The organism is Niallia sp. (genome assembly GCF_031978665.1).
Lineage (GTDB): Bacteria > Bacillota > Bacilli > Bacillales > Cytobacillaceae > Niallia.
On record NZ_DALZDK010000020.1, the window covers coordinates 32,306 to 89,976 of the forward strand.

53 protein-coding genes, 1 riboswitch and 3 other annotated features (1 of these 57 cut by a window edge) are annotated in these 57,671 nt (G+C 34.9%); of the genes, 9 read left to right on the forward strand and 44 right to left on the reverse strand.

All coding sequences use genetic code 11. From position 1 onward, the window contains the following. Positions 1 to 82: 82 nt before the first annotated feature. Both RTL21_RS12390 and RTL21_RS12395 read right to left on the reverse strand, forming a co-directional pair. Positions 83 to 1,279, reverse strand: coding sequence for a tyrosine-type recombinase/integrase (locus RTL21_RS12390; RefSeq protein ID WP_312096198.1), 1,197 nt, complete (start codon positions 1,277 to 1,279; stop codon positions 83 to 85). Next, positions 1,276 to 1,440 carry a hypothetical protein gene (locus RTL21_RS12395; protein ID WP_312096199.1) on the reverse strand — a complete coding sequence of 55 codons (165 nt, stop codon included), beginning with the start codon at positions 1,438 to 1,440 and terminating at the stop codon, positions 1,276 to 1,278. Before RTL21_RS12395 ends, RTL21_RS12390 begins: the two co-directional genes overlap by 4 nt. Positions 1,441 to 3,145: 1,705 nt before the next feature. Here RTL21_RS12395 and RTL21_RS12400 point away from each other — a divergent pair. Together RTL21_RS12400 and RTL21_RS12405 are read left to right on the forward strand one after the other, a co-directional pair. Beyond that, entirely contained in the window at positions 3,146 to 4,162 is a 1,017-nt protein-coding gene (locus RTL21_RS12400) for a hypothetical protein (protein WP_312096200.1), read from the forward strand. A 387-nt stretch (positions 4,163 to 4,549) separates the two neighbouring features. Beyond that, positions 4,550 to 5,557: a DUF3231 family protein gene (locus tag RTL21_RS12405; RefSeq protein WP_047945067.1), complete on the forward strand. Its 1,008-nt coding sequence runs from the start codon at positions 4,550 to 4,552 to the stop codon at positions 5,555 to 5,557. Positions 5,558 to 5,740: 183 nt separating this feature from the next. On the opposite strand, the gene RTL21_RS12410 is transcribed toward RTL21_RS12405, so the two are convergent. The 5 genes from RTL21_RS12410 to RTL21_RS12430 all read right to left on the reverse strand — a co-directional run bounded on the left by RTL21_RS12410 (position 5,741) and on the right by RTL21_RS12430 (position 10,842). After that, positions 5,741 to 6,757, reverse strand: a complete 1,017-nt coding sequence (locus RTL21_RS12410; protein ID WP_312096201.1) for a phospholipase D family protein — start codon at positions 6,755 to 6,757, stop codon at positions 5,741 to 5,743. 100 nt (positions 6,758 to 6,857) lie between these two features. Further along, positions 6,858 to 7,481, reverse strand: coding sequence for a recombinase family protein (locus tag RTL21_RS12415; protein WP_312096202.1), 624 nt, complete (start codon positions 7,479 to 7,481; stop codon positions 6,858 to 6,860). Positions 7,482 to 7,825: 344 nt separating this feature from the next. Further along, a complete protein-coding gene (locus tag RTL21_RS12420) occupies positions 7,826 to 8,320 on the reverse strand; it encodes a hypothetical protein (RefSeq protein ID WP_312096203.1) in 495 nt (164 codons plus the stop codon). Positions 8,321 to 8,406: 86 nt separating this feature from the next. Next, positions 8,407 to 10,353 carry an ATP-dependent nuclease gene (locus RTL21_RS12425; protein ID WP_312096204.1) on the reverse strand — a complete coding sequence of 649 codons (1,947 nt, stop codon included), beginning with the start codon at positions 10,351 to 10,353 and terminating at the stop codon, positions 8,407 to 8,409. A gap of 198 nt (positions 10,354 to 10,551) precedes the next feature. Continuing rightward, a complete protein-coding gene (locus RTL21_RS12430; protein WP_312096205.1) occupies positions 10,552 to 10,842 on the reverse strand; it encodes a hypothetical protein in 291 nt (96 codons plus the stop codon). A 299-nt stretch (positions 10,843 to 11,141) separates the two neighbouring features. Here RTL21_RS12430 and RTL21_RS12435 point away from each other — a divergent pair, with 299 nt between their 5' ends. Continuing rightward, complete coding sequence (locus tag RTL21_RS12435; RefSeq protein WP_312096206.1) at positions 11,142 to 12,152, forward strand: IS1595 family transposase; 1,011 nt, start codon at positions 11,142 to 11,144, stop codon at positions 12,150 to 12,152. A 21-nt stretch (positions 12,153 to 12,173) separates the two neighbouring features. On the opposite strand, the gene RTL21_RS12440 is transcribed toward RTL21_RS12435, so the two are convergent. The 5 genes from RTL21_RS12440 to RTL21_RS12460 all read right to left on the reverse strand — a co-directional run bounded on the left by RTL21_RS12440 (position 12,174) and on the right by RTL21_RS12460 (position 15,050). Beyond that, positions 12,174 to 12,632 carry a YhfM domain-containing protein gene (locus RTL21_RS12440; protein ID WP_312096207.1) on the reverse strand — a complete coding sequence of 153 codons (459 nt, stop codon included), beginning with the start codon at positions 12,630 to 12,632 and terminating at the stop codon, positions 12,174 to 12,176. Positions 12,633 to 12,946: 314 nt separating this feature from the next. Further along, complete coding sequence (locus RTL21_RS12445; protein ID WP_312096208.1) at positions 12,947 to 13,300, reverse strand: hypothetical protein; 354 nt, start codon at positions 13,298 to 13,300, stop codon at positions 12,947 to 12,949. Continuing rightward, positions 13,300 to 14,151, reverse strand: coding sequence for a ParA family protein (locus RTL21_RS12450; protein ID WP_312096209.1), 852 nt, complete (start codon positions 14,149 to 14,151; stop codon positions 13,300 to 13,302). The genes RTL21_RS12445 and RTL21_RS12450 overlap by 1 nt, the downstream gene beginning before the upstream one ends. A gap of 311 nt (positions 14,152 to 14,462) precedes the next feature. Then, positions 14,463 to 14,669, reverse strand: a complete 207-nt coding sequence (locus RTL21_RS12455) for a hypothetical protein (protein ID WP_312096210.1) — start codon at positions 14,667 to 14,669, stop codon at positions 14,463 to 14,465. A 198-nt stretch (positions 14,670 to 14,867) separates the two neighbouring features. Beyond that, positions 14,868 to 15,050, reverse strand: a complete 183-nt coding sequence (locus tag RTL21_RS12460; RefSeq protein ID WP_312096211.1) for a helix-turn-helix domain-containing protein — start codon at positions 15,048 to 15,050, stop codon at positions 14,868 to 14,870. 309 nt (positions 15,051 to 15,359) lie between these two features. On the opposite strand from RTL21_RS12460, the gene RTL21_RS12465 reads away from it, so the two are divergent. Continuing rightward, complete coding sequence (locus RTL21_RS12465) at positions 15,360 to 16,508, forward strand: hypothetical protein (RefSeq protein WP_312096212.1); 1,149 nt, start codon at positions 15,360 to 15,362, stop codon at positions 16,506 to 16,508. 37 nt (positions 16,509 to 16,545) lie between these two features. On the opposite strand, the gene sdhB is transcribed toward RTL21_RS12465, so the two are convergent. The 3 genes from sdhB to RTL21_RS12480 are packed head-to-tail and all read right to left on the reverse strand — an operon-like array spanning position 16,546 to position 19,724. Then, positions 16,546 to 17,304, reverse strand: a complete 759-nt coding sequence (gene sdhB / locus RTL21_RS12470; protein WP_312096213.1) for a succinate dehydrogenase iron-sulfur subunit — start codon at positions 17,302 to 17,304, stop codon at positions 16,546 to 16,548. 1 nt (position 17,305) lies between these two features. After that, positions 17,306 to 19,069 (reverse strand): succinate dehydrogenase flavoprotein subunit, encoded by a 1,764-nt coding sequence (sdhA, locus tag RTL21_RS12475; protein WP_312096214.1) that lies wholly within the window; start codon positions 19,067 to 19,069, stop codon positions 17,306 to 17,308. A gap of 46 nt (positions 19,070 to 19,115) precedes the next feature. After that, positions 19,116 to 19,724 carry a succinate dehydrogenase cytochrome b558 subunit gene (locus tag RTL21_RS12480; protein WP_312096215.1) on the reverse strand — a complete coding sequence of 203 codons (609 nt, stop codon included), beginning with the start codon at positions 19,722 to 19,724 and terminating at the stop codon, positions 19,116 to 19,118. Between the two features lie 646 nt (positions 19,725 to 20,370). Here RTL21_RS12480 and RTL21_RS12485 point away from each other — a divergent pair. Continuing rightward, the gene (locus RTL21_RS12485) at positions 20,371 to 20,832 is read left to right on the forward strand and encodes a YslB family protein (RefSeq protein WP_312096216.1); all 462 of its coding nucleotides are present in this window, start codon (positions 20,371 to 20,373) and stop codon (positions 20,830 to 20,832) included. A 171-nt stretch (positions 20,833 to 21,003) separates the two neighbouring features. On the opposite strand, the gene RTL21_RS12490 is transcribed toward RTL21_RS12485, so the two are convergent. The 14 genes from RTL21_RS12490 to RTL21_RS12555 form a co-directional block, all read right to left on the reverse strand. After that, positions 21,004 to 22,233 carry an aspartate kinase gene (locus RTL21_RS12490; RefSeq protein ID WP_312096250.1) on the reverse strand — a complete coding sequence of 410 codons (1,230 nt, stop codon included), beginning with the start codon at positions 22,231 to 22,233 and terminating at the stop codon, positions 21,004 to 21,006. Between the two features lie 193 nt (positions 22,234 to 22,426). Continuing rightward, positions 22,427 to 22,609: riboswitch (Lysine riboswitch) on the reverse strand. 62 nt (positions 22,610 to 22,671) lie between these two features. Then, entirely contained in the window at positions 22,672 to 24,444 is a 1,773-nt protein-coding gene (gene uvrC, locus RTL21_RS12495) for an excinuclease ABC subunit UvrC (RefSeq protein ID WP_312096217.1), read from the reverse strand. A 592-nt stretch (positions 24,445 to 25,036) separates the two neighbouring features. Beyond that, on the reverse strand, positions 25,037 to 25,351 hold the full coding sequence (gene trxA, locus RTL21_RS12500; protein WP_312096218.1) for a thioredoxin: 315 nt from the start codon (positions 25,349 to 25,351) through the stop codon (positions 25,037 to 25,039). Between the two features lie 125 nt (positions 25,352 to 25,476). Further along, complete coding sequence (locus RTL21_RS12505; protein ID WP_312096219.1) at positions 25,477 to 26,448, reverse strand: electron transfer flavoprotein subunit alpha/FixB family protein; 972 nt, start codon at positions 26,446 to 26,448, stop codon at positions 25,477 to 25,479. A 20-nt stretch (positions 26,449 to 26,468) separates the two neighbouring features. Next, complete coding sequence (locus RTL21_RS12510) at positions 26,469 to 27,221, reverse strand: electron transfer flavoprotein subunit beta/FixA family protein (RefSeq protein ID WP_312096220.1); 753 nt, start codon at positions 27,219 to 27,221, stop codon at positions 26,469 to 26,471. Next, positions 27,214 to 28,896 carry a long-chain-fatty-acid--CoA ligase gene (locus RTL21_RS12515; protein ID WP_312096221.1) on the reverse strand — a complete coding sequence of 561 codons (1,683 nt, stop codon included), beginning with the start codon at positions 28,894 to 28,896 and terminating at the stop codon, positions 27,214 to 27,216. The genes RTL21_RS12510 and RTL21_RS12515 overlap by 8 nt, the downstream gene beginning before the upstream one ends. Before the next feature lie 276 nt (positions 28,897 to 29,172). Beyond that, positions 29,173 to 29,580, reverse strand: a complete 408-nt coding sequence (locus RTL21_RS12520; RefSeq protein WP_312096222.1) for a DUF350 domain-containing protein — start codon at positions 29,578 to 29,580, stop codon at positions 29,173 to 29,175. Positions 29,581 to 29,712: 132 nt separating this feature from the next. Further along, positions 29,713 to 32,067: an endonuclease MutS2 gene (locus tag RTL21_RS12525; protein WP_312096223.1), complete on the reverse strand. Its 2,355-nt coding sequence runs from the start codon at positions 32,065 to 32,067 to the stop codon at positions 29,713 to 29,715. 96 nt (positions 32,068 to 32,163) lie between these two features. After that, positions 32,164 to 33,879 carry a DNA polymerase/3'-5' exonuclease PolX gene (gene polX, locus RTL21_RS12530; RefSeq protein WP_312096224.1) on the reverse strand — a complete coding sequence of 572 codons (1,716 nt, stop codon included), beginning with the start codon at positions 33,877 to 33,879 and terminating at the stop codon, positions 32,164 to 32,166. A gap of 152 nt (positions 33,880 to 34,031) precedes the next feature. Further along, positions 34,032 to 34,580 (reverse strand): CvpA family protein, encoded by a 549-nt coding sequence (locus RTL21_RS12535; protein WP_312096225.1) that lies wholly within the window; start codon positions 34,578 to 34,580, stop codon positions 34,032 to 34,034. Positions 34,581 to 34,582: 2 nt separating this feature from the next. Then, positions 34,583 to 34,843, reverse strand: a complete 261-nt coding sequence (zapA, locus tag RTL21_RS12540) for a cell division protein ZapA (protein ID WP_312096226.1) — start codon at positions 34,841 to 34,843, stop codon at positions 34,583 to 34,585. Positions 34,844 to 35,026: 183 nt separating this feature from the next. Beyond that, positions 35,027 to 37,441 (reverse strand): phenylalanine--tRNA ligase subunit beta, encoded by a 2,415-nt coding sequence (gene pheT / locus RTL21_RS12545; RefSeq protein WP_312096227.1) that lies wholly within the window; start codon positions 37,439 to 37,441, stop codon positions 35,027 to 35,029. A gap of 16 nt (positions 37,442 to 37,457) precedes the next feature. Continuing rightward, on the reverse strand, positions 37,458 to 38,462 hold the full coding sequence (gene pheS, locus RTL21_RS12550; RefSeq protein ID WP_312096228.1) for a phenylalanine--tRNA ligase subunit alpha: 1,005 nt from the start codon (positions 38,460 to 38,462) through the stop codon (positions 37,458 to 37,460). 64 nt (positions 38,463 to 38,526) lie between these two features. Next, positions 38,527 to 38,771, reverse strand: a binding site (T-box leader). Between the two features lie 80 nt (positions 38,772 to 38,851). Further along, positions 38,852 to 39,598, reverse strand: a complete 747-nt coding sequence (locus RTL21_RS12555; RefSeq protein ID WP_312096229.1) for a TrmH family RNA methyltransferase — start codon at positions 39,596 to 39,598, stop codon at positions 38,852 to 38,854. Positions 39,599 to 39,787: 189 nt separating this feature from the next. Between RTL21_RS12555 and sspI the strand changes: the two genes are divergently transcribed. After that, a complete protein-coding gene (gene sspI / locus RTL21_RS12560) occupies positions 39,788 to 39,994 on the forward strand; it encodes a small acid-soluble spore protein SspI (protein ID WP_312096230.1) in 207 nt (68 codons plus the stop codon). Between the two features lie 53 nt (positions 39,995 to 40,047). Here sspI and xylB read toward each other — a convergent pair whose 3' ends face one another. Both xylB and xylA read right to left on the reverse strand, forming a co-directional pair. Beyond that, entirely contained in the window at positions 40,048 to 41,547 is a 1,500-nt protein-coding gene (gene xylB, locus RTL21_RS12565) for a xylulokinase (RefSeq protein WP_312096231.1), read from the reverse strand. A 192-nt stretch (positions 41,548 to 41,739) separates the two neighbouring features. Further along, positions 41,740 to 43,047: a xylose isomerase gene (gene xylA / locus RTL21_RS12570; RefSeq protein ID WP_312096232.1), complete on the reverse strand. Its 1,308-nt coding sequence runs from the start codon at positions 43,045 to 43,047 to the stop codon at positions 41,740 to 41,742. 266 nt (positions 43,048 to 43,313) lie between these two features. On the opposite strand from xylA, the gene RTL21_RS12575 reads away from it, so the two are divergent. Together RTL21_RS12575 and RTL21_RS12580 are read left to right on the forward strand one after the other, a co-directional pair. Then, entirely contained in the window at positions 43,314 to 44,474 is a 1,161-nt protein-coding gene (locus RTL21_RS12575; protein WP_312096233.1) for an ROK family protein, read from the forward strand. A gap of 250 nt (positions 44,475 to 44,724) precedes the next feature. After that, positions 44,725 to 45,837, forward strand: coding sequence for an AI-2E family transporter (locus tag RTL21_RS12580; RefSeq protein ID WP_312096234.1), 1,113 nt, complete (start codon positions 44,725 to 44,727; stop codon positions 45,835 to 45,837). Positions 45,838 to 45,907: 70 nt separating this feature from the next. On the opposite strand, the gene RTL21_RS12585 is transcribed toward RTL21_RS12580, so the two are convergent. Beyond that, the gene (locus RTL21_RS12585; RefSeq protein ID WP_312096235.1) at positions 45,908 to 46,993 is read right to left on the reverse strand and encodes a M42 family metallopeptidase; all 1,086 of its coding nucleotides are present in this window, start codon (positions 46,991 to 46,993) and stop codon (positions 45,908 to 45,910) included. Positions 46,994 to 47,284: 291 nt separating this feature from the next. Here RTL21_RS12585 and RTL21_RS12590 point away from each other — a divergent pair, with 291 nt between their 5' ends. Beyond that, positions 47,285 to 47,650: a sigma-w pathway protein ysdB gene (locus tag RTL21_RS12590; RefSeq protein ID WP_312096236.1), complete on the forward strand. Its 366-nt coding sequence runs from the start codon at positions 47,285 to 47,287 to the stop codon at positions 47,648 to 47,650. Between the two features lie 59 nt (positions 47,651 to 47,709). Here the strand turns inward: RTL21_RS12590 and RTL21_RS12595 are convergent, their stop codons facing one another. The 12 genes from RTL21_RS12595 to coaE all read right to left on the reverse strand — a co-directional run. After that, positions 47,710 to 48,285, reverse strand: a complete 576-nt coding sequence (locus RTL21_RS12595; RefSeq protein ID WP_312096237.1) for a TVP38/TMEM64 family protein — start codon at positions 48,283 to 48,285, stop codon at positions 47,710 to 47,712. A 68-nt stretch (positions 48,286 to 48,353) separates the two neighbouring features. Beyond that, complete coding sequence (locus tag RTL21_RS12600; RefSeq protein WP_312096238.1) at positions 48,354 to 48,620, reverse strand: DUF1294 domain-containing protein; 267 nt, start codon at positions 48,618 to 48,620, stop codon at positions 48,354 to 48,356. A gap of 71 nt (positions 48,621 to 48,691) precedes the next feature. Continuing rightward, positions 48,692 to 49,048: a 50S ribosomal protein L20 gene (gene rplT / locus RTL21_RS12605; RefSeq protein WP_031534824.1), complete on the reverse strand. Its 357-nt coding sequence runs from the start codon at positions 49,046 to 49,048 to the stop codon at positions 48,692 to 48,694. 26 nt (positions 49,049 to 49,074) lie between these two features. After that, positions 49,075 to 49,275, reverse strand: a complete 201-nt coding sequence (gene rpmI / locus RTL21_RS12610; protein WP_016201803.1) for a 50S ribosomal protein L35 — start codon at positions 49,273 to 49,275, stop codon at positions 49,075 to 49,077. A 15-nt stretch (positions 49,276 to 49,290) separates the two neighbouring features. Beyond that, positions 49,291 to 49,794: a translation initiation factor IF-3 gene (gene infC, locus RTL21_RS12615; protein WP_016201804.1), complete on the reverse strand. Its 504-nt coding sequence runs from the start codon at positions 49,792 to 49,794 to the stop codon at positions 49,291 to 49,293. A gap of 150 nt (positions 49,795 to 49,944) precedes the next feature. Then, positions 49,945 to 50,082, reverse strand: a sequence feature (ribosomal protein L20 leader region). A gap of 314 nt (positions 50,083 to 50,396) precedes the next feature. Continuing rightward, on the reverse strand, positions 50,397 to 52,334 hold the full coding sequence (gene thrS / locus RTL21_RS12620) for a threonine--tRNA ligase (protein ID WP_312096239.1): 1,938 nt from the start codon (positions 52,332 to 52,334) through the stop codon (positions 50,397 to 50,399). A gap of 82 nt (positions 52,335 to 52,416) precedes the next feature. Continuing rightward, positions 52,417 to 52,656 (reverse strand) — a binding site (T-box leader). Positions 52,657 to 52,727: 71 nt separating this feature from the next. Continuing rightward, on the reverse strand, positions 52,728 to 53,573 hold the full coding sequence (gene ytxC / locus RTL21_RS12625) for a sporulation protein YtxC (RefSeq protein WP_312096240.1): 846 nt from the start codon (positions 53,571 to 53,573) through the stop codon (positions 52,728 to 52,730). Between the two features lie 211 nt (positions 53,574 to 53,784). After that, positions 53,785 to 54,093, reverse strand: a complete 309-nt coding sequence (locus RTL21_RS12630) for a hypothetical protein (RefSeq protein WP_312096241.1) — start codon at positions 54,091 to 54,093, stop codon at positions 53,785 to 53,787. Between the two features lie 43 nt (positions 54,094 to 54,136). Next, positions 54,137 to 55,066: a primosomal protein DnaI gene (gene dnaI / locus RTL21_RS12635; protein ID WP_312096251.1), complete on the reverse strand. Its 930-nt coding sequence runs from the start codon at positions 55,064 to 55,066 to the stop codon at positions 54,137 to 54,139. A 21-nt stretch (positions 55,067 to 55,087) separates the two neighbouring features. Beyond that, the gene (locus tag RTL21_RS12640) at positions 55,088 to 56,497 is read right to left on the reverse strand and encodes a replication initiation and membrane attachment family protein (RefSeq protein ID WP_312096242.1); all 1,410 of its coding nucleotides are present in this window, start codon (positions 56,495 to 56,497) and stop codon (positions 55,088 to 55,090) included. A 108-nt stretch (positions 56,498 to 56,605) separates the two neighbouring features. Then, entirely contained in the window at positions 56,606 to 57,061 is a 456-nt protein-coding gene (gene nrdR / locus RTL21_RS12645; protein WP_312096243.1) for a transcriptional regulator NrdR, read from the reverse strand. Between the two features lie 109 nt (positions 57,062 to 57,170). Then, positions 57,171 to 57,671, reverse strand: partial view of a dephospho-CoA kinase gene (gene coaE, locus RTL21_RS12650; RefSeq protein WP_312096244.1) — the 3' portion only. It continues 105 nt past the right edge of the window; the window shows 501 of its 606 coding nt (coding positions 106-606); the start codon falls outside the window, past its right edge; it ends in the stop codon at positions 57,171 to 57,173.

The window sequence follows — 57,671 nt, forward strand, 5'->3', positions numbered from 1 at the left end:
TTGGTAAAATGATATCTGGTCTAAGAGGTGTATAAAATATGAAAATTTTGCTCCAACAAAAAAATACCCAAAATTAAGGGTATTATCTTGTATCTGGTTCGTGTTGTTTGATGTCTCTGTTTACATAATGGGAAACGATATCTAGGCGTGAATGGGAAAGCATAAGGCTCGTGTACATAGCTCTCAGCTCCTCTACTGTGAATTCTCTCGTGCTCCTTCCGCGCTCTATATTGTATTTGTTAATTCGTCTCTTTTCTCTGTTCATTCTATCCTGAATCACTTTGGCATTTGCTCCTTGTAATGCTAAAAACTCATTAATTTTGCGATTGATTTCATCACGATTCATCCCACGAGTAGAATCATAGATATTTTGTCCAAAGGATTTTCTAAACGAATGGACAGTAAATTTCTTATTATCAGGCAATTCGATTCCTGCTTTTTCCGCAGCTTTAGATACATATCTATCCAAAATTTTTTGCTTTTGTTTATTGGACAATTCCTTTCCATCAGGACCTTTTAACGAATGAAGTAAAGAACCTGGATTTTTTGCCTTTTCTTTCTTTTCATTCATGACAGCCATCCCGAACTCGGTCATCGGAAGGTTGGTTTTTTTGTTTCCTTTTTGATACTCCAAACGGGTATAATTGTTTTCGGTCACGATGTGTCGTTTTTCCATCATAAAGGCAGTGGTACTTCTTGCTCCTGTATGAATGACGGTATCGAGTACATTCCTTGCCCATTCTGAGTATGGACCTGATAGATGTTTCATGACTGTATGTGCTTCATTCATCCGCATTTTTGCCCATGAAGAGGTTTTATAGGAATAACTTCCGACTTCTTCTTTAATATAGCTCAGTCGTTCCCTATGAACTTCATATCCACCTATTTTGATTTTTTTATGTCCTGAGAATACATTGATTTCTTTATTATTGGAGAATTGCCGTAATGCATCTATCGCATGCATTTCTCCAGCAATGGTTTTTGGAGCAATTTCTCCTTTAATTGATTGCTCACAACGGATTTCCAAATACTTTTCCACCGTTTCTTTATCCCAAAACAACGGATTGTTGTATTTGGCAGCCGTTCTTCCAAGTCTTGGATTCACTACATTTATAATCGTTCTAATGACTCGTTTTGCATCGTCTCGGTAAGTGATATAAGAACCTCCTCGATGATTGTCTTTCAATGCTTTTCCTTTTTCATCGACACGAGCCAATCGTTTTTCATCCGCCAATTTAAACAGTTCATCTGTTTTGGCTAAAACCTCTGTTTTATTCATCGTTTATACCCCCTTTGCTTATGGGTAGCACTTACGACATCATGAAATACTCTGCGAAATGGCTTTTTGTTTTCTTTCGCAATTTGTTTGATAGCTTCTCGCCTTTCAGTTTCCACCATCAAATTCGCCGCTAACGCGACTTGTTCTTTATAAGTCAACATATCTCCCACCCCCAATATAGAATTTTTTGGTACTAAAATTGTAGCGGAAAATCAAAAATATCGTGCATAAAAGGGTCCATTTTTTCGTCCATATGAAATTTTTTTTAGCGGCACGAAGTGGCGCCTTTCTTTTTATTTGGGGCTTTGAGCCCCAAATAAAAAGCTCATTTTTGGTTTGAAACAACGCGCCTACAGGGCGCTCGTTCCAAACCAAAAATGAGGAGGTCAAGGTCAAAATCACCCGTTTTATAAGTCCGAGTAATCTTTTGCACGCAAAAGAAACTCGGTCTAATGAACGGGTTCTTCCAACCTTGCTCCACAAAGTTTGAAATACTTCCGCCTCAACCGGCGAAAGCATTTCAAACTTCGCTCCGCCAGTTGAAAGAACCCGTCATCCGCATCCACGCCATACCTTCATCCCCCTGCCGCTCATTTCCCCGCATTCTTGACTTATCTAATGCTTCCGCGTCGCCGCGAAATCATTAGATAAGTCAAGAACCACTCCATTTTTTCTAAAATCCTTTGCCGAAATAGTTCGGCAAACGATTTTAGAAAAAATTCCGTTTGCGAGAAAACATCGCTAGATACAGGTGGTACCGGATGTTGTTCTCCTCATTCCCAGAGTACCTACCCATATTATGAAAACTATGTGTATCTGAGTTTCGGATACTTGCACCACGCCACACAGCCTAATGTACATTTGTACACCATCTGAGAGCGTTCCTGCTTGGATTTCACAGGACTATTTTAAAGCAGCGTAAATATGATAATAACCTATACCAAAATCTCATATTCTTTGGTGAAACATTGACCGCGCAACCAGTCTAGCCTCTCGGCTTGCACCAGAGAGAATTTACAGCAGAATATGCGGTTTCGGGTTCTCGTCGAGTTTTCTTACCAAATCTATTCAATTGTAAGTCTTGCTAAAATTTAACCAATGAATCTTACGATTCGTTCTCCACCTTTTTCAATTTTTCTTGATTAGGGAAACCAATTTGAACAATGTTTCATCTTTTATTCCTCCACATAATTTATTTTCGTTTTGACTGGTCAGGAAACAAATCATCCTGTTTTCCTAAATTCAAAAGTGACAAACAACAAGTAAAACTTATTATGATATTCCTTTCTAACTTGAACCTTGCATGATGCGACATTGTACAAGCTTTTATTCAGTTTTTCGTCATGCTGCTTTATTGATATGCTCAGGACAAGAACAGATATGCGCATGAATTTTATCTCTGCATAAAATTCTATTTGCTTTATTGTCCCTATTATGTTGATTAGTTTTTAGCATCTTAAAAAGATGTTTTTTTGTTTCTGGTAAAACCCAAAACAGTTACACATATCAATTGATTTGTTCTAAAAGAACAAAGGGATATTATGTAAAACATGATAAAGAATTAAATAGAAGTTAGGTTTACTCTAAAAGAGCAAGGTTTGCCAAATAGCAATTTGACAGCAAAAAATGATGTGCCATTCTAACAGAACGGTTATTTTTCAGAAAGCATCTGAAAATAGTAAAATACTAACCATCCTAAAAAGACAGAGTTATCAAGACAGCGGTCTTGAAAGGATAATCCCCATTAATATCATACTTCAAAAATTGTAAATTTTTGTAAAAAGATAACGGAAAATAACACTCATTTTCGATTTTCTATGTAAAATCTAAGTGTATTTTTTAGTCAAAACGAAAGGGAGTGTTTTTATGAATCAATCGTTTATTGAATTAATGGAAATGTTGGAACAAAAGTATTTTTGTCCTGATTTGCAGTTTCAATATTATGATTTGGATGAAGAACAAATAGATAAACGGCTATTTGATGAAGAAGATTTAAAAATTCAATATAATCAAGAGCAAAATTTAGAAAAAGGGATTTTTTATTTACCTGCATTTTATGAAGAACCTGTAAACTTGCCTATTTCAGGAACGAAATTTATGCGGTCGAGAGTGGAATATTATTGCGGAGACCTTGCTCAAGTCGTTGTAGAAATTGGTTATTGGAGACTAAAGCCCCATGACTTGCAACACAGGGATTATGTCGTAACTGGAAGAAATAAAATCGGAATTGCATATTGGAAAGATGAAAGAAAATGGGCATTATTAAACCCAAAAGACTGGAATAAACGAAAAGAGGAACTGGATGAAGATATCTCCAATCCATTGATTCGACAAATCGAACTGGAGTTTTTTGATAAACTAATAGATGCTCGAAAAGCAAGAGAAACCTATGTAACTTACGAACAAAGAAAGCATGCAAAATATCTATTCGACTGTTTAAATGACATTAAGTGGTACTTAAAAAATATACCGATGCTTTGGTCAGTGTTTAAATTATATCCAAAAGATATGTTCAAACACATTATGGACCGAGTAGATGCCGTTTATAGCCAAATACTTAATAATGCCATTTCTTATGTAGAGGAACTGGACGAAGAGAAAGTCCTTGTCAAAAGAGAATCCGAAATGAATGATTTAGACATTGCTCTAAGACCTCTTCTTCGCGATGGCTTCGAAGTAGTGGATAATCAAGTCTATCCAAATTTCTTGCGTATGTACTTTGAAAAGCAGCAAACCGACTATTTTGCCAACCTTGAAACCTTGCAGGAATATAAAAAAATCGCTTGTAATCTTGCAGGAAAGCACCTGAAAAACGATAACAAGGAAGAAGATGAATTTGTTACCCTAGAAAATGTGGAAAAACAATATTTTCAGAAATTGTAGATTCATAATGGATGAAAAAACATCTATTTTAAGTAACGGGTTCTTTTTTGAAGTACAAAATGTTAATTATTTTTAGCAAAAACCTCAATTAAATTAGCACCTTAATTACAAGCAAATTTGGTATAAAAAATGCTCGGAGCAAAAAGGCTCCGAGCATTTTTGCTATATCATTTATTGAACTAAAGCACCCGATAGTTTAAGTACAATATTTCACAAACTTTTTTAAAGTCCCCCATTGCTGAATATTTGAAAAGCCCTCTTAGTTATGATATCTCCCTTGACAAACCAAAAAATTATTAATTTTCCATGCAATAATACATAATTGATAAAAAAATACCAGATACTTGTTATAGAATATAAAATTAATCTTAAAAAGGAATTGATTATATGGATAATAAAAAGGCTGCAAAGTTAACTGCGGGTGAGTTAGCACACTGTTGGGAACAGTTCATGAATAATAGTATGTCAAATGTTGTTTTGGAGTATCTTACCCTAACATCAGAACTAGAAGAAGTTAAATCTCTTTGTAGTGAGGCGGTTTCTATTTCTAAATCTGCTGTACAATTTTTTGAATCTGTTCTACGAAGTGAAAACTATCCAATCCCTAAAGGCTTTAACATTAAAGATGATTTAAACCCAAATGCCCCTAAGATGTATACGGATGTTTTTATACTATTTTATTTAAATAATATGTCTAAAATTGGAATGTCCTTAACAAGTATGGCACTATCCGATTCAGTAAGGGAGGATATCCGCAATTTTTTCCATGAACAATTAAAAAACGTTTCAAATTTATTTGAACGTACAACAACTATTCTATTAGAAAAGGGAGTATTTGTAAGACCTCCTTCAATTACCTCCACTCATGAAACAAACCCAATTGCAGATAAAGGATTTTTGGGTAACTTCTTTAATGATAATCGAGAATTAACGGCAAGAGAAGCAAATGAGCTACACAAAAATGTTTTTATGAATTATATTGGTAAAAACTTATTAATTGGATTTATACAATCTACATCTAATCAGCAATTAATGAGTTTATTGCAACATGGAAAAGAATTATCTTTAAATATTATAGACAAATTAGGTGATATTTTAGTTCAAAATGATTTGCCTATTTCAATGACTTGGGATACGAATGTTTTGGATGGTAAAACATCTCCTTTTTCAGATAAATTAATATCTTATCTATTAGACCAACTTAATCGTGATGGTATCGCCAGTTATGGATATAGTGCAGCAGTAAGTATCCGAAAAGATTTAAAAACTACATATGCAAAGATAATTGCAGATGTGTATCAATATGAAGAAAATATAAAAACCTTTATGATAAAAAATGAGTGGATGGAGAAACCTCCTGTTGCACTAAATAGAGATAAGCTTGCTCAAGACTAAAAAAAAAATAAAGCTACCAAAGTACGGTAGCTTTTTTGTTTTTCAAAGGAGTATTCCAAATCTCCTTTAAGAAATGGTGAGTGTACTAGATATATGAAAGCCATTATTCCACTAACCTGCCAATTAGTTTAAGTAGAAATTTTCACAATCTATTTTAGAATTAAATAACTTAATCAAAATAAATTACATTTTCTCCTTTTGTCTAATCGTTTGTACATGCCCATTACTTTCTTTTAAGTCTTTCAATGAATATACCCATCCCCCTGGGTTATTAACTAGTGGATGCGGTTCATTAGGAAGGTCACACAGCAAGCTTAAAAGATAAAATTTATATTTTGGTGCCTTATCAAATTCAAAATCTCTATAACGATTAACAATATAATTAATGAGATTTGCTTTAACGGTTTTGGATATTTCTATCTTTTCCATTTCATTTCTCCACTCTTTCATTTCAAGAGGGAATGTTTGAATAATCCTATAAACTGCATCCATTACACCACCATTAGATTTTCGAAATGTGATGTATTCTGTAGGTGTATAATTATAACCTTTTGCGATTGGGTGAGCATGAATAAAATACTTTTCAATTAAATGTATTGTGTCCCCTGCTGGTACTGATAAAATTGGGGAATTTTCATCGACTAATTCTTCTGATTTTAATACCGCTCCCCAAGAATCATTTATTTTTTCCTTCTCTTTTTGGCTTTCTTTATACTTTTCTATATCTTCTTGTTCCTTTTGTATGCGCTCCATTGTTACTAACCAATTCCCTGATTCTTCAATGCTAGTTACTAATTCACTAGCATAAGAATTAAATTTTTCCACTTCACTTATTTCGTCAAAGTATAATAATAGCTCATGATTTATGTTCAATCCTTTATTCGTAAAATTAGCTGAACCAACAAAACATCTTTTAGAATCAATAAGATATACCTTGGAATGTAAATCTTTCAATGCTAAAACTTGAACACCATTTTCAATAAGTATTTTTAATGCATCTAAACTATTGGCTTTTTCGATAAAAGACTTGCGTTCAAATCTCGTAATAACTCTACAATTCACATGATGTTCTTTTATTATATGGACTAACTTTTCTGCGCTATTTAGGCTCATAAACGGGCTAATAATTATAATTTCCTTTTCGCTCGTTTGTAACACTTTGAATAACTCTTGTTCTAAATTGTTCTTTAATAACTCCATCAATTTCACCCCTACAAATCATTTTACTCTATATTTTTTTTGGTCACATTATCTAGCAAATTCTGGACATCTTTTATTATCAACTTCTAGATATTATAAGCTAGCTAAAACAATTCCGTTTAATATCATGCTCTTTAATATATTCATAGAAAGAACTGCGAGAAATTTTTGTGATGTTTGTAATTTCTTTCACGGTTTTCTTCCCTTCCTTGTATAGTTCAATTGCATGCATCAAGCTACCATTATGTACTGTGTATTTTTTGGGTTTCCCATTATATTTCCCAGCAGCTTTCGCTAATGCGATGCCTTCTCTTTGGCGCTCTAGCAATTTTTTGCGTTCCTGGTCGGATACAAATGCCAAGGTCGTTAATAATTGGTCTTCCAGCAATTTTCCCATGTCACCCATAGCCTTGAATTTTCGACTGTCAAACAGCTCTTTATTTTCTAAAATCACAATATCTGCACCTATTCTTCTTGTGATGTCTTTCCATTCCTGGATGATAAGGTCATAATCTCTGCCAAGCCGGTCCAGAGCATCTAGAAAAACGCTATCCCCTTCTTGCAGTCGTTCTTTCAATGTTCGATAGCCTTCTCTATCGAAGTTTTTTCCTGTTGATTTATCGACAAAAGTATTTTCTTCAGGGATTCCCATTTCCTTAAACTTTATTAACTGTCTTTCCAAATTTTGGTCACGAGTCGAGACGCGAGCATAAGCAAATTCCATGTTTTTCTCTCCTTACTTTTCGGACATGTAAAACGGACATTAGAAACAAGATAATAGGTTTCGCCCTGGGTCCAAATTCGATTTTGAAATTTCGTCCGACGAGGTCTACCCTATTCGGACATATTTCATTTCTATAAAATAAATTCGAATCCTTTTTAGTAAAAAAGAAGAAGAAAATGTAATTCGAAATAAAAAATAGTGTTTATGGGGATATGATTTTAAATAAAAAAAAGCCGATGGATGCAGTAAAAAAAATCATGGCAACCAACCTTACCTGGGATGGTCTTTGCTATTTTTTATAAACAAAATGCACCGCAAATACGGTGCAAATTGATATGTATTCTTTATGAATAAACAATTTCCCTGATATAATCTAATAAACGAAAAGGAGGAATTTCACCGTTCACTGTATAACCGAAGTTCTCCAGAATTTTTCGTTGGTACTTATCCAATTGTTCTTCTTGGAATATATACGCATCTTTCTCAGAAGGAAGTCTAAGATAATCTTCAAAACTTCCATCAATTGTAGAAATTTCAGGTTCATCAGTGTATAAATTGTTTGTAGCTTGCCATGCATGGCGTAACTCATGATAAATATTACCAATTAATAGAATAATTTCACTAGGCTTTGTTTCTATCTTTTTATCATATAGAAATAAGAAAATCTTGATTTTCTTTAAATCAGAAATGGTTATTCCTGAAGTTGAATTCTCCCCTGATAAAATTTGTTTATACTGCTCTTCACTCATTTCAGGGTTATTTTTTTGCTCCTGCTTTAGTCTTTCTCTATTTTTATAAAAATCAATAGTAAAGTCTAAAGCTCTATATTCATCATCCAATAGAGCAATGCATTTACTTACTTTGAATTCCAAGCTCTTGTTTAAATTGCGTAATTTCAACCCCAAATCTACTCCCCATTTCTCTTCTATTGTACTACTCCCTGTGGAGCTATCTCAGTAATAATTTCTTCAACTACATTTATTATTTCGCTCATCCTTGTTTCTTTGAGAAGTACAATATCCAAACTTTCGACTAGCTTACCTATAGGGTCCTCCAAAGATGACCACTCTTGGATTAGTTTGTTTCTTGTTTCTTTAACCCGTTCACTAGCACGATATTGGGTATCTAAGATGTGATTTATGGCTTGTTGAGGTTTATCTATATCACTAAACATAATCTTGGGTTTAAAATTTGCTCTGAAGTGTTGCTTCTTGCCGAACTTATTTAACCTTAATAAACCTAAGGCAGTTTCATAAGCTGAAAAATAACAATCACATAATTCCTTTAACTCTTCTAATCCCAAATTTGGAAATAGTGATGATAAAATAGTTGGGTCCAAAAAGTAGGATTCAATTGCATATTCGTATAGAATTTTTATTCGCTCTTCATCTATTGTTACTCCGTTATCAGTACCTTTTTTAACTAACGAAGCTTTTCTAGTTGGTATTTCTTCTCCATCAGAATCGGTTAACACCCAATATGGTGTTCTAACTACATCTTTATGTAAGATTTTAGCATTAGCATAAAAATCCATTTTATCAAAACCGTCTGTTTGTATTATATCAATCTCTTTCATCGTAAAATCGCTGTTTAAGCCCATATTTAATGCAACTTTGTTAATTAATGCAGTGATTAAATTGTTATCGTCTTTTCCTTCTACGAACAATACCGCATTCTTATTTAGGATGTCCGATACTTGAATACCAAGCTCTTCAATAATGTTGGTTGCAGTAGCATGCATAATACTGGATACTCCACCGACCTTATTTATACAATGAATATTTTGCTGGTCAATCTTGCTAATAATAATAGGTGAGTGGGTAGTTAACAATACTTGATTCTTTTTACTTATTTTCACCAATGTATTAATCATTTTTCGTTGAAGTGAAGGATGCAAATATACCTCTGGTTCTTCAATAAGTAAAATTAAATCGCTGTCATTCATCATTTTAATATAAGTTTGAAGTATGGATAAAATCATCATACTTTGAAGTCCTGTTCCACAAGATAATATATCAATTTCCTTATGTGGCATATCCCTATCTATAAGCACTGTCTTGTATTTAAAATCGAATTTAAAACCTTCTTCAATTTTAACCTTTACAGATAGCGTATCGGTACTAATTGCTTCCTGAAAGAGTGTAGTTAAGTCATTTGATAAATTTCGGCATTGTTCCTCTTCGTTAGTGGATATAAGTGCTTTTATTTCTCCATAAGTTAATTTACCTAATGAATTAGGTATCTTTACGAAATTTTCCTCTTCCTGTTGTCCTTGCAGTAATGATATTAGTTCTTTCATATTTGATTTAGTTCCAGCAGTAGTTTCTTTATCGGGTGTTCTAATTGCAGAGATGACTTTGATAGGGGGTATTAATTTACAGAAATCATTTTTCGCAACGGTGGAGTCATTACATAGTTTATATACACCGTTTCCTCGTCTTGGCTTGATTAACTTAATAGTTATACTGTCATTTTGCTCTAAATCCAGACAAAACTTTTCAGTGGTTTCAGAAAACTTTTGTAATCGTTTTTCCTCTAATTTACGAAGTTCTCTTTCCTTTAGAACCTGGTTACCTTCGTTCTCCATAATTTTAAGCATAGTTTTGTTATACATTGATTTGTAATTAAAATACCGTTCAATGTCTTCGTTAACGATGCTAGAGAAATGCAAGCTTATTTCAATATTTTCTTCTTTTCCCATATGAAAATCGTCATCATTAATTGTTTTGTCTCCATAAAAGCACTGTATTGCGTCCAATAAGGCTGATTTACCATAATTATTTTTTCCGACAATTGCTGTTAGGTCATCAATATTCGCTACAATATGGCTAATGGACTTGTAATTTCTAACCTCAACTGTACTTAATTTCACTTTCATCCCCCTATATTTCGCCAATATTTTACATTCTTTAATTATAAGGGATATTTAGAAAAAAGTGGTGCAATAAAATAACGATATTGGATTTAATGGTGTCATTTATAATTAATAACAAAACTCAAGAAGACCCTGAATTCATCATTAAAGCCCAAAATAACTTGTAATTTATTTCAGTTTTCGAATAACCAAGAGTTATTTCCCTTTCAGTCTTATTTTATAGTTACCTTTGATTAATTTATGTAGTTCATCCTTTGGATTAGCTACGATAACACTTCTTACATAATCACAGTCTAAATCTGCCCCATTATGTTTAAGTCCTTTTTTATTTCCACGAAGAACCACTTCTCGGATGCTGCTCGTAAATGCATATTCTTTTATTATCCATCTCTCCAAAGTGTCTGCCTCAAAGGATTCTACAACTTGAATAAAGTGTTGTAAACGCCTTATTTCTTCTTTAGCACTTGGAACCGTTAATATCTTCAAACAACCACTCCTTCCTAATAAAAAACCAATTCGTCAGGATGAGGAAAAATACCTTTCGACAAATTTGTGAATATATTTGAATGTTGTTGCAACCTTTTTCTAGTTTAGTTAACAAAAGCTAATGTTAAAGCAGTAATCGCTGGGGTTGTCTCTCTTTTCTCTTGTTCTTCAACAAACAGATTAGTATAACAACAACCCATCTCTAATTATTTATTTTTTTGGCTGTTTTCGCATAGATTGTTGCTATCTTGACCATACTGTAAAAAGGTTGATATAATGCGGTCAGGAGGCGTTCAATTATGTGGTTAGATGTTTATGAGCAGTTTGGCGAATTAACTGATTCTGAGAAGATAGCGTTGTTCAATGCAATGAATCAAGACCTATTCCCAGATGACCCAAGCAGAATTACGAAGCTATTGAAAGATATTCGTGAAGCTCGTTTTGCGTCAGGAATGGGTTGTCTTCATTGTGGAAGCACTTCTGTTAAGCGGAACGGCAAATACAAAACACGCCAACGTTATCTATGTAAGGATTGCGGGAAGACCTTTAACGATATGACAAACACCCCGTTTTCAGGTTCTCGTTATCCCGAAAGATGGGTTAAGTACATTGAATTAATGGTAGAAGGCTATACTTTGCCTAAAATCGCTGAACGCCTTAAAATACACATCTCCACTGCATTTTATTGGAGACATAAAATCTTGAACGCATTAGGTAGTCTCGGATTTGACCAACTCAAAGGGATTGTTGAAAGCGATGAAACATTCCTTAAAGAGTCTATGAAAGGAAAACGAAAATTAACACATAGAGAACCGAAAGAGCGTGGTGGTAAAGACCAAAAGAGGGGCATTTCCAACCTTAAAATTGCAGTGGTTGTAGCCCAAGACCGTAATGGTAGTGTAGTTGCACGAAAGGCTGGTCGTGGGCGTGTACGAGCAGAAGAAAAAGATGCCGTAATTGGGGAACATATAGACCCCTCTGCTTTGTTATGTACAGATACAGCAACGAATTATAAAAAGTTCGCTTTGATTAAGGGGTTAAAACACGAAACGGTTAATGTCAGTAAAGAAGGGTATGTCAAAAAGGGTTTATACCACGTTCAACACGTCAATAACTTTCATAAACGCTTGGAAGATTGGATGGTTAGGTTTCAAGGTGTAGCTACCAAATATCTTGATAACTACCTCTACTGGTTCCGTTGGCTTGAATTAGGGAAAAACTTAGCATTTGATAAACGAGTAGAACAAATGCTTGTTTCAGCCTGTCGAAAATCTAATAAGACTACTGTTGAAATGCTAAGAAGTGCATAAAAAAAGACTTCGTACGAAGTCTTAATTAAATCGAGATTCTACTAATTCAATTAATTTATCAGTCATATCATTTGAAACGGTATAGATAGTATTTGTATCTTCCGTTTCCATAAATGTGCTTCTTTGTCCTTTTTCGCCTATCCATAAATATAAACTTTGTTGATTGTCCTTATCATAAACGACATCCATATAAAATTCGGGGGCAGCCATATCAACTATACCAGGTTCTCTTACTGCACTTGAAAAGATGACTTGAAAGGCTTTTAAGGTATCTTTGTCATCAAAGGTGATTTCATTGACACCGTTTGTTTTTGAAATGCTAATGCTTTTAAAATCATTTTTGAATGATAGTCTTTTATCATTTTCCGATTTAGCAGTTGGATTTGCAGAGATTTCAGTAGTGATTCCTTTCGATTGACAAGCAAAAAGAATTGAAGAAATGGATATTATGAAAACCATCAAAAGAATATTTTTCTTCAAGTAAAATTACCTCCAAAAGTTTATTTTTAACTACCTTTCTATTTAGACGAGTCAAATCCTCCAAATGTTTCTATAACATAACTTTAACTTAGAAACCTATATACAAAAAACAACAAACTTTACGAAAAAATCCATTTTTTTAGAAATGAAAAATATGTAGCGATTGATATACTAACAGTCATTCCGTACTTTCCCTTTAGAGTGGTTTAAAGGTCATTCCAGAGGCTTAAAAGCTTTTCATAAAGAAATGGGGTGAAAAGCAAATTAAACGGCTAAAACGGACGTTTACCGTCCTTCTAAAGTGATGAGTTTTTCTAAGTGATGATTCCATCTCTTTTCATTTGATTGATTAAGGCTTCCACCATATAGGAGCTCTTGGAAATCTTCCTATCCTTTTTATAAATGATGTCGAATTTTTTGACTCCTTTTCGTTTTTGAGTGTTGATGTAATCCTCCAACGGTCTGTTTATGCTTTCAGGAAGTGTCATTGTTAATCTGGTGAATATATCTTGCAGCTCTTCTTTTTGTAGAATTGATTTATGTTCTGTTTCATACTTTTTTTCATTTGCTACAGTTTGTGCTATGGATTTACTATCTGCTTTTTTTTCATCTAAATTTATATCCACGATTTCGTCCAAACTATCCAAATAATTTTTTCCTTTTGCCATTATTTTATCTCCTCCCATATTTTTTTATATGCTTCTATTAATTTTTTATTTTCTTGTTTAGGTTTCACCAATGTCACAGGCAATGACTCGTATCCGAACGCTTTTGAAGATTGAATGCTTTGCGGAATGAAGGTGTTGCAGAAATTATATCCATAAGTCATGGCGGTCTGTTTTGCCATTCCTAAGATTTCACCGTGGATTGTTGTCTTTTCGTTGACTAAAGTTCCGAAAATACCGCCGATTTTTAAGTTAGGATTGTGCTTTTCTTGTGCCTTTTTGAACTGCTTTAGGACTTTAATTAAACTTCTGAACCCGAAATTTTCAGGCTGAAACGGAATTAATAGTTCCACAGGAACACCCACATTAAAACAAAGAGTGTTTAAGACTAGCAATCCCATGTGTGGCGGTGTATCAAATAAGATGAAATCATAGTGTTCAACTAAATGACCGCATGTGGTTTTTAATAAATCTAGGGGTCTTCCGTAATGTTCAATATTGGTTAACACATCCATTTCAATATTGCTTAAATCATCATTGGCAGGAAGAATGTCGATTCGTCCATCGTCATTTTGGTATACTTTGACAATCGCTTCTTCTGCTTTCACTTCTCCAATTAACACATCGTAGATGGTGTATTCGAACTTATCAGGATTCTTCCCGAATGCCGTGGCTGCATTACCTTGTGTATCCAAATCAATGATTAATATTTTTTTGTTTTTGATGTTATCTGCTTTATCTCTTAAAATTGAACCAGCAATCGAAACCGTAGAAGTCGTTTTTAATGTTCCTCCTTTGTTGATGGTGCTTACAAAGACACGCGCTTTATTATTTTTTGTTTGATTATTTGCCATTGTTTTTTCCTCCTCACCCGAAAATGGGTACATGTTTCTTTCATTGATTTTTGAAATAGTCCTTTTATATTTCAAAAAAAAATTCATATTTCATATTTCTTATTTTTTAATTGAAGGTTCTGATAGCGTGATTTTAAAAATATTAACTCATATTTCACATTTCATATTTCATAAAAAAAATGCAACCCAAAACGGATTGCATCTTTTATCATCTATAGAAACAACAATGGCTTTAAAAAGATTTCTTTTTCAGTTGCTTCATTCCCTTTTAAGATAAAAAAGAGCTGATTATTTCAGCTCTTTCCCTTTTATCATCTTGTTTTATTTTTTGGTCGCAATGCCTGATGAAGTTCGTGGACTATATCATGCACCATTTCACCAAATTCTTCGCAACTTTCATCAAATCCTCGTCTTTTAACTTCAGCATTCGCCAATGTGACGATTTGCAATTCTCTTTTCATGAAATCTTTATTTGGCTTCATACCTTTATCTGACCAAAAATTTTTTACAGTTGTCATGTACATCACCTCAATAATTTTTCCAATTATAAAACAGGATTCATGAAATGGTGATTTTTTTTTGACTTTTTATCATGTATTTCATTTAAACGAACAACCCATAAAATCTTTAAAAAGATACATTTTCAGGAAGAAACCAAAAAGTGTGTCTATTTTGTATAGTGCTTGTCCAACCGCCTATTCAAGAATGGCTCTATATCAAGGTTTTGGAGTAACGCATTCAAAATATATGACATTAGAAATATGATTTCGAACTGTTTTTTCGCTTATGAATAAATCACTCGCGATTTCCTTAGTCGTTTTATCTTGGACTAACAGTTCAAATACTTCTCTTTCTCTTTTGGTTAATAATGGCTTGTGAGTAAATTCATTCTCCTTCAAGTAGTGTAACCCTCCTTGCCTTTGCCAGCTATGAACTTTGGGATGGGTATAGTTATAGTCTGAATATATTATGTAAAATGACACCTTGGAGTGACTGGATTTACGGAAATTGGGAAAGGTTTTTTCTGTTTTTATATTTCATAATCCATTAGGATTATTTAGCAATATAACAATGCTTATTTTTAGGTAGGTACCCTGAAAAAGTTACTCGAATTTAGAACATTCATCTTTAAAAATCCATGATATAATTTAAGGAAATAAATATGTAGTAGTAAATTTCTGTTATCTAAGGAAGCTTTGGTGATAAAGATGGACTTAAACATAGAATTTCTTACAAACTTACATAAAGAATTGCTTCACGAAATGTACTATGATTATGAAGGAAAAGGCACAGTCTGTATAGACATAGTAACAATTATGGGCAGCCTATTTTATTTCGAACAACTAACGAAAAAAGCAAGAAAAAATAATTATTTAAGCATTCCCGTTTTTCACGCTAGTCTTTGGGAAAAGGAGAAGATACTTTTAGAAAAACTCATCGATTGGATAATGGAAGAACCAATTCACCTTCAATTTCAATCGATTGATGCTGACCTTTTTGCGCCTTCTTTCTTCCTGCCTAATAGTCATGAGGTAACATTATTTTTGGATGATATGGAGTCACTTTTCGGTATTGTAAATAATAATTATTCCACTGTACCTATTGCCTCAGATTATATTCGGCTATTAAACAATGAAAATGAGAAGGGAAAGCAGGAGAAACTAGCAACTTTTCTACGAGATAATGTATCTGATTCAGGAGAAATTATTAATTTGCACTCTGCAATTTTCAAGAAAATGAGAAGACACCAATCGCCACTAAGCACTTGCGTACTTCTATCCATCGCAGCAGCAAAAACATACTTTAACGGTGGCAGCAAAATATACGTCTATCAAAATAGCAAAATTAATAGGAATGTTACTATCGATTCGAATATATTGCTAAAGTCTACCCATCCGAAAACCTTTAAACTATTAAACGATCTCTTTACAGATCTAGACCTTAATTTAGCGATTCAAACTCCAATATTACATAATCCTATCCATACGGTCATCAACCAGATGCCAAAAGAACTTAAACTACAAATTAAAAATACAGTAGACTGTGTACGAATAAAAAGAAAAGGGAAAACGTCTGTCACCTTACCATGTGGAATTTGCCTGCCATGCCTGCATAGGAAAATTGCATTATCGGCAAGTAATAATGAAGTGTTTGATACATTGTATGAGTATGATTATGGTCAAAGAATTGCTGATATAGAAAAAGAGGAAGATGTACGAATTCTAACAGAGAATCTGCAGCTTCTAGAAGCTACTATTGATTATTTAGAGACTAACTTAAGCGAACTAGCTAGCGAAGAACAAAATATAGCAAAGGAATTTGGTTTCGCTTACCGTCAATTCAAAGAAAAATATTAGCCGAAAAAAGACCACCAAAATGGCGGTCTTTTTTTGATTAATGATCACTACCAAAGAAATCCTTAAATGCCTGGAACGTTGTTTCACGATTCAGTACAGCAATTGATGTTGTCAATGGAATTCCTTTTGGGCAAGACTGGACACAGTTTTGAGAGTTACCACAGTTAGCTAGTCCACCATCTCCCATAATCTCTTTAAGTCTTTCCTCTTTATTCATTTCCCCTGTTGGATGGGAATTGAAAAGTCGAACTTGAGAAAGAGGTGCTGGTCCAATGAAATTTGATTTACTATTTACATTTGGACATGCTTCTAAACAAACTCCACATGTCATACATTTCGATAATTCATATGCCCACTGACGTTTTTTCTCTGGCATTCTTGGACCAGGTCCTAAATCATATGTACCATCGATTGGTATCCACGCTTTTACTTTCTTTAGGCTATCGAACATGCGGCTTCGATCGACTTGAAGATCTCGAACAACAGGGAATGTTCTCATTGGTTCCAGACGAATTGGCTGTTCTAATTGATCAATAAGCGCCGTACATGATTGTCTAGGTTTTCCATTAATCACCATCGAGCATGCCCCACATACCTCTTCTAAACAGTTCATATCCCATGAAACTGGGGACGTTTTTTCTCCCTTGCTTGTCACAGGATTTCTGCGAATCTCCATCAGAGCGGAAATGACGTTCATATTAGGACGATACGGCAAATTAAATTCTTCTACATAAGATGGTGAATTAGGGTCATCTTGTCTTGAAATTTGAAAAGTTACAGTTTTTTGTTCCCCCATTTTATTTCACTCCCTCTTTTTGCTTTGAATAATCTCTTTTTCTAGGCTTAATCAATGATGTATCGACATCTTGATAATGGAAATCAGGCGCTTCGTTTTCTCCCACGAATTTAGCCATTGTTGTTTTTAAGAAATCTTCGTCATTTCGTTCTGGGAATTCTGGCTTATAATGGGCTCCACGGCTTTCATTTCGGTTATATGCACCGATTGTGATAACCCGTGCCAGCTGAAGCATATTCTGTAATTGACGAGTAAATACGCCTCCTTGGTTAGACCATTTCGCTGTATCATTTATATTAATGTTTTTGTATCGCTCTAATAGCTCTTGAATTTTATCATCTGTTGCAAGTAGTTTATCGTTGTAACGAACAACCGTAACATTATCGGTCATCCATTCTCCTAATTCCTTATGAAGAACATAGGCATTTTCTGTTCCATCCATTTTCATGATATCCTGCCATTTGGATTCTTCCTGTTTAATGGCTGAATCATATAGGGAAGACGATAAATCTTCTGCACTTTTACTTAATCCACTGATATATTTAACCGCGTTCGGACCTACGACCATTCCACCGTAAATCGCTGAAAGTAAGCTATTCGCCCCCAAGCGGTTTGCTCCATGCTGAGAATAATCACATTCTCCAGCTGCAAATAAGCCTGGGATATTCGTCATTTGATCATAATCTACCCATAATCCACCCATAGAATAATGAACAGCTGGGAAAATTTTCATCGGAAGTTTACGAGGATCCTCGCCAGTGAATTTTTCATAAATCTCGATAATACCACCAAGCTTAATATCTAGCTCTTTAGGGTTTTTATGAGATAGGTCTAAATACACCATGTTTTCCCCATTAATGCCAAGCTTTTGATCAACACAAACATGGAAAATTTCACGCGTCGCAATATCCCTTGGCACAAGATTTCCGTATGCTGGATATTTCTCTTCTAAGAAATACCATGGTTTTCCATCTTTATATGTCCAGATGCGACCGCCTTCTCCACGTGCTGATTCACTCATTAAACGCAGTTTATCGTCACCTGGAATTGCAGTTGGGTGAATTTGAATAAACTCTCCATTTGCATAATAAGCGCCTTGCTGATAAACAACAGATGCTGCCGAACCTGTGTTAATAATAGAATTCGTAGACTTCCCAAAAATAATTCCAGGGCCACCTGTCGCCATAATAACCGCATCTGCAGGAAAAGACTTAATCTCCATTGTTTTTAAATCTTGAGCCTTAATCCCTCTACATACACCCTCTTCATCGGTTATAATTCCGAGGAATTCCCAGCCTTCATATTTAACAACAAGTCCATCGACCTCATATCTTCTTACTTGTTCATCTAACGCATATAATAGCTGTTGTCCTGTAGTTGCCCCAGCAAAGGCAGTTCGGTGATACTGTGTTCCTCCAAAACGGCGGAAATCAAGCAATCCTTCAGGTGTACGGTTAAACATTACACCCATTCTATCCATCAAATGGATTATTCCAGGGGCTGCTTCAGCCATTGCTTTAACAGGTGGTTGGTTTGCTAAGAAATCTCCACCATACACTGTGTCATCAAAGTGTTCCCATGGAGAATCCCCTTCTCCCTTCGTATTAACCGCTCCATTTATACCACCTTGTGCACAAACAGAATGGGATCTTTTTACAGGTACTAGGGAAAACAATTCTAAAGGAGTCCCTGTCTCTGCTACTTTGATTGCTGCCATTAATCCTGCCAACCCACCGCCAACGACGATAACTTTCCCTTTCTTCATAACAAACGTTCACTCCTTCATCTATTGCTCTACTAATCTACTATTATTAAACAAACGCAAATATTGCTCGTACACCTACAATTGTTAATGCAACAAAAATCCCCAATGTTACATATGTATTAATTCGTTGTGATTTAGGAGAAACAGTAATTCCCCAGCTAACACAGAATGACCATAATCCATTAGAGAAGTGGAAAATTGTAGAAATAACTCCTACTAAGTAAAACACTAGCATCCACGGATTTGCCAAATTTTCGCTCATCATTTCGTAGTTTACTTCTTGCCCTAATTGAGCAGCTACCCTTGTTTCCCATACATGCCAAACAATAAAAATCAATGTAATAATCCCTGTCACCCTTTGAATATAAAACGTCCAATTTCGAAAGAATCCGTAGTTTTTTGTATTATTTTTGGCTGTAATCGCAATATAGATTCCATAAATTGCATGGTACAATATTGGTAAAAATATTACAAAAATTTCAAGAAAATACCGAAAAGGTAAATGCTCCATAAATCCAGCTGCTTTGTTAAAAGCTTCTGGACCATTAGTTGCAAAGTGATTGACAACCAAATGTTGGATCAAAAATACTCCTACAGGAATTACTCCTAATAAAGAGTGAAGCCTTCTGAATAAAAACTCTCGATTTGCTGCCATAAAATTCCCCCCTAATTGATGACATACTCCCTTTGCCTATTAAGCGATAACAAAACCAAAAATTCTTACAATTTAGTGACAATTTAATTGTACTCTTAAAAAAAATTGCGGTCAAGAAAACGGATACATTAAATAAATTTTCTTCCGCTTTTTTTCTATCTATATGTAAGGAAAAAGTAAAAATTTCCTCCTTTCTATTATTCGCATAAATTTAATATGCAAATCAAATAATAGAATCAATAACAAAGTCATTTAATTACACTTTTTACTTTTAAATATATTTCATTGATTACAGAAAAGGGCATTTGCTTTCAACATTTCAACAAGAGTCAGATACCCTGCACTTCAATCAACAAAGGAACGTTAACCATCTTTTTTTGTTATAGCGCAATAACCGATTCTAAATGACTTTTCCAAATTTTTTAGCAATCCTAATTTAAAAATCATTCTCTTTTCTTATGATTTTTTTTCATTTATACAGTATACTATTTAGACAATATATTTTATTCTATTTTATTTGGAATCCATACTTTTTACATAATCGTTGTATGGAATAATCCTTCATGACTTAATACAATTGCTTTTTAAGGAGACTAATTCTTCTAAGTTAGTGAATATAATAGAATGGTAGAAAGAGGAGAGCATATTGAGTAATTTAACATCCGTAGAAGAAAAAACACAGGTAGAAACGGATCCCCTTACTGTTCCCGCATATGGATACGAATTAATTCGAGAAATACTTATCCCTGAATTATTAGGTCGAGATACTCCTGATCTCTTATATTGGGCAGGTAAACGTATTGCTCGCTTATTTCCTTTAAATGCAGTCGAAGAAGCTTATGTCTTTTTTCAAAAAGTCGGATGGGGACATTTAGAAGTAGTTAAACAAACAAAAAATGAAATTACCTATCACTTATCCAGTGAGCTCATCGAAAAAAGATTAAAGGAAAAAGGGAAATGTACATTTCAACTAGAAGCAGGCTTTTTAGCACAACAATATGAGCAAACAAAAAAAGTCATTGCGGAAGCCTTTGAAGATCCAAAAAGAAAAGATCAAAAAATCACCATTACTGTTCGATGGGATAGCAAAGATTCTGTAGAAGAATAAAGAGTAACTCCAAGTGACTAAAGGAAGTTTTTAGCTAAGCACTAAAACCCTTTTGTCCACTTGGAGTTTTCTTTTTACCGAGCAGTAACTAAGCAGTATAGCTTTAATTTTTCACATGCTCCCTATTACGAAACACGATGTGCTTAGAGATATAGGGACCTCTACTAATTATTATGCATTTACAGGGATTTTACTTAATTCAAACGCATCATGTAATGTTTCTACCGCTTTTACCATCTTAGCTTTTTCGATAACAGTAGATACTTTAATTTCTGATGTACTAACCATTTTAATAATGATTTCTTCGGCAGATAATACTTTAAACATATCTGCTGCAACCCCAGGATTAGAAATCATTCCAGAACCTACAATGGACACTTTTGCTAACCCTTGCTCAGAAGTAACTTTATCATATCCTAATTCAGACTTATTCTCTTCTAGCACTTTCAATGTTTCTTCTAAGTCACTATCTTTAATCGAAAAAGATAGGTTAGTCAACTGATCATTCGTAAGACTTTGAATAATAATATCTACGTTAATATGATGAGATGCAAGTGTTGTGAAAATAGTAGAAAGACTTGTTAACGGATTTCTTAACCCAAATACCGTAACACTCGTAATATTATCTTCAAATGCAACTCCACGTACGACTAAATTTTGTTCCATTGAAACTTCCTCCTCGATGATTGTTCCTTCTTCTTGTTCCATACTTGAGCGAACCACTAACGGGACTTGATAGTTTTTGGCATATTCTACCGCTCTTGGATGCAGTACCCCTGCCCCTAAATTAGCTAATTCTAACATTTCATCGTAGGAAATAGCTAATAGCTTTCTAGCATTTTTAACAAAACGAGGATCGGTCGTGAAAACACCTGTAACATCGGTATAGATATCACAATTATCTGCTTTTAGTGCTGCTGCAATAGCAACGGCTGTTGTATCTGATCCACCACGTCCAAGAGTGGTAATATCGCCTGTTTCTGTAACTCCCTGAAAACCTGCAACAATAACCACTTTTCCTTGTTGTAATTGGTCTTGAACTTTTTCCGTTTGAATGTTTAAAATTCTGGCATTTCCATGAACATCCTCTGTTTCAATGCCTGCTTGCCAGCCAGTATAAGAAATAGCCTCTACTCCTTTTGCCTGTAAAGCCATAGCCAGTAAGCTGATTGTGATTTGCTCCCCAGTTGAAAGTAATACATCCATTTCTCGTTTAGATGGCTTTTGATTGATTTCATTCGCTAGAGTTACAAGAGAATCTGTTGTTTTTCCCATAGCAGAAACGACAACTACTACATCATTCCCTCGATTTTTTTCTTCTAATACTCTTTCTGCTACATGTAGAATTCTTTCTGCACTACCTACTGATGTTCCACCAAACTTTTGTACAACTAATCCCAAAGTCATTCCCTACCTTCTTGTAATCTTAGAGGTTTCTATTCATTTCTCATTGCTTTTCTTTTATGTAAGGATGTCTTCGCACTTATAGCCTAGAGGATACAAGTATCGAAAAAGCGAATAAAAAACAATAAAAAAAAGCAATGAGAATATCTCATTGCCGTGCAGTCCTTTAAATATACTAAATATGCACAAACAGTGAGATAGCGCTCCAAAACAGGTCCTTGTTTTGACAGTCTTACATTTATTCAATGCAAAACCAGTATAAAAAGTCATGAGAACTTTTTTTACTTCGGCGATCTATCCCTTTCATAATTCTTCTCTGAAGCTCATTCTTCTCCGAATTATTACTCTTGAAGTTCGCACCTCTACCTTCACTTATTAAGTTATAAGTTGCCATCATTATAGCACAGTGTTTTCATTCCGACAAATATTATTTTTCTATTCCTTTAATTTAGAAAGTAATTGTTCTGCAACATTTGTCGGAATCCCAATTTCCAAAAACTCTTCTATTGAAGCCTCTTTCATTTTCTTTACAGATCCAAATGTTTTTAAAAGTAATTTCCTTCGTTTTTCTCCAATTCCAGGAATGTCATCTAATAAAGACTGAAAAGCATTCTTCCCTCTTAATTGACGGTGAAACGTAATCGCAAAACGGTGAACTTCATCTTGGATTCTTTGTAATAAATAGAATTCCTGACTATTGCGTTCAAGTGGAATAATCTCTAAAGGATTTCCAAAAAGGAGCTGAGAGGTACGATGCTTATCATCCTTGACTAAACCAGCAACTGGAATATCCAAGCTTAATTCATCTAGCAGAACCTCTCTTACTGCTTCTAAGTGTCCTTTACCTCCATCAATTAATAGTAAGTCAGGAAGTGGCAATCCTTCTTTTAAAACACGCTGATACCTTCTGCGCACCACTTCTCGCATCGACTCATAATCATCAGGGCCTTTTACAGATTTGATTTTATATTTGCGATATTCACGTTTAGCTGGTTTTCCATCGATAAAGACAATCATTGCTGATACAGGATCAGTCCCCTGTATATTACTGTTATCAAATGCTTCAATGCGAAGAGGAGTATAGATACCCATTTGTTTCCCCAGATTTTCTACCGCTTTAATTGTTCGCTCTTCGTCTCTTTCAATTAATGCGAACTTTTCCTTTAAAGCATTCTTCGCATTTTTATTTGCCAATAATACAAGTTCCTTTTTTTGTCCCCGTTGCGGTTTCGTTACTTTCACCTTTAACAATTCCTCTACGATATCACCTTGAATATCGTCTGGTAGATAAATTTCTTTTGGTTTAAAGTGATTTGCCTTTTCATAAAATTGCCCGAGATAGGTTAACATCTCCTCTTCAGGCTCTTGATAAATAGGGAAAGTGCTGACATCTCGTTCAATAAGCTTACCTTGACGGATAAAAAACACTTGGACACACATCCAACCCTTGTCATAAGAATAACCAAAAACATCTCGATCCACTAAATCCGTCATCATCATTTTCTGCTTTTCCATCGTTGCTTCGATATGCGCAATTTGATCTCGATATTCCTTTGCCCGTTCAAAATCTAATTCACTTGAAGCTGCCAGCATTTTTTCAGATAACTCTTTTTTTATTTCTTGATATCCACCATTTAGGAATTTTGTAATATCATCTGTCATCTTCTTATATTCTTGCTCAGAGACCTCGTTCACACATGGTGCTAGACATTGTCCAAGATGATAATATAAACAGACTCGATCAGGTAATACATTGCATTTCCGTAAAGGATAGATTCGATCAAGAAGCTTCTTTGTTTCATTTGCTGCTTGAACATTTGGATATGGGCCAAAATACTTCCCTTTGTCCTTCTTTACATTTCGCGTTGTAATGAGCCTTGGATGTCTTTCCGCCGTTAATTTAATAAACGGATAGCTTTTATCATCTTTCAGCATAATATTATATTTTGGGTCATGCTTCTTAATCAGATTTATTTCTAAAATAAGCGCTTCGATATTAGAAGAGGTTATAATATATTCAAAATCTTCTATTTCATTGACAAGCCTTAACGTCTTTCCATCATGAGAGCCTGTAAAATAGGAACGGACTCGATTTTTTAGCACTTTTGCTTTTCCTACATAAATAATCGTGCCTTGTCGGTCCTTCATTAAATAACAGCCAGGCTGATCAGGTAAGATCATTAATTTATTTTTAATGATGTCGTTCAATGTTTTCCCTCCCAGCATGTAAACCATAAACAAACGAACATATATACTATCTTCTCTAATTATAGAGAATTTCATCGATTCATCAAGGAAAAAGTATAGGCTGGAAATATTTTAAGAGAACGGTTTTATTTTTGGATTCGTATTGGATGGGGAAGGGCTTTTTTTGATAAATTATTTATTGAAGTTGATATTTTCTCGATGAACGCCTCTTTTTTCGGGTTTCTTCTTATTTTTGGTTTTCATTGCTTTAATAAACGCCATTTTCTTCACATTTCCTCTTATCTGTGGTTTTCATTGCTTTGATGAACACCATTTTCTTCACGTTTCCTCTTATTTGTGGTTTTCATCCCTTACATGAACGCCATTTTTTCCGCGGTTCCTCTTATTTATGGTTTTCATCCCTTACATGAACACCTTTTTTCTTTGCTTTTCCTCTATTTCTGGTTTACATTCCTTCCATGAACTCACCATTTACTAAAAAACTCATCTACATTTGGCCCACATCCCACCAAAAAAAAACTGTAAACACTTCCTCAGATTCCTGAGTGTGTCTACAGTTATTTCTCTTCAATGAAGATAGATTAATCCTTTATTAAACATGTCTTCCTAACAATTCAGAAAGAGCTTCTTTTGGTTGGAATCCAACTACTTTATCTACAACTTCACCGTCTTTAAGAACTAATAAAGTAGGAATGCTCATTACGCCAAATTTAGATGCTGAGCCTTGGTTTTCATCTACATCTACTTTAACGATTTTTACACTGTCACCGATTTCGCCATCAAGTTCTTCTAGAACTGGAGCGATCATTTTACAAGGTCCGCACCATGGTGCCCAGAAATCTACTAATACAACACCTGAACCTGTTTCTTCTTGGAATGTTTGATCTGTTGCGTGTGTAATTGCCATTTATTATTTGCCTCCTTATTTGATAATCTAACAATATCGAAAGTATACCATGCTTTCAAAAATGATACTAATAATATGTTTCAAATATCATTTTCCCCCACTACTTGATAATACATTCAAGTTAATTAAATCGTTGCATTGTCCCACTCTTTAATCAAGGCAGGGATTATTTCAAAGAGATCTCCTACAATCCCATAATCAGCTACTTCAAAAATAGGGGCATTTGGATCTTTATTGATGGCAATAATCGTTTTTGCAGATGTAACACCAACAAGATGCTGAATAGCTCCTGAAATGCCACAGGCGATATAAAGGTCTGGCGCTACTGTTTTTCCTGTTTGCCCAAGTTGGAGGGAGGCATCACATACTCCTAATTCTACTGCTCCTCTTGATACACCCACATTTCCGCCGATTACTTCTGCTAATTTCGTAATCAAGGCAAATCCTTCTTCATTTTGAATTCCCCTACCAGCACCAACGATAATGTTTGCATCCACTAAACCAATAGCATCGCTCTTTTTTTGTTCAAGTCCTATCAATGACGCAATAGGTGTATCAAGCGTAACTTCCAAGAAACGAATGACATTTTTTCTATCCACGTTCTTCCGTGAAGTTGACCACTTTTTTGGCTTAATCGAGATGAGAAAAGAGGGATCATTTATTTCTACTCTTTCGATTACCTTTCCAGAATAAACAGGCCGGCTAAAGTACAATTTGCTATCATGAAATTCGAAGCTATCTATATTTGAATAAAGGGGGATATCTATTTTTTCACTAATATAGGGGGAAATAGCTCTGCCCATATCTGTGTGTCCACATAAAAAGATAGTTGGCTTCACTTGATCCCATACAGATAAAATTGCCTTTGTGTACAATTCACTCGTAAATCTAGCCAGCAACGGATGTTCAACAATAATGATTTGGTCGACATCGTTTTGATGCAATTCGGATATCTCTTTTTTTATATCTCCGCCCATTAATAAAAGGATTATCTCTGCCTCCCTTTGCAATTGCTTTGCAGCTGAAATACACTCGAGGGTAATGGAGGCAATATTCCCCTGCTGAAATTCTCCCAGAATAATTATCTTTTCTTTCATTACTAATTCCTCCATTATTATCATTGCAATGACTTTATCAATTTTGCTAATTTTTTTACCTTTTCTTGTGTCTCCCCTTCAAGCATCGTCTGTCTTCGTTTTAAGTGTGGATACGAATACAGGTGCAGATTTTTTTGTAATGACAATTCATTTGACTCCTTGATTAACAGAGGCTTCTTTTTCGCTTTCATAATTCCAGCAAGGGATGGAAGTCGCGGAACATGTAATCCTTGGGGAATAGTAACTAAGAAAGGAAAAGGAACACAAAATGTTTCTATGTCCCCATCAGCATTTCTTTTAATTATTGCGTTCTCTTCCTCTTGGTCGATGCGGATTGTTTTTGTAAAATAGGGGATATCTAATATAGCTGCAACACGAGGTCCTACTTGACTGGTTGCTCCATCTGTCGAAAAATCGCCAGCTAAGATTATGTCAAAATCAATCTGCTGCAAATATTCAGCAATCTTTCTAGCTATGGAGGTCGGTTCCTCTTCCTTTGGGTTAGATTCTATTAATACAGCCCGATCTGCACCCCTAGCCAAAGCTACTCTTAATTGCTTTTCTCCTTCTTTTCCACTTACCATTAATACGGTAATTTCCCCACCATATCTCTCCTTGAATTGCTGAGCCTCTTCTAGACTTATTGCATCTGGTGGGTTGATGATGAAGTTACTCTCCTCCACAAAAACTTGTCCAGATTCAAGGACTAAAGAAGCTTCAGGGGATGCAGTTCTTGATAATAAAACAACTAGCTGCAACGTTTTATTACTCATTGGCTTCTTCACTTTCTTTCTTCAATTGTCTTCTTAATACTTTACCAACTGCCGTTTTCGGAAGCTCTTTCCTAAATTCATAAATGCGCGGAACCTTAAAGGATGCCAACTTTCTTCGCATAAACTGATTGAGTTCTTCTTCATTCACCGTCATTCCTTCTCGTAAAACAATAAATGCTTTAACCGTTTCTCCTCGATAAGAATCTTTTACACCAACGACGGATGCTTCCATAACAGCTGGATGCTCATACAAGATTTCTTCTATTTCACGAGGATAAATATTAAAGCCACTGGCAATGATAATATCCTTTTTCCGGTCGACAATATAAAAATATCCTTTTTCATCCATATAAGCGATATCGCCTGTTAATAGCCAGCCATCTTTTAAAACCTTGTTGGTTTCTTCTTCATTATTCCAATACCCTTTCATCACCTGTGGTCCCTTGATTCCAAGTTCTCCAATTTCTCCTACTGGTAACATTTCTCCTGTTTCTAAAGAAAAAATTGCTGCGTCTGTTCCTGGCCATGGAACACCAATGCTTCCTTTCACAATTTCATTGTCCCATAGAAAATTCACATGGGTAACGGGAGATGTTTCAGTTAAACCGTATCCCTCAACAATCTTTCCACCTGTTTTTTGCTCAAATTTCTCGATAACCTCAACGGGTAATGGAGCAGAGCCACTAATCGCTCCTTTAATCGAAGAAAGATTATATTTCATAATATCCGGGTGATTCATTAATCCAATATAAATAGTTGGAGCACCTGGAAAAACAGTCGGTTTTTGTTTATCAATCGTTTTTAGAAGACCAGTTGCATCAAATTTTGGTACAAGGATCATTTTATATACTTCCATTACAGATAATACAAGAACTGTCATAAGGCCGTAAACATGGAATAATGGCATTACTGCCAGCATTGCTTCCTTTCCTTTTTCCATCTTATATAGCCATTGTCTGCACATAGAGGTGTTAGCAATTAAATTTTGATGGGTTAGAATAACCCCTTTAGGAAATCCAGTTGTTCCTCCTGTATACTGCAAGATTGCTATATCCTCTTCAAAGTTAATCGGTACTTCTTTAAGCTGCATGTCGTTCTTCTTCATTGTTTGGGTGAAAAAATGAGTGGATTTCGATGATTGGATAATCGGAGGTTTTCCCTGCTCTTTTGCTTGGATGAAAGGATACACGAGATTTTTCGGAAAAGGAAGATAATCTTTAATGGAAGTAACGATAATATGTTCTAAATCTGTTTGCTCTTTCACTTTCTCCACTCTGTTATAAAGCATATCTAATGTAATTACTACTTTCGCACCTGAATCTTTCATAATGAATTCTATTTCTCTTTCTTGATACAAAGGATTTACCGGAACAACAATGCCTCCCGCCTGCAAAATCGCATAAAAACTAATAACTGTTTGAGGAATATTCGGAAGCATTACAGCAACCCTGTCCCCTTTTTCAATACCTAAATTCTGTAAAAACTCTGCTAATTTTAAGGTTTGTTTGTATAGCGTTTTAAAGGTCATTTCTTTTCCCATAAAATGAATGGCTTTATGCTTCGAATATTCTTTTGCGGCATTTTCCAATAATTGTGGGAGAGTATCTCCCCGATAGTAGACGTTTTTGGCTATTTGGTCGGGGTAAAGTTTTAACCATCTTTTCTCAGTTTCCAACACAATTCCTCCATTTAATTCTATTGTTGTACTAGCTTATTATATGGAAGAGAACTTTAATTGGATTATGTATAAGCCTACTTTCGACTTAATAGAAAAAATGGGCAGGCAAGCAAAAGAGGCTATCACGTATGACAGCCTCTTTTTAAGATTAGTTGCGATTCTAACCTACATCCTGAATAGCCTTTATTTTGCGTAAATCTAAATCCGTTTCGCTAATATTGGTGATTCAGTCTGCTACTATTAGATTTTTGAAAAAAACTAAAATTCTTTTTATCAAGAAATCCCTGCGCCTATTACGAAAGATAAACCGATGGATATAATCATAGAAATAAATCCGACAGCTCGATTATCATTTTTTATTTCATCATCAATTCTAAATTTTGGTGTTAAAAATTCAAAAATAAAATAGCCAATTAGCAATAGTACAAAACCATATACACCCCAGATAATCATTGTTAATAATGAGTCATTGCGCATAATGGAATGACTAAAGACATTCGCTATTCCGAAGATTTTACCTCCTGTAGCCATTGCAACAGCAAGATTCCCGTTTTTGATTTCATCCCAATTATTATATTTGGTCACGAGTTCAAAAATAGCCAAAAATACAACAAGACTTAAAATAACAACACTATAGTCTCCTGCCGTTTTTACATATTCATTTTCCCAAAATTGATCCATATGGTTTCTCCTCTACGATTTTCTTTAAAGCTGTTTTGTTTTCATAAAGTTTGTCGCTCAGGATTAAAAATAATTAATTTTTCCTTTTGAAACAACAACAATCTTTTAGAAAAAACTTCTTCAAAAGAAGGACTATTTAAATTCTACAACTGTTACGCCGCTTCCGCCTTCTCCAGCTTCCCCAAAACGGATTTTCTTCACTGCTCTATGATTTTTTAAATACTCTTGAACGCCTGAACGAAGGGCTCCTGTTCCTTTTCCATGAATAATCGAAACTCGAGGGTAGCCAGCAAGCAGGCTATCATCAATATACTTCTCTACTCTTGCTAGAGCATTTTCAAATCTTTCGCCACGTAAATCTAATTCCAAACTAACGTGGTAATCTTTTCCCTTTATCGTAGCAAGCGGCTTTGTTTCTACTACTACTTTTGGTGCTTTTATGAATTCAAGATCCTTTTCTTTTACTTTCATTTTCATAATTCCAATTTGAACTTGCCATTCTCTATCAGAAACCTTTTCTAGTAATTGTCCCTTTTGATTGAAGGTAAGGACCTTCACTTCATCACCAGGTTGATAAACATGGTTTGTATTGGATGCAACAAGTTGTTTTTTCATTTCTATATGCGGTGTTGCATCTTCTAATCGTTTTCTTGCATCGATTAATTCATGCTCCTTTATCTCCGCACGTTTTTCAAGCTGCATTTTTCTTAAATCACCAATAACAGCTTCAGCTTCTTTCTTCGCCTCTTCAATAATTTCTTTTGCTTCTCTTTTTGCTTTTTCTTGCAATGTTTCTTTCTTCTCGTAATATTCCATTACTTGTTTCTGCAAATCACGATGAAGCATGTCTGCTTGTTTTAATAAATCTTTAGCTTCTTCATGCTCCCTTTCAGCCTGCCTACGACTTTCCTCTAAGGAAGCAATCATATTCTCGATTTTATTGCTGTCTTCACTGACATGTGAGCGAGCTGCCTCAATGACGTCTTCCTTTAAACCTAGTCGTTTACTAATTTCAAAGGCATTACTTCTACCTGGAACACCGATTAGTAGCCTATAGGTAGGGCTTAATGTTTCAATATCAAATTCCACACTAGCATTGACTACCCCTTCTCGATTATAGCCATACGCTTTTAGTTCTGGATAATGAGTCGTTGCAATTACACTTGCTCCTCGTTTATTTACTTCATCGAGAATAGAAATAGCAAGTGCTGCTCCTTCCTGCGGGTCTGTCCCTGCTCCTAACTCATCAAATAAAACAAGACTCTCCTGATCAACTTTCTCAAGAATGCTTACGATATTAACCATATGAGAGGAAAATGTACTCAAGGATTGTTCAATTGACTGTTCATCTCCAATATCTGCATAGACTGACTTAAATACTCCCATTTCTGAACCATCTAATACTGGAATTTGCAGACCAGCCTGTGCCATTAACGTACAAAGCCCAACTGTTTTTAGCGTAACTGTTTTACCACCAGTATTCGGTCCGGTGATAACAATGGACTTATACGTATCCCCAAGTACTATATCATTTGCCACTACTACTTCTGGTGGTATAAGTGGGTGCTTCGCTTTAAGAAGAACAATCTTCCCTTCATTGTTGATTTGCGGTTTTGTTGCTTTTAAGCGATGCGCGTATTTTGCTTTTGTAAACATAAAATCTATCTCTGCTAAAACCGTGACAATATGCAATAATTCCTCTTCATTTTGCGCAACAAGTGCGGTCAATTGGGTTAAGATTCTGTCAATCTCTTGCTGCTCCTTGACACGAATTCCCTGTAATTCATTATTTAAGGTAACAACAGACTGTGGTTCAATAAATAATGTTTGGCCAGAAGCACTTTGATCGTGGACAATCCCACCATAATTCCCTCTATACTCTTGTTTCACAGGGATAACATAACGATCATTTCTTATCGTAATGATACTGTCAGAAAGCATTTTTTGGGCATTAGAGGAGCGAATCATACTTTCTAATTTCTCCCGTACCTTTGCTTCATTTCTGCGCAGCTGATTTCTTAACGTTCTAAGTGTATCACTTGCACTATCCAAGACAGTACCTTGTTCATCAATCGCCATCTTTATTTCTTCTTCTACTTCAACAAGTACGGTAATACTATCTGTTAAAGTGAAAAGAATCGGTACAGCCTCTTCTTCATGAAACTCTTCAATGAAACGTTTCATTTGTCTACTAGCATGAACAGTACTAGCAACATGATTTAATTCTAAAGGACTAAGCATTCCACCAATAGAAGATCTTTTCACATGGGCACCAATATCATAAATTCCATCAAGAGGAATCGTTCCTCGCATTCGATACACTTTAGCAGCTTCATCCGTTTCATCCTGCCATCTTACTACTTCATTGTAATCTGTAGAGGGAACTAATTCCTCCACTCTATTTCTTCCTAAAGTGGAAGATACATGCTCCATCAATTGAACTTTAATTTTATCAAATTCTAACGTTTTTAATACTCTTTCCTGCATGGAGTAATCTCCTTTGCTATTCTATTTTACCGATTTTTTGTCGGCACTCCTTTTTCGGTTAAGAGAGCCTATTAACATTTAATCTACTCTTTATCGTTAGCCTTTATATAAGAAAGCTAATAATTCTTCTTTTGACATGGCATTTAAAACTGTCGATTTTTTTATCCATCCTTTTTTCGCTGTAGATACACCTATCGCCATATTGTGAAGCTCGTGTTTATAATGAGCATCCGTATTAATCACGATTTTCACACCCGCATCCTGTGCCATTTTAACATATGCTGCATTTAAATCTAAACGGTTAGGATTGCTGTTTAACTCTAAAACAGTATTCGTTTCCTTCGCCAATTGAATAAGCATCTCCATATCGACATCATATCCTTCTCTTTTCCCGATTTTTCTACCAGTTGGATGGGCGATGATATCGACATACTTATTTTCCATTGCAGCTTTTAATCTGTTCATAATCTTGTCCTTAGATTGTGTAAAAGCAGAATGAATGGACGCAATTACGATATCTAATTCTTTCAATAACTCTTCATCATAATCTAAGGTTCCATCAGGCAGAATATCCATCTCAGCACCAGCCAAAATGGTAATATCCTCATACTTGGCATTCAGCCTTTTAATTTCTTTTATCTGCTTCCGTACTCTATCCGGTGTTAATCCATTAGCAACCTTTAAATATTGAGAATGGTCTGTAATTGCCATGTATTGATAGCCTAATTTACGGTTAGCTTCTACCATTTCCTCTAAAGTATTTGCACCATCACTTGCAGTTGTGTGCATATGTAAATCTCCTTTAATATCTTCCAAGGAAATTAGCTCGCTATTTTCTGAATAGCTTTCTACTTCTTTTCCATCTTCTCTAATTTCAGGTGGAATAAATGGTAGTCCAAAATAATGATAGAAAGATTCCTCTGTTTCAAAGGTTTTAACTTCGCCTGTTTCATTATTTTCGACACCATATTCACTTATTTTTTCTCCACGTTCTTTTGCTAGCTGTCTCATTCGCACATTATGCTCCTTAGAACCTGTGAAATGATGTAGTGTTGTTGCAAATTCATTTGTTTTTACTAAACGAAAGTCTATAGAGATGTCATAATCTAGTCCAAGAACAACACTTACTTTTGTTGTACCTGCCCCAATTATTTCTTTAATTGCCGGAAGTTGAAGTAGCTGGTCTTTCACTTGATTTGGATCATCTGTTGCGATGATAAAATCTAAATCTTTAATGGTTTCTCTCACTCTTCTTAAGCTTCCTGCTCTTGAATATTGGACAATGCCCTCCATTTTTGATAATGCCTCTTCAATTGAAACAGCAATCGGTATCATAAAGGCAATTGGTAGTCGTTCTGGTCTTGTTCCAGCATTTTGGAGCGCTTCTATTATTTTTTCTTCTGTTTTTTTCCCAAATCCCTTTAATGCTTGGACTTCCCCTTTTAAACATGCATTCTTTAAATCCTCAGCATTTTCGACTGATAGCTCTTTATATAATCTCGCTATCTTTTTCCCACCAAGACCTGGCAACTGTAGCAATGGTATTAACCCTTTTGGAACTTCTTCTTTCAATTCCTGTAATACGGAAGACTTTCCTTCTTTTATATATTCTTCAATAACAGCAGCTGTCCCCTTACCGATTCCAGGTAGTTCTGTTAAATCTGTTATTTCCGTTAAATTGTATTCACTTGTTTCAATCGTATTAGCAGCTTTACGAAAGGCTGAAATTTTAAAAGGATTTTCTCCTTTCAGTTCCATATATATTGCTATTTGTTCTAATAAACGAATAATTTCTTTGTTTGTTATCATCATTTCATCACCTACATGCCTAAAATAAACCTTCTATTTTACTAATCCTACCTATCATACCATGAACTGCAGCAATTCTATAATGAAGACGTATTGTTTAAAACATACAAAAAACTCCTCTAGCTACATACAAAGCTAGAAGAGTTTCCTAATTTCTATGAAGCCATATATTCAAACCATAAATCTTTTATTTTCTCAGAAAAATATGGAGTGCTTTCAATCATCCAAGCCGCTACAGAGGATTCGTCTAATTGAGCTTGTATAAAATCAATCGGAACTAAAATAGAAATATATAATAGAAGGAATAATAGCAAATACGTTTCGATAAATCCTAATACAGCACCAGCCCATGTATTTAGCTGCTTTAAAATCGGAATACTAGCAACAAAATCTATCATACTACCAAGAATTTGCCAAATAATTTTCACGACAAAAAAGATCACAATAAAGGAGAATCCTCTGTAAAAAACATCTTCTATATTAGCCGTTTGAATAAAGGAATGTAGAAAACTGCTTTCTCCTGTATTTGAATATGGAATCCATAGTGTTAATTTTTGCGATAGTGGAATGTAATATTTATTAGCAACTATAAACGCAACAATAAATCCTGTTAAGTGTATAATTTGCATAATAAATCCTCTTTTCAGTCCTCTTAGAAGACCAAAAAGCAGTAATATAACCAAAATAATATCCAACATGAACATTGTCAGTCCTTTTCTCTTTTTAATTCTTCTTCTAGTTCTTTCACTCGATCTTCTAGCTTTACATAGTCGTTTACTATATTAACAGCAGTAAGGACTGCTAGTTTATTTATATCAAGTGAGGGATTCTTGACATGAATTTCACGCATTTTTTCATCAACTATGGAGGCAACCAGTCTAACTTGGCTAGAAGGTTCTTTCCCTATTATTGTATATGGTGTTCCGTATATATCAACATTTGTACGATTTTTAGGAGTATTTGACACGCCCATGCCTCCATTCTAAAGAATCCTAGTTTCTATCATATCATGAACTATTCTCGCTAGGGAAGTCATTCGAATAGATTCTATCAACAAGACTTGTTTATAAAGAGAAAACTTTTGCGATTCCCCTCAAATAAAAAAGCATCTCATAAGTATGACTCCGAGATGCTTCTTTTTCCTATTCATTTAGCCTCTTAAAGTAGCTCCTGCTTGTTCCTTTACTGCTGTAAGTACTTTTTCATGTGCTTTACTGATTATTTCATCTGTTAATGTTTGTTCTGGATCGAAATACGTTAAGGAGAAAGCAATCGATTTTTTGCCTTCTTCCATTTTTTCTCCCTCATATAAATCAAACACCTGCACATCCTTCAATAATTCCCCACCAGCTACTCGGATGATTTCTTGAAGATTACCTGCTAGAATTTGTTTATCCACCACAAGGGCAATGTCTCTAGTTACATATGGGAAACGCGGGATAGAAGTATAATGCAATGCTTCTACTTCTACAGCGAATAATTTACTTAAATCTAATTCAAAGCAATATGTTTCTTTTAAATCTAATTCCTTTTGCATTTGCGGATGAACTTGACCTACAAAACCGATCACCTCTCCATTAAGTGCGATTTCAGCCGTTCTACCTGGATGCATCCCTTCCATTTCCGCTCTTGCAAAAGTGATTTGCTCCGATACACCTAATTTTTGGAACAAGCCTTCTAATACACCTTTTACAACAAAGAAATCAACAGCTTTCTTCTCTCCTTGCCATGGATGTGTGCTCCAAATTCCAGTAACAGCTCCAGCTAAATGTTCTTTTTCCTCTGGAAGCTCCTGTTCCCCATTAGCTAAGAAAACAACACCTGTTTCATAAACAGCTATGCTTTCATTTTGTCTTGCTGCATTGTATTTAAGCACCTCTAAAAGCTGTGGTACAATGCTTTGACGTAATAATGCACGTTCTTCACTCATAGGCATCGCAAGTTTGATGGGATTACTTTTCTCTAAAGCAAAGCTATGTACTTTTGCTTCATTTGTTAAAGAATACGTAATCGCTTGATATAGTCCAGCGGATTCCAAATATCTACGTGCCATACGGCGCTTCTTCTGATAAGCAGTTAAGGCACCTGGTGTAGATGCTCCAATAGGCAATGTTTTCGGTAAGTTATCATACCCATAAAGGCGTGCAACTTCCTCAATTAAATCTGCTTCGATGACAATATCGTTTCTTCTAGTAGGTACAGTTACTGTGAAGATATTGTCTTCTACTTGTGTTGTAAATTGAAGACTATCAAAAATAGCTGTTACTGCATTATTCTCTAATGATGTTCCTAATGTTTGATTAATTTTTTCTAACGTAATGGAAACAACTTTTGGTTCGGCAGTTAATGTATCAACCGCTACTTCCCCTTCCAGTACTTCTCCACCAGCATATAAATGTAATAACTGACAAGCTCTATCTGCAGCTATACGAACTCGATTTGGATCAATGCCTTTTTCATATCTAGCACTCGCTTCACTACGTAAACCAATTACTTTTGAAGATCTGCGAATTACTTTGCTGTCAAAATAAGCGGATTCTAATAAAACAGTTGTTGTGTCAGATTGCACTTCAGAATTAGCTCCACCCATTACGCCAGCAACAGCAATTCCGTCTTTCCCATTAGTAATGAGTAAATTATCTGCTGATAACATTCTTTCTGTTTCATCAAGCGTTGTAATTTTCTCACCGCTTTGTGCTTTTCTAACGAGAATTTCTTTTGAACCGATTTTATCATAATCAAAAGCATGCAGTGGTTGCCCATATTCTAATAAAATATAGTTTGTAATATCTACCACATTATTATGTGGGCGAATTCCTGCTGCCATTAATTTTCCTTGCATCCATAATGGAGATGGAGCGATTTTAATATTCTTTATTACTCTTGCCGTATATAATGGTGTATCTGCATTCTCTTCTACCGAAATTTGTATATAATCAGATGCCTTCTCATTAGTAGTTGGATATTCTGTTTTAGGTAATTTTACTTCTTTACCTAAGATTGCAGCTACTTCATAAGCTACACCAAGCATGCTTAAACAATCAGCACGGTTAGGAGTTAAGCCTAGTTCTAATACAGCATCGTCGCGTTGTAAATATTCTAATGCATTCTTACCAACTTCAACATCACTCGGAAAAACAAAAATACCTTGTGAATATTCTTTAGCAACAATTTTCCCTTCAATGCCAAGCTCTTGCAAGGAACAAATCATTCCGTTTGATTCTTCCCCACGAAGTTTTGCCTTTTTAATCTTAAAGTTACCAGGAAGAATGGCTCCTACTTTAGCAACTGCTACTTTTTGGCCTTTATCTACATTTGGAGCTCCACAGATAATTTGAATCGGATCACCTTCTCCAACATCCACTAAACACTTATTCAATTTGTCTGCATTTGGATGTTGCTCGCGTTCTACTACATAACCGATTACAACATTTTTAATTCCTTCATCGAGGACTTCGACACCTTCCACTTCGATTCCGCTCTTTGTAATTTTTTCTGCTAATTCATCAGGATTAATGCCATTTAAATCTACATATTCATTTAACCACTTATAGGATACTAACATTTTTTCTCCTCCACCCTTAATATTCCGGTACTGAAAATTGTTTTAAGAAACGCACATCGTTTGTATAGAAATGACGGATATCATCAATTCCATATTTCAACATCGCAATTCGCTCTGGACCCATTCCAAAGGCAAACCCAGAATATTTCTTCGAGTCAAATCCAGACATTTCTAATACATTAGGATGAACCATTCCAGCTCCTAGAATTTCAATCCAGCCTGTTTTTTTACATACACTACAACCTGCTCCCTTACAGATAAAGCAAGAAATATCTACCTCAACAGATGGCTCTGTAAACGGGAAAAAGCTCGGACGCAAGCGAATTTCTCTATCTTCACCAAACATTTTCTTCGCAAAAACTTCAAGCGTTCCGATTAAATCACTCAGCATAAATTGGTGGGAATGGGTTGCATCATCATTATCACGACGATACACTTTACCAGGACAAATGATTTTAACTGGTCCTTTCCCTTTATGCTTCTCTAGTGTTCTTGCTTGCATCGGAGAAGTTTGTGTTCTTAGTAATGTTTCTTCTGTAATATAGAATGAATCTTGCATATCTCTTGCTGGGTGATCTTTGGGAAGATTCAATGCTTCGAAATTATAATAATCATTTTCTACTTCTGGTCCCTCTTCTACTGTATATCCCATACCAATAAAGAGATCTTCTATTTCTTCCACTACTCTTGTAAGAGGATGGTGGTTCCCTACAGAAACTGGACGCCCAGGCAATGTAATATCAATTGTTTCAGATGCAATTTTCTCATGGACTAGTGCTTCTTCTAGCGCTTTCTGTTTCGCTTCAATATGACTTGTAATTTCGTCACGAATAACGTTTACTAATGCACCCATTTTCGGTCTTTCTTCTGCAGATAGCTTGCCCATCCCTTTCAGCACTTCTGTGATCGGCCCTTTTTTACCTAGGTATGCAATACGAATTTCATTTAATTCTTTCATATCATTGCTGTTTTCAATGCGTGTTAGTGCTTCAGCTTGCAGTTCTTTTAATTTATCTTCCATTACATTTCCTCCTTATGTATTGTTTGTTTTGCATGAAAAATGGCATAAAAAAAACCCATCCCCAAAAAGGGACGAGGTTATTGTCGCGGTACCACCCTAATTAACTTGTTTCTTAAAACAAGTTCACTTCATTTGGATAACGGTAGTCTATACCGGTACATCTTTACATCTTTCTAAAAAGAAAAATGGTCCCGATGCCGACTCAGGAGGTGAACTTCACTCATGTTTTTAATAAAAATGCTTTCAGTCTGCGGCATTTTCTCCCTACATTAAAAATCATCAATTACTTTTCTCCATCAATGTCTTTATTCATGTAATTTGGTTTTAATTATAATATATATCTAATCAGTTTTCAAATGCCTTTTTAGCCTTTGGATTAAACGAAGACTTTATTTAAAATAATACATTAAAATCCCCGCTGCAACCGCAACGTTTAGAGATTCGCTTTTCCCGAGGATTGGTATATACAAATTGGTATCTGTCTTACTTAGTACTTCTTTACTTACACCATTTCCTTCATTCCCAACGATTAAACAAAATGATGCTGTTTTTTCTGTTTCTCGATAATTTCTACCATTTTCAAGGGCAGTACCGTAAACTGGGATATTTCTTTCCTTTAATGAATCAATAAATGTTGGTAAATTTGTTTTTACGATCGGCAGATGAAAATGGCTCCCTTGACCGGATCGGACTACTTTTGGATTGTAAATATCGACTGTTCCTTCTCCGATAATAACAGCATCAATCCCTGCTGCATCTGCTGTTCGGATAATGGTTCCCATATTACCAGGATCTTGAACCTGATCAATTGCAAGGAAGGTTTGGGCTGTTGACAATATTTCCGGAAGTTCAAGTTGTCTGCATAAAGCAAGAATTCCTTGTGGTGTCTCTGTATCTGAAAGCTCTTTGATAATTTCTTTTGTAACAATGGTGACCGGTATATCGCCATAATCCCAAGCAGGTACATCGATTTCCTCTGATATAATTAAATCGATAATAGCATCTGCTTTAAATGCTTCTTCAACAAGGTGAAAACCTTCCACCAAAAATGTTCCTGTTTTATCTCTTTCTTTTTTTGTTAATCGTTTCTTCCATTCTTTAATTTGTGGATTTTTTACTGAAAGTATGTGCTTCACTTACTCTTCTCCTTCATTATCACCAAATGATCTCATATTCCTTCTATTATAGCGTAAATAAAATACATAATAAACGGCATTAGTGAAATGATAAAAATAGATGTGTACTACAAAACGTCTATTCAACGTCATTTACAAATTGTAATAGTTTGCGTTGATAGATAACAAATGGAAAGAAGGGTGCTTATTATGAATTTAAATTTACGTAATGCAATAATCCATAATGTTTCTGGAAATTCTCAAGATGAATTAAAGGACACAATCGTGGATGCTATTCAAAATGGGGAAGAAAAAATGCTGCCTGGTTTAGGCGTTTTATTCGAAGTGATTTGGAAAAATTCTTCTGAGGAAGATAAATTAGAAATGCTGCAAACATTAGAAAGTGGACTAAAGTAATCAAAAAAAGAAGGAGACGTCTCCTTCTTTTTGGTTCAATTCGTTATAAAAAACTATTCATTTAATGCATGTAGCTTGTGTGCTGTTTCTTTCGTTGCTGCATATACGTCTTTATAAATCTCATACACTTTTTCATATTTCTTCACATTTTCAGGGATTGGCTGAAACTCTTCTTTATAATGAACAAATTTTTCTACACATTCACTCATTGTTGGGAACCAACCTAATCCAACAGCGGCGATCATGGCAGCTCCTAAGCCTGGTCCTTGTTCAACTGTCAAATTAACGACTGGTGCATTAAAAATATCTGCTTGTATTTGGAGCCAAGCGGTGTTTTTCGCTCCTCCGCCTACAGAGACAATGCGTGTAAACTGCTTATTTGCATTTTCCTCCATAAGAATCTTACTATCATTCAAAGAAAAAGTGATTCCTTCTATGACAGCGCGGGCAAAATTATCTAAAGTATGTCTTGCGTCCATACCAATAAAGCTGCCTTTTATTTGGCTATCTGTATAGGGAGTTCGCTCACCCATTATATAAGGAGTAAACAATAAACCATCTGAACCGATCGCAACATTATCCATATTAGCGAGAAGCTGGTTATAGCTTTTATCTGCAGCAAATGTATTCTTAAACCAGTTTAAGCTATATCCAGCTGATAATGTGACCCCCATGGAATAAAAGCTGTCCTTTATCGCATGATTGAAATAATGAACTTTTCCTTCATACTCTTGTTGTCCATCTTGTTCATAGGAAAGGAATACACCGGATGTTCCAATACTAGCTAATCCCATTCCATCTTCTACTATACCGGCACCGACTGCTGCACACGCATTGTCTGCTCCACCAGAAAAAACAGCGATTTCAGTTGTAAAGCCATACTTTTTAGCAAGCTCTTTTTTAATCACGCCTATTTTGTCAGAAGACTCGACAAGCTGAGGGAAAATGGATAAAGGAAGCTCAAATAATTCAGCGATGGATTCGCTCCAAACCTTTTCTTCCACATTTAACAATAAAGTTCCTGCCGCATCTGAATACTCCATTTGCTTATTGCCAGTTAAATAAAAGCCTAGATAGTCTTTTGGCAATAAAAAGTCTGTTGCATTTTCCCATATTGTTGGTTCATTCTCTTTTACCCATAATAACTTAGGCAAAGTAAATCCTTCTAACGCTTTGTTCTTTGTAATACGAATCACTTCTTGGCCCGCTTTATCCATTATTTCTTGGCATTGCTTACTTGTTCTTACGTCATTCCATAGAATCGCATTTCTTAGCGGTTCCCCATTTTCATCCAATAAAACCAAGCTATGCATCTGTCCAGAAAAGCTGATTCCCTCTGTTTCGGATGCTGCATCTGGAACTGCTGCAATGATTTCTTTTAGCACAATATTTAACGCTTCAATCCAAACGTTTGGATTCTGTTCACTATACTTTGGCTGTGGAGTCAAAAGCTCATATTCAGAGCTCTTCGTTATAAGAACATTTCCTTCTTTATCTATTAATAATCCTTTTAATGAACTAGTTCCTAAATCAATTCCTATTACATATGACATTTTAATGCGCTCCCTTCATAAGATAAGTGACAAATGACGAATAAAGGGATGCCTCATAGAGATTTAGACCTCCACAAGTATATCTAGTAGATTGTTTATGATTAGCTACTACTAATAAATATACTTGTGATGCCAACTCCTTCTACCTGAGACACCCCTTTATGGTGTTACACTTATTATTTTTTTATTGTATTATACTAAATAATCATTTAAACGAGATTTTAAGAATTCTAGATGATTTGGCTCATTCTCGATTTGATCATGTTGTAATGCATATTCTGCTAATGTTTTTAAATTTTCTTTTCCTTCCACAATGGATTTACCGATACCAGTTGTATAGCTTTTATATCTGCGTTCAATCTCTTTATCAAAGAATCCATCTTCTTTTAATTTTGCTGCTGATTTTAATCCCCGAGCAAAAGTATCCATACCAGCGATATGTGCAAGAATTAAATCTTCCATTGCGAATGAAGAACGGCGGACTTTTGCATCAAAGTTGATACCACCAGGAGCAATTCCTCCGTTTTCTAGCACTTGATACATTGCTAGAGTTGTATCATAGATATTTGTTGGGAATTCATCTGTATCCCATCCAAGCATAATATCTCCTTGGTTCGCATCTAAAGATCCAAGTGCATTGTAGCTTCTAGCTACTGCCATTTCATGTTCAAAAGTATGTCCTGCTAATGTAGCATGGTTTGCTTCTAAGTTTAGTTTAAAGTCTTTATCAAGATTATATTTTTGTAAAAATGCCATTGTAGTAGCTGCATCAAAATCATATTGGTGTTTGGAAGGCTCCATTGGCTTTGGCTCAATTAAAAATTGAACATCATGATTCAATTCTTTTGCATAATCAACTGCCATATGGAAAAGACGAGCCATATTATCTTGTTCTAATTGTAGATCTGTGTTTAGTAAAGACTCGTATCCTTCACGTCCACCCCAGAATACATAGTTTTGTCCACCAAGCTTTTTGCTGATTTCTAATCCTTTTTTCACTTGAGCAGCAGCATATGCAAACACTTCTGCATTTGAAGAAGAAGCTGCACCATGTACAAAGCGAGGATTTGTAAACATATTGGCTGTATTCCAAAGTAATTTAATGCCTGTTTGATCCATTTTTTCTTTAATTAAGTCTGTGATTACATCTAAGTTTTCTAAGAATTCCTGAAGTGTTTCTCCTTCTGGAGCAATATCCACATCATGGAAGCAGAAGAATTCAAAGCCCATCTTTTCCATTAATTCAAACCCAGCTTCTACTCTATTTTTTGCTGTTTCCATTGGTGTTTCGCCAAACCAAGTACGAACATTTGTAGCTGCTCCAAATGGATCTGATCCATCTTGTGTTAATGTATGCCACCACGCTAGGCTGAAACGCAAATGTTCTTTCATTGTTTTTCCTAACACCACTTCTTCTGGGTTGTAGTGACGATAAGCGAAGATATTTTCTGTTTTTGGTCCTTCATATTGTACTTTTTTAATCATTGGAAAAAATTCCATGTTATTCCCTCCTAATTGTTATAAATAATATTTTTTCATCTTCCTTTAAATAACTATTAATTTACAATTCTATTAATCCATCTTTAATTTGTTAGTTCGATATACTAACTGATTTAATCATAAATCCAACTTCATTTTTTGTCAAGCGCTTACAAGTGCTTTTTTCTTATTTTTATTTATAAATTTGATAGAAGTATTTTAATTAGTATGGTAACCTAACAATATGAACATAGTTATTAACGGATTAATTAAGTTGGAGGAAAATAATGGTCACAGACAAATATGTAATTAGAGAGCAAAATGCTTCCCTTGTTATGGAGCAAATTGTTCAACATGCTCCCATTTCTCGAGCAAGTCTCTCATCCAATATTGGATTAAATAAAGCAACCGTTTCTGATATAACGAAGAAATTGCTCGAGGATAAACTTATAGAAGAGATTGGTATTGGAGAAAGCAGTCATTCCGGCGGAAGAAAACCGATTCTTTTGCAATTAAATAATAAAGCAGGTCTTTCCATTGCGATTGAGCTCGGTTATGATTTTATTTCTACCATGGTTACTTATCTAGACGGAGAAGTTGTTTATTACAATAAAGAAAGAAGTACTTTTATTACAAAAGAAAATGTCCTTGCTCATGTTTCTAATATAATCGAAAAATATGAGAAAATAAGCAATCTTACAACCTACGGCATTATTGGAATCGGAATTGCCATCCATGGTATTGTAAATGAGAATAATATCTCCTTTACTCCCTATTATGATTTAGACGAATTAGCACTTTATGAAGAATTAACTAAGCTATATCAGTATCCTATCCATATTGAAAATGAAGCAAATTTAACAGCAATTGGAGAGTCCACCTTTTCAACTGAATTTAATAACTTAATCAGTTTAAGTGTTCACAGTGGTATTGGTGCTGGAATCATTATTGATGGTCAATTGTTTACAGGATTAGATGGAAGAGCTGGTGAAGTAGGTCATTCTGTACTTTATCCAAATGGCAAAGATTGTCCATGTGGAAATAAAGGTTGCTTAGAGCAATATTGTTCGGATAAAGTTCTTCTAGAGCAGTTCAGAGAAAGTAAACAATTATCAGATGTTACGCCTGATTTATTAGCCGAGCTTTACTATGCCAACGACCCATTAGTACAAGAAATTATTCAACAGCATTGCTATAATTTGTCTAAGGGAATAAATAATATTATGACCTTTTTTGCTCCAAAGGTTATATTTATGAATAGCTCTGTCGTTCGAAGAATTCCTGAAATCCTTTCATTAATCAGCGATAATCTGCATAGTTCCTTTAATCAAAACATTGTCATTGAAAATTCCCGTCTTGGTTCGAAAGCATCTTTATTCGGCGCTACCGCTCTGAATATTCGTAATTTCTTAAATATCTCCCATCTGAAAATTATCAATACAGATTAACACTATATTTCTGTGTACACTATACGGAATGATACAATCCTGTTTCTAAAAAAGATGGGATTGGCATCATTCTTTTTTATTTTCAACCTACTTCTATCATTTTTGAAACTTTTTCCGCGTCTATCTCGTTACTATCATTATATATTTAAAACGTGATACAATCGTTTTAATAATGATAATCACAATATTTTCTAGAAATTGAATGAGTATGCTATACTTGCTATACAAAATATGAAAAAGGTGAAAAATTTTGACAAAAAAGAAGTTTCATTATTGGTTACTACAGATTCTTATCATTGCTGCGATTATTTATCTCTGCACAAAAATTACGTTTTTGTTTAAACCAGTCGCAGTACTATTCTCCACCCTTTTTGTGCCAATTATCATTACTGGATTCTTGTACTTTTTACTTAATCCAATCGTTAAATTTTTGCAAAAGAATAAAATTCCTAAGACGCTCGCAATTATTATTCTTTATCTTGCAGTGATTGGAATTATTATTTTAGCAATTGGCAGTGTTGTGCCGATGATTAGCAAGCAGGTTAGTGAATTATTTAGCAATATTCCTAAATATGCTGATGATTCGGTTCGTTATTTCCAATACTTAAATGATACGAAACAGTACAAATGGATCATGAACCAAGAATATGTAAAAATAGAAGACATTACTGAAAACTTAAAAGCCTATGCTCAAACAATTCCAAGCAATATAACAAACGGAATTGGTACAGTCATTAGTACGATGACAAATATTACCATCACCATTGTTACGGTTCCATTTTTACTATTCTATTGCTTTAAAGATGGAAGTAAATTCCCAGAGGCTTTATCGAAATTCTTTCCTGCTTCCTATCGAAAAGAGGGATTGAGAATTATTAAAGATACAAGTGAAACAATCGCTGCCTATATTCAAGGACAAGTAATTGTGGCACTGTTTGTAGGAACCTTATCTTTAATTGGCTATTTGATAATCGGCCTTGATTATGCACTTGTAATGGCTTTGGTTGTGGCAGTTACTAACATTATTCCATACGTTGGTCCTTTAATTGGTGGTGCGCCAGCTGTTATTATCGCCCTTTTCACCTCACCAACGCAGGCGTTACTTGTTATTATCGTTATTACAATCGCTCAGCAAATTGAGGGTAATATTTTGTCACCATTAATCCTTGGAAAAAGATTAGATACTCACCCAGCAACGATTATTATTCTGTTATTAGTGGCCGGAAATTTAGCTGGCATTTTAGGAATGATTCTCGCTGTACCAACATACGCAGCAATCAAAACGATTGTAATCAATATTAATCGCCTGCTTAAAGCACGAAAAGCAGCGATACTAAACACACAGATTCCACCAATAGAGTAAGTAAATCATCAAAATTAAAGAGAAAAAGGGAATTTGATTAAAAAATCAAATTCCCTTTTTCTCTTATTACTTATGCAAATGTTAATGCATCAACTGTTTCACGATCTAATCTCTTAATAACTTCAACAATTAGCTTAACCGCATTTTCATAATCATCACGGTGAAGCATTGCTGCGTGTGAATGAATATAACGTGTTGCAATTGTAATAGATAAAGTTGGAACACCCTTATGTGTCAAATGAATAGAACCTGAGTCTGTTCCGCCACCTGGTACACTGTCAAATTGATAAGGTATGTTTAACTCATCTGCTGTGTCTGTAACAAGATCACGTAAGCCTTTATGTGAAACCATAGACGCATCATATAAAATGATTTGTGGACCATTCCCCATCTTACTTAACGCTTCTTTTTCCGTTACTCCTGGTGTATCACCAGCAATTCCCACATCTACGCCAAAACCAATATCCGGTTCGATGAAGTTTGCAGCTGTTTTCGCACCACGAAGACCAACTTCTTCCTGAACCGTACCAACTCCATATACAATGTTAGGATGTTCAGTATCCTTTAAATTTTTTAATACATCAATTGCTATAGCACAACCAATTCGATTATCCCATGCTTTAGCAAGCAACATTTTCTCATTATTCATAACCGTGAATTCAAAATATGGAACAACCATATCTCCAGGCTTTACTCCCCATTCCATCGCTTCCTCTTTAGAAGATGCACCGATATCGATAAAGATATCTTTAAGGTCAATAGGTTTCTTTCTTGCTTCTGCACTTAATACATGTGGTGGTTTTGATCCAGTAATTCCTGTAATTTCTCCTTTACTTGTAACAATTGTTACTCGTTGAGCAAGCATTACTTGTGACCACCAGCCGCCTACTGTTTGGAAATATAGAAATCCTTTATCGTCTATACGAGTGATCATAAAGCCAACTTCATCAAGATGACCTGCAACCATAATTTTCGGGCCATTTTCTTGACCAACTTTCTTAGCAATTAAGCTTCCTAAATTATCGGTTGTCACTTCATCTGCATATTCTGTTATGTACTTTTTCATTACTTCTCTAGGTTCTCTTTCATTTCCTGGAATACCTTTTGCATCTGTAAGGTCTTTAAGCATCGTTAATGTTTCATCTAATTTCGCCATTATTTCGACTCCCTTAATATAATTTATTCTTCATTATTATACTAGAAAATAAATATAGTACAAAGCATTAGTTATTAATAAAATGAATCTTTAATTAAAAACTTGTTTACTTCAATTTAATATAAGATAACAATGAATCCTTGCTTATATTATGTAACAATTCTTTGTTTCTATTTATTTTATTGCTTTTTCTTTTTTAAAAATATTTTTTCTCAAAATATGAAACCTTTTTAGTTCTCAATCGTAATCTATTAGTTAATCCTGAAAAATTAAGTTACTGGAGGCTCTTTTATGAAATGGCTTTTGTTAATTGTTCTGCTCGCTTTTCTCATTTACGGTTTGTTTCGAATCCTATCTTTCTTAACGAATCCACAGCGACGATTAAAGTTCGCGCAAAAGCGTGGAACATTTTATTTGTTTGATAAAAAGGACAATATAAGAATGAACCTTTTACTAACATATAAAGGACATTTGTTCGAAGGGGAAAAATACGCAGCTGCAAAAGAGGTTGACCATATCTTACTATTCCCTACTAATCCTTATAATACAAAGATGTCAAAACAAGACAAAGCCTATATAGAACAGTCCCTATTGTCTATATACCCAAAGGCTAAAATCGATTGGACACGATTTAATGAGGTAGATAAAAACACATAGAGTCTTGCATGAAAGCAAGACTCTACAATTTTCCTACTCCTTTTGCTGTAAAGCTCTTTTTACTCATGGGCTTCTTTAAAAAATTCCCTCCATTTTATAACTGTTATCTTTTCCCTTAAAATATAGACGAGGATTGCCAATGCAAACATTATTATAACAACCATCGTTAACGAAAATTGGCTGATAAACTGACCAAAAATAGTATAAAAGAAAGCCAGTGGTATATTACTTAGAAATGCTCCTTTTCCATATTCTTTTATACTTTTTCTTTTCTCTAATAAGCAAAAATTTAATAAATGATAATGAAAAACTGGAATTAACCGCAAGACGGTAATCTGCCCAAGCGTCAAATTACGATATTCTCCAAACCATCTTTTTTTTAGAGTAGATAGTTTCCGATGTGTTTTTGGCAAGCGATGAATAATGGAATAGAAAATAAGACAATTAATCGTTAAACCGATAATAGAATAGATGGTTCCAAGCGTTACTCCAAACAATACTCCTCCAGCAATACAGACCAGTATTGGAGGAATAAATAAAAATTGCCGTAGCGTATGAAATAAAATAAATATAATCGGCGCTAATATCCCACCAACTTCTACCATAACAAATAGGATTGATAACTGCTCTTCCATCTTATCACCTTCTGCTCTAAAGAATCATGCTGTTATTAAAGTGTATAGAAAAAGACAAGAGAATATGCCTAAACATTTAGTCCATATAGTACAATCCCTATTTCTATTACAGATAAGAGAGGTAAACCATACTTGAATGAAGCATGTTTTGTTTTATGACGATAGCTTTTCATACCAATGTATAAACCAAAAGCACCAAATAGAATGGCGGTAGTCCAAAGTGTTCGCTCGTTTATTCGGTATTGGTGCTTTATCGCTCTTTTTTTATCAATCATCATTAATAGGTAACCAAGTAAATTGATGAAAATTAAATAGATTAATAATAATGGTAGCACATATTCCCCTCCCTCATGCAATTAAAAATGTATAAAAAAAGAAGGTATCAAATACCTTCTTTTTTTAAAACTTATTTTAAGTTTTGTTTAGCAACTGTTGCTAATTCAGCAAATGCTTTTTCATCACTTACAGCAAGTTCAGCCAGCATTTTGCGGTTTACTTCGATACCAGCTAACTTCAATCCGTGCATTAAACGGCTATAAGAAAGACCGTTAATACGAGCAGCTGCGTTGATACGAGTAATCCATAATTTACGGAAATCACGTTTCTTTTGACGACGATCTCTGTAAGCATACATTAATGATTTCATTACTTGTTGGTTTGCAACCTTGTATAATGTATGTTTTGAACCATAATAACCTTTAGCTAATTTAAGAACTTTTTTACGACGTTTGCGTGTAACTGTACCGCCTTTAACACGTGGCATATTATTTCCCTCCTATATTGAAAAAATTACTTAATGTTGTCTAATAAATGACGAATGCGTTTGAAATCGCCTTTGGATACTAATCCAGCTTTGCGAAGTTTACGTTTTTGCTTAGTAGATTTGTTAGCAAATAAGTGACTAGTATAAGCTTTTGAGCGTTTTAATTTACCAGAGCCTGTCTTTTTGAAACGTTTAGCAGCTCCGCGGTGAGTTTTCATTTTTGGCATTTGGTATTCCTCCTCTTACTTGTCGTTTTTAGGCGCTAAAGTCATGAACATGCTTCGACCGTCCATTTTTGGATGTGATTCCACAGTGGCAACTTCTGCACAAGCTTCTGCAAAACGAACAAGTACGCGTTGACCGATTTCCTTATGTGTAATAGCACGTCCCTTAAAACGGATGGATGCTTTTACTTTATCGCCTTTTTCTAGGAACTTAATAGCATTACGAAGCTTTGTATTAAAGTCATGCTCATCTATAGTTGGACTAAGGCGAACCTCTTTAATATTAATGATTTTTTGATTTTTACGTGCTTCTTTTTCTTTCTTTTGCTGTTCAAACTTGTATTTACCGTAGTCCATGATACGAGCTACTGGTGGTTTTGCGTTTGGAGCAACAAGAACGACATCAAGATTTACACGTGTTGCAATTTCAAGAGCTTCAAATTTCGTTTTAATCCCAAGCTGTTCTCCATTTTGGTCAATAAGACGAACTTCTCTAGCACGAATGCCTTCATTTAAAATCATATCTTTGCTAATAGTTAAACACCTCCAAGGTTAATGACGAATACAACGTTCGGGTCAAGAATAATCTATTCTAGGTCACCTTCTCTAGTTTAGATACTAATTGACACTTGACTCCCAAGTTGACATCGTAGGCTTTGTAATCTTTATCATCCAAATAAAAAAGTGTGGATGAACAATTCACCCACACTTACGATAACATAGTAAGACCTAAAATGTTTTACGTAATACCTGTTAACTACTTGGAATCTGTGTCAATCAGGTGAGAAGCGGGTGCTTCTTCTTTTCCTCAAACTCGTATTCAATTTACCTTAGTAACTATATCACAATGATATCTGTAAGTCAACGAAAGAAATATCACAACGAGAAAAATTTTATCAAAATAATTGATTCAATGCAATACTTTTTATGCATAATTTCTGAAAAGCTGGGAATACAGAACGGAACTCGGACTTCCCAATCTTAAAAACAACAAGATTTCGATTGTTTTTTGGCTTTTTAAGAAGCCCGTTGATTTCCGTTTCCAATCAACTCAAGAATCCTTATCCTCAATCTATGATAAACAAAATCCTAAGAGAAAATCCTTCTAAAAATGAATGTCTAACTTAATTTGATAATTTAACTTCTTGTGTTAATTTCTCTAAAAAGTCAACATAAGCGACTGTTTCTGATTTTTGTTCGCCGTATTTGCGGACGTTTACTGCCTTGTCTTCTACTTCTTTATCTCCCACTACTAGCATGTAAGGAATTTTTTTCATTTGTGCTTCGCGGATTTTATAGCCAATTTTTTCGTCACGTTCGTCAAGCTCTACACGGAAGCCATGTCTTTGTAAGTTTTCTTGTACTTCTTTTGCATAGTCGAAGTGTACAGAAGGTGATACTGGGATCACTTGTACTTGTACTGGTGATAACCAAGTCGGGAAGGCTCCTTTATATTCCTCGATAAGGAATGCGATAAAGCGTTCCATTGTTGAAACTACTCCTCTATGAATAACAACTGGACGATGCTGTTTTCCATCTTCTCCAACATATGTTAAATCAAAGCGTTCTGGTAATAAGAAGTCCAATTGAACAGTAGATAGTGTTTCATCTTTTCCTAAAGCTGTTTTCACTTGTACATCTAGTTTCGGACCGTAGAACGCTGCTTCTCCTTCTGCTTCAAAGTAATCAAGACCAAGATCATCCATTGCCTCTTTTAGCATACTTTGTGCTTTATTCCACATTGCGTCGTCATTAAAATACTTCTCTGTATCCGCTGGATCACGATAAGATAAACGAAAAGAGTAATCTGTAATGTTAAAATCATTATAAACTTCTAATACTAAGTTTACGACACGTTTGAATTCATCTTTGATTTGGTCTGGTCTTACAAAGATATGTGCATCATTTAATGTCATTCCACGAACGCGCTGTAATCCTGATAATGCTCCTGACATTTCATAACGATGCATTGTTCCAAGCTCGGCAATACGAATTGGCAATTCGCGGTAGCTGTGAATGTCATTTTTATATACAACCATATGATGAGGACAATTCATTGGACGAAGTACTAACTGTTCATTATCCATTTCCATGACAGGGAACATATCTTCTTGATAGTGATCCCAGTGTCCAGAGGTTTTGTATAGATCCACACTACCCATGATTGGAGTATAAACATGGTTATAGCCTAATCTTTCTTCCTTATCTACAATATAGCGTTCCAAAATCCGTCTAATTGTTGCACCCTTTGGAAGCCATAACGGTAACCCTTGTCCTACTTTTTGAGAAGTCATAAACAAATCTAATTCTTTTCCGATTTTGCGATGGTCTCTTTCCTTTGCCTCTTCTAAAAAGCGTAAATGCTCCTCTAGCTCACTTTTCTTAAAGAATGCTGTACCATAAATACGTTGAAGCATTTTATTATCGCTGTTTCCTCTCCAGTACGCACCAGCAATGTTTAGTAATTTAAACTCTTTTAGTTTTCCAGTAGAAGGAACGTGCACCCCACGACAAAGATCAACGAATTCACCTTGTTGGTATAATGTTACTGTTTCATCTTCAGGGATTGCATCGATTAATTCTAGTTTATATTCATCATCCATTTCTTTAAAAAGCTCAATCGCTTCAGCGCGACTCACTTCTTTACGGACAATCTCAAGATTTTCGTTAATAATTTTCTTCATTTCTTTTTCAATAGCTGGTAAATCTTCTGGTGTTAATGATTGCTCTAAATCAATATCATAGTAAAACCCATTTTCGATAACTGGTCCTACTCCAAGCTTTACATTTCCATAAATTCGTTTAATTGCTTGTGCCATTAAATGAGCAGAGCTATGACGCAAGATTTCTAATGCATCAGGGCTATCAGCTGTAACAATTTCAAAAGATGCATCCTCTAAGATTGGTCTTTTCAGATCAAATAATGAACCATTGATTTTCCCTGCTAGTGCTTTTTTTCTTAAACCAGGGCTAATAGAACCAGCAATATCCTCTGTTGTTGTCCCTTCCGGAAACTCCTTTACTGCTCCGTCTGGAAATGTAATTTTAATTAATTCTGACATGAAACTTCCTCCTTTATTTTTCGCCATTAAGCTTTGCATGCAAGATAAGAACCGATTAAACGCAAAAAAACCCGTCCCTATACGAAGGGACGAGTTTTAAATTTGTAAACACGTGGTTCCACCCTAATTCCCAAACAATTTATTTGCCTGGCTTTAGTTTAAACAGATAACGGCTGCTGAGACCGCCAGTCATTACTTAACTCTCCTGTTCGTGACTGAAGTTTAAAGGTGGTAAGTAATCTTATCGTGTTAGGAAGTTCCCAGCATCCTTCCCTCTCTTTGAACCGTACAAGAAAACTATTGTCCTTATCATTACATGTATAAGTTATAGTTAATTTATGTACGTTATTATATGCTTTTCTAAACATAAAATCAAGGGGATTAATGGGAATCTTATTTCATTTCTGTCTGAGTGTTTACCCTTAGGAAAAAATGTTCCTTTTCTAGCAGCTGAACTCGTTCTTCAAAAATATTTATTATTGTTCGCACGATAGGCAATTCCCTATCTTCTGTATATAAATAAATTATTTTCGGAGCAAGCGCAAGCAATGGTCCTAAGGAATATGGGTCGATATAATAGCTAGAAGAAGCTAAATTTCTTTGTTCATACAGCATCATTAATTCCTGTTGGGGAATTTCTCGATATTCTGTGTCAAAAAACTGTATTTCTAAGTCAATTAATACATGGATATGATTCACTTTTGAAGCCTTTTTAGCAAGGGAATTTCGTAATGTATGAATAAAAACTTGATATTCTTGTTCCATTTTGTACTCATCAATCGATAGTTCTATGTATTTTATTAGCTTTTCAAAAAAAGCCTTTAATCGAAAGGTTACAAAGGAATCAAATGAAAATTCACTATGCATTTCAACCATAAAATTATTCATACTTTCTAAAAGACAGGTTTTTATATTTATAGCTTTTATTAAAGATGTAATGCCTTCACGCTCTTCTTCTATTAGGCTGTGAAGAATTTCTAATATACTCTGCTGTTCTAGTTCATCCATATAGAAATAACGTTTTTGTAATATTTCTTTTGCCCAATCATCTGTTTTTATATGCAAGATAAAAGCAGTTAAGCACTTTTGTACTGCTGTGTTGCTTCCATCTGTTTTAACGACTATAAATTTATTTCCGTCGCCCATTCTCTCAAACGACTCAGCAAATTTTGCCTGTTTATTCATCATACGCAAGAATTTCTTTGCATCATTTTTATCATGAAATTGAATTTCAATCAACCGTATCCCCCCTTTATAAAGAAGTCCTCGATTCCATATATATGGGGGAGAAGGAGAAAATAGACTATAAAATATGGAAAGTCATTGGCGTATGTTATTAATAAAAATATGCAGACATTTAGCAATTGCTTTTTTTAAATAAAAAAATAGACAGACCTTTTTTTAGTCTGTCTATCACCACCTGATTTGCCTTTCTCTTTAGCCACCCACATTATAAAAAGAATACGATGGCACTTACTATAATTGCATACAAAATAATGTATCCAATATACAACATTTGAAAAGAGACAGCTCGTTTTTCGCAAAGATTTCTTACGTATGCAAGCAGCCTTCTGTCCTTTGTAATATACGTATAAGTTAATCCGAATACTAATAGCGCTAAGATTATTTTATAGATTCCTGGGCTATAAAAGGATAGGAAAAAAGGGATCAACAATAGCAAAATAGTAATAGATACAAACAAAAGAAATTGATTATATCGCTTTATTAGTAATTTTTCTGCATTCGAAATTTCCGTCAACTTACACTTCTCCTTACTATAAATAAAACTCTAGAGCGAAATATTACACCCGCTTATTTTTACCTTTTACATGAATAGGTGTAGATAAATAACGAATTCTCTCCATCACTCTCATCGCTTTCATCTTTTCCTCTTCTCCTCTTTGAGAATAGGTTAGATGATGCTCTAACCCACTAAAATCAAAATTAGATGTAAATAAAGTAGGTAGATTCTCCAGCATTCTAAACTGCAAAATCGGTCCTAGAACCTCATCTCGAATCCAGCTAGACATCGTTTCTGCACCGATATCATCTAGCATCAAAATAGGCTCCCTTTTTATTCTTTCGATTTTTTCATTTAATGTACTATCGGCAATCGAGCTTTTCATTTCTCTAAATAATTCAGGAACGTACACAATCATGGAGGAAATTTGTTTTTGAGAAAGTTTATTAGCAATTGCTCCTAAAATATACGATTTTCCTACACCGAACTCTCCATAAAAGTAAATTCCTTTATGTCTTTCACCAGGTTTATAATCCTCTACAAATCGAATAGCAGCTTCCACTGCTTCCATTCTCTCTCCATCAAGATCAATTGTATTAAAGGAAGCCTCAAGAATATCCTTTGGCACATATAAACTTTTAATCAGCTTTTCTTTTTTCTTTTGATTATCTTCAGTCAGCTTACGTGGACAGCGATCATATTGAATCTCAATATTTCCTCTGATAATTACAAGGCTAGGATGGTAACCTTGCATCATATTTACACAGCCTTGAAGACTAGGGCACTTATGGCACGCCTTACTTTGATTGGCATATTCATAAAGCTTCATCATTCCAACATCAACCGCATTGGAAGTAAGCTCATCCTCATGCTCTCTTAGAAAGGCTCTTACATCTGGATGTGCAAGTACTTCCTGTTTCATTGCACGGTATCGCTCCTGAAAATTATTGCCTGCACCAAATTTCTTTAATGTATCGTTAATTCTCTCCACCGTTTGCTTCACCACCTGATTTTATAATTTTTTTATCCGTTCTTCCAGCTCTCGCTTCTTCTGTTCCAAATCTTTATCGCTTGCTTCCTTAGCTGGAGTCTTCCTTTCTGTTTTTGTCGTTTCTTCTTTACGCTGGTCCTGTTGCCCAAACCATTCTGGAATTTTTTCTGTCCGAATTGCTTTTCGACTTGACTTTGATTGTGGATTTTTTTTACCTTGCGCCCATTCCATATATTGCTTATGTTCCTTTTTCGCTAAATCCATTGCATCCTTAACCGTGCGAATATTCTTTCTGACCCATTGGCCAGCAATTTTTTCTATATAGCCCTTTGTCAATTTCATATCTGTTTTTAGCATAACATATTGTATAAGTACATTTATTACACCAGGCATTAGTTTTTGAGAAAACATAAGTTCTTCTATAATTTGCAAGTCTGTCTTAGAAGGTTCTACACCTCCTGAAACATCTTTCAATACTTCTCGCGGGGCCACATGACCTAAATAATAAATTAATTCTTCCTCTTTCGATTTTGGCTCATCGGTCGATGAATATTCCTTTTTCGGTTGCTTTCGATCAACTAACATTGGCAGCAAATCATTATGCTGAAATTGATACCAATCACGAGCTGCTATTCTCAATTCTTCTACATCAATCTCATCTTGATGATTAGTAGCACTAATAACAATATTCTTCATCTGGATTGGATCAATCCCATATATAAATGCGAGATTCTGTATCGCTTCCTTAACTTTTTTTGTAAAGGCATTCTTCGATACCAATGAATCGTGAATACCGGCATACATTAGCTCAAAGTCAAAATCCCCCTTAGAAATTTGAATGCCAGTTTGTTCTTCCTTATCGATATACATTTGATCAAAAGCTTCCTCTTCATCTAATTCATGGATTGCCCGCACAGCGCTGCCATGATCAGACATAAATACATCTTGAAAAGCTTTCGTTACTGGCTGATAACCAGGATCAGACATTTTTTCATCGGAAAAGAATTTCTTCAATCTGCCATACTGTGCTTTTCCAATTTTTCTATATAAATAAACATTTAACATACCATCTAGAAAATACTGGGCTGGTGATAGAGGAGGCTGTAATTCATAAATAAATGATCGATTTCCATCCTCTTTCTTAAGATATGTTTTTAACAGACCAATTCCTTCTAGCTTTAGTCTTGCTTCATATATGTCATTTAAACCACAACTCATGAAATTCATTAAGCTATGATGTGTATTTGTCATGGACCACAGGCGATTTTCTTCTACTTCTGCCCATAAAGTCATATATAAAGCTAAACACTTTGTCCCAATTAACGGTTGATACAAGAAGGTGATTGTCTTTCGATCGTAATCACTTAACAATCCATTTACAGCTACTCGATATCTGTCGACCGGAAGTAGGTCTTGCCAATGCTGAGACATATTGTTTCTTCCTTTCTATACTAATTCTATTTCCCTCAAAGGAAATGAAAGGCAAAAAAGAGCTAAAGAAATCTTTAGCTCCCTTAGTTATCATTTCCATGTAGTCAGTTAGTCTTTTTTTATTAATTCCTTTAGTTCATCAATAAACACATTTATATCTTTAAACTGGCGATAAACTGATGCAAAACGTACATATGCCACTTCATCAATTTTCGCCAAGCGGTCCATCACCATTTCGCCAATGGTTTCACTCTTTATTTCAGAGGCAACATTACTTCGAAGTTCTTTCTCTACTTCTGCCGTAATTTCCTCTAATTGCTTTAAAGCAACCGGTCTCTTTTCACACGCTCTAATTAGACCACGCAATATTTTATCCTTGCTAAATTCTTCACGTGTCCCCTCTTTCTTCACTACAATCAAAGGAATCTCTTCTACTTTTTCAAAAGTTGTAAATCGATTGCCGCAAGCTTCACACTCTCTTCTTCTGCGAATCGACTTATATTCATCAACTGGTCGTGAATCAAGAACGCGGGTGTTATTATGTTGACAGGTAGGACATCTCATTTCATATCAGCTCCGAATTCATTGTTCCATGTATCTACTTATCTTCATATTATATAAAATCAAAGGCTTGTACAAGTAATTATCGCAAATTCTCTTCCTTAACCTATTTTCATATAGGGAAAACTTTCCACTTTTCCAAAATGCCCTTCGCCTGCTGTAATGAATCTTCTAAAGATCCATTATTATTTATTACTTCGTCCGCAAGAGACTTCTTCTCTTGCAAAGGCATTTGGGCATTTATTCTATTTACCGCCTGCTCATAGCTTAAATCATTTCTTTTCATTAATCGAGCAATTTGAATATCTTGATCTACATATACTAAAATTGTTCGATCGACAGTTTGATTTAATTTATTTTCAAATAGTAAGGGGATATCTAAAATCACGATCTTATCTCCTGCATCAACTGCTAGTCTTTGCTTCTCATCCATTCTTCTTCTTACATCAGGATGAACGATACTATTAAGCACAGTGCGTTCCTGTTCATTCGAAAAAATGATTTCTCCAAGCTTTTGGCGATTTATGGTACCATCTAGATGTAATATCTCCTTGCCAAAATGAGCAACAATTTTCTCATACGCTGGTTCTCCTATTTCAACAGCTAATCTCGA

What these genes read in the sequence shown, in the direction of transcription:
- RTL21_RS12390 (WP_312096198.1), bottom strand. Translation starts at nt 1,279, where the DNA reads ATGAATAAAACAGAGGTTTTAGCCAAAACAGATGAACTGTTTAAATTG.
- RTL21_RS12395 (WP_312096199.1), bottom strand. Translation starts at nt 1,440, where the DNA reads ATGTTGACTTATAAAGAACAAGTCGCGTTAGCGGCGAATTTGATGGTG.
- RTL21_RS12400 (WP_312096200.1), top strand. Translation starts at nt 3,146, where the DNA reads ATGAATCAATCGTTTATTGAATTAATGGAAATGTTGGAACAAAAGTAT.
- RTL21_RS12405 (WP_047945067.1), top strand. Translation starts at nt 4,550, where the DNA reads ATGGATAATAAAAAGGCTGCAAAGTTAACTGCGGGTGAGTTAGCACAC.
- RTL21_RS12410 (WP_312096201.1), bottom strand. Translation starts at nt 6,757, where the DNA reads ATGGAGTTATTAAAGAACAATTTAGAACAAGAGTTATTCAAAGTGTTA.
- RTL21_RS12415 (WP_312096202.1), bottom strand. Translation starts at nt 7,481, where the DNA reads ATGGAATTTGCTTATGCTCGCGTCTCGACTCGTGACCAAAATTTGGAA.
- RTL21_RS12435 (WP_312096206.1), top strand. Translation starts at nt 11,142, where the DNA reads ATGTGGTTAGATGTTTATGAGCAGTTTGGCGAATTAACTGATTCTGAG.
- RTL21_RS12445 (WP_312096208.1), bottom strand. Translation starts at nt 13,300, where the DNA reads ATGGCAAAAGGAAAAAATTATTTGGATAGTTTGGACGAAATCGTGGAT.
- RTL21_RS12450 (WP_312096209.1), bottom strand. Translation starts at nt 14,151, where the DNA reads ATGGCAAATAATCAAACAAAAAATAATAAAGCGCGTGTCTTTGTAAGC.
- RTL21_RS12455 (WP_312096210.1), bottom strand. Translation starts at nt 14,669, where the DNA reads ATGACAACTGTAAAAAATTTTTGGTCAGATAAAGGTATGAAGCCAAAT.
- RTL21_RS12465 (WP_312096212.1), top strand. Translation starts at nt 15,360, where the DNA reads ATGGACTTAAACATAGAATTTCTTACAAACTTACATAAAGAATTGCTT.
- sdhB (WP_312096213.1), bottom strand. Translation starts at nt 17,304, where the DNA reads ATGGGGGAACAAAAAACTGTAACTTTTCAAATTTCAAGACAAGATGAC.
- sdhA (WP_312096214.1), bottom strand. Translation starts at nt 19,069, where the DNA reads ATGAAGAAAGGGAAAGTTATCGTCGTTGGCGGTGGGTTGGCAGGATTA.
- RTL21_RS12480 (WP_312096215.1), bottom strand. Translation starts at nt 19,724, where the DNA reads ATGGCAGCAAATCGAGAGTTTTTATTCAGAAGGCTTCACTCTTTATTA.
- trxA (WP_312096218.1), bottom strand. Translation starts at nt 25,351, where the DNA reads ATGGCAATTACACACGCAACAGATCAAACATTCCAAGAAGAAACAGGT.
- RTL21_RS12505 (WP_312096219.1), bottom strand. Translation starts at nt 26,448, where the DNA reads ATGAAAGAAAAGATAATTATTCTGGGAGAATTTCAGCAGGGGAATATT.
- RTL21_RS12510 (WP_312096220.1), bottom strand. Translation starts at nt 27,221, where the DNA reads ATGAGTAATAAAACGTTGCAGCTAGTTGTTTTATTATCAAGAACTGCA.
- RTL21_RS12520 (WP_312096222.1), bottom strand. Translation starts at nt 29,580, where the DNA reads ATGGATCAATTTTGGGAAAATGAATATGTAAAAACGGCAGGAGACTAT.
- RTL21_RS12525 (WP_312096223.1), bottom strand. Translation starts at nt 32,067, where the DNA reads ATGCAGGAAAGAGTATTAAAAACGTTAGAATTTGATAAAATTAAAGTT.
- polX (WP_312096224.1), bottom strand. Translation starts at nt 33,879, where the DNA reads ATGATGATAACAAACAAAGAAATTATTCGTTTATTAGAACAAATAGCA.
- RTL21_RS12535 (WP_312096225.1), bottom strand. Translation starts at nt 34,580, where the DNA reads ATGTTCATGTTGGATATTATTTTGGTTATATTACTGCTTTTTGGTCTT.
- pheT (WP_312096227.1), bottom strand. Translation starts at nt 37,441, where the DNA reads ATGTTAGTATCCTATAAGTGGTTAAATGAATATGTAGATTTAAATGGC.
- pheS (WP_312096228.1), bottom strand. Translation starts at nt 38,462, where the DNA reads ATGGAAGATAAATTAAAAGAACTGCAAGCTGAAGCACTAACACGCATT.
- sspI (WP_312096230.1), top strand. Translation starts at nt 39,788, where the DNA reads ATGAATTTAAATTTACGTAATGCAATAATCCATAATGTTTCTGGAAAT.
- xylB (WP_312096231.1), bottom strand. Translation starts at nt 41,547, where the DNA reads ATGTCATATGTAATAGGAATTGATTTAGGAACTAGTTCATTAAAAGGA.
- xylA (WP_312096232.1), bottom strand. Translation starts at nt 43,047, where the DNA reads ATGGAATTTTTTCCAATGATTAAAAAAGTACAATATGAAGGACCAAAA.
- RTL21_RS12575 (WP_312096233.1), top strand. Translation starts at nt 43,314, where the DNA reads ATGGTCACAGACAAATATGTAATTAGAGAGCAAAATGCTTCCCTTGTT.
- RTL21_RS12585 (WP_312096235.1), bottom strand. Translation starts at nt 46,993, where the DNA reads ATGGCGAAATTAGATGAAACATTAACGATGCTTAAAGACCTTACAGAT.
- RTL21_RS12590 (WP_312096236.1), top strand. Translation starts at nt 47,285, where the DNA reads ATGAAATGGCTTTTGTTAATTGTTCTGCTCGCTTTTCTCATTTACGGT.
- RTL21_RS12595 (WP_312096237.1), bottom strand. Translation starts at nt 48,285, where the DNA reads ATGGAAGAGCAGTTATCAATCCTATTTGTTATGGTAGAAGTTGGTGGG.
- rplT (WP_031534824.1), bottom strand. Translation starts at nt 49,048, where the DNA reads ATGCCACGTGTTAAAGGCGGTACAGTTACACGCAAACGTCGTAAAAAA.
- rpmI (WP_016201803.1), bottom strand. Translation starts at nt 49,275, where the DNA reads ATGCCAAAAATGAAAACTCACCGCGGAGCTGCTAAACGTTTCAAAAAG.
- infC (WP_016201804.1), bottom strand. Translation starts at nt 49,794, where the DNA reads ATGATTTTAAATGAAGGCATTCGTGCTAGAGAAGTTCGTCTTATTGAC.
- thrS (WP_312096239.1), bottom strand. Translation starts at nt 52,334, where the DNA reads ATGTCAGAATTAATTAAAATTACATTTCCAGACGGAGCAGTAAAGGAG.
- RTL21_RS12640 (WP_312096242.1), bottom strand. Translation starts at nt 56,497, where the DNA reads ATGTCTCAGCATTGGCAAGACCTACTTCCGGTCGACAGATATCGAGTA.
- nrdR (WP_312096243.1), bottom strand. Translation starts at nt 57,061, where the DNA reads ATGAGATGTCCTACCTGTCAACATAATAACACCCGCGTTCTTGATTCA.